Origin of the sequence: Dongia soli (assembly GCF_034044715.1) — a bacterium.
Lineage (GTDB): Bacteria > Pseudomonadota > Alphaproteobacteria > Dongiales > Dongiaceae > Dongia_B > Dongia_B soli.
Genome location: NZ_JAXCLW010000003.1, coordinates 461,374 through 519,044 on the forward strand (window position 1 = coordinate 461,374; position 57,671 = coordinate 519,044).

General features: G+C 59.6%; 54 protein-coding genes and 1 pseudogene (2 of these 55 only partly in view). 31 read left to right on the plus strand and 24 right to left on the minus strand.

Annotated features, from left to right (window positions below):
* The 3 genes from SMD27_RS14260 to SMD27_RS14270 form a co-directional block, all read right to left on the minus strand.
* Positions 1-268, minus strand: the 5' portion of a protein-coding gene (locus tag SMD27_RS14260) for a UbiD family decarboxylase (protein WP_320509071.1). It extends 1,241 nt beyond the left edge of the window; 268 of the gene's 1,509 nt are visible here — the first part of the coding sequence; the start codon lies at positions 266-268; the stop codon falls past the left edge of the window.
* Positions 269-288: 20 nt separating this feature from the next.
* Complete coding sequence (argJ, locus tag SMD27_RS14265; RefSeq protein WP_320509072.1) at positions 289-1,524, minus strand: bifunctional glutamate N-acetyltransferase/amino-acid acetyltransferase ArgJ; 1,236 nt, start codon at positions 1,522-1,524, stop codon at positions 289-291.
* An 88-nt stretch (positions 1,525-1,612) separates the two neighbouring features.
* Positions 1,613-2,542, minus strand: a complete 930-nt coding sequence (locus tag SMD27_RS14270; protein WP_320509073.1) for a peptidylprolyl isomerase — start codon at positions 2,540-2,542, stop codon at positions 1,613-1,615.
* 223 nt (positions 2,543-2,765) lie between these two features.
* On the opposite strand from SMD27_RS14270, the gene secA reads away from it, so the two are divergent.
* The gene (secA, locus tag SMD27_RS14275; protein ID WP_320509074.1) at positions 2,766-5,429 is read left to right on the plus strand and encodes a preprotein translocase subunit SecA; all 2,664 of its coding nucleotides are present in this window, start codon (positions 2,766-2,768) and stop codon (positions 5,427-5,429) included.
* A gap of 70 nt (positions 5,430-5,499) precedes the next feature.
* Here the strand turns inward: secA and SMD27_RS14280 are convergent, their stop codons facing one another.
* The 7 genes from SMD27_RS14280 to SMD27_RS14310 form a co-directional block, all read right to left on the minus strand.
* On the minus strand, positions 5,500-6,021 hold the full coding sequence (locus tag SMD27_RS14280) for an isoprenylcysteine carboxyl methyltransferase family protein (protein ID WP_320509075.1): 522 nt from the start codon (positions 6,019-6,021) through the stop codon (positions 5,500-5,502).
* Positions 6,022-6,807 carry an enoyl-CoA hydratase-related protein gene (locus SMD27_RS14285; RefSeq protein WP_320509076.1) on the minus strand — a complete coding sequence of 262 codons (786 nt, stop codon included), beginning with the start codon at positions 6,805-6,807 and terminating at the stop codon, positions 6,022-6,024.
* Positions 6,808-6,871: 64 nt separating this feature from the next.
* The gene (locus SMD27_RS14290; RefSeq protein ID WP_320509077.1) at positions 6,872-7,186 is read right to left on the minus strand and encodes a hypothetical protein; all 315 of its coding nucleotides are present in this window, start codon (positions 7,184-7,186) and stop codon (positions 6,872-6,874) included.
* 12 nt (positions 7,187-7,198) lie between these two features.
* Positions 7,199-7,780 (minus strand): 5-formyltetrahydrofolate cyclo-ligase, encoded by a 582-nt coding sequence (locus tag SMD27_RS14295; protein WP_320509078.1) that lies wholly within the window; start codon positions 7,778-7,780, stop codon positions 7,199-7,201.
* Positions 7,777-8,805, minus strand: coding sequence for an NAD(P)H-dependent flavin oxidoreductase (locus SMD27_RS14300; protein WP_320509079.1), 1,029 nt, complete (start codon positions 8,803-8,805; stop codon positions 7,777-7,779). The genes SMD27_RS14295 and SMD27_RS14300 overlap by 4 nt, the downstream gene beginning before the upstream one ends.
* A 180-nt stretch (positions 8,806-8,985) precedes the next feature.
* Positions 8,986-9,441: a DNA polymerase III subunit chi gene (locus tag SMD27_RS14305; protein WP_320509080.1), complete on the minus strand. Its 456-nt coding sequence runs from the start codon at positions 9,439-9,441 to the stop codon at positions 8,986-8,988.
* Positions 9,442-9,501: 60 nt separating this feature from the next.
* Entirely contained in the window at positions 9,502-11,001 is a 1,500-nt protein-coding gene (locus tag SMD27_RS14310) for a leucyl aminopeptidase (protein WP_320509081.1), read from the minus strand.
* Positions 11,002-11,326: 325 nt separating this feature from the next.
* Between SMD27_RS14310 and lptD the strand changes: the two genes are divergently transcribed.
* The 3 genes from lptD to rsmA are packed head-to-tail and all read left to right on the plus strand — an operon-like array spanning position 11,327 to position 16,329.
* Positions 11,327-14,119: an LPS-assembly protein LptD gene (gene lptD, locus SMD27_RS14315; RefSeq protein ID WP_320509082.1), complete on the plus strand. Its 2,793-nt coding sequence runs from the start codon at positions 11,327-11,329 to the stop codon at positions 14,117-14,119.
* Positions 14,120-14,174: 55 nt separating this feature from the next.
* Entirely contained in the window at positions 14,175-15,452 is a 1,278-nt protein-coding gene (locus SMD27_RS14320; RefSeq protein ID WP_320509083.1) for a peptidylprolyl isomerase, read from the plus strand.
* 22 nt (positions 15,453-15,474) lie between these two features.
* Entirely contained in the window at positions 15,475-16,329 is an 855-nt protein-coding gene (gene rsmA, locus SMD27_RS14325; RefSeq protein ID WP_320509084.1) for a 16S rRNA (adenine(1518)-N(6)/adenine(1519)-N(6))-dimethyltransferase RsmA, read from the plus strand.
* 26 nt (positions 16,330-16,355) lie between these two features.
* On the opposite strand, the gene gmk is transcribed toward rsmA, so the two are convergent.
* Both gmk and SMD27_RS14335 read right to left on the minus strand, forming a co-directional pair.
* A complete protein-coding gene (gene gmk, locus SMD27_RS14330) occupies positions 16,356-17,018 on the minus strand; it encodes a guanylate kinase (RefSeq protein WP_320509085.1) in 663 nt (220 codons plus the stop codon).
* Positions 17,019-17,029: 11 nt separating this feature from the next.
* Positions 17,030-17,917, minus strand: a complete 888-nt coding sequence (locus SMD27_RS14335; RefSeq protein ID WP_320509086.1) for a YicC/YloC family endoribonuclease — start codon at positions 17,915-17,917, stop codon at positions 17,030-17,032.
* Positions 17,918-18,076: 159 nt separating this feature from the next.
* Here SMD27_RS14335 and SMD27_RS14340 point away from each other — a divergent pair, with 159 nt between their 5' ends.
* Positions 18,077-18,838 carry an SDR family NAD(P)-dependent oxidoreductase gene (locus tag SMD27_RS14340; RefSeq protein WP_320509087.1) on the plus strand — a complete coding sequence of 254 codons (762 nt, stop codon included), beginning with the start codon at positions 18,077-18,079 and terminating at the stop codon, positions 18,836-18,838.
* A gap of 41 nt (positions 18,839-18,879) precedes the next feature.
* Here the strand turns inward: SMD27_RS14340 and mltG are convergent, their stop codons facing one another.
* From mltG to fabD, 5 genes are all read right to left on the minus strand, one after another.
* Positions 18,880-19,869, minus strand: a complete 990-nt coding sequence (mltG, locus tag SMD27_RS14345) for an endolytic transglycosylase MltG (protein ID WP_320509088.1) — start codon at positions 19,867-19,869, stop codon at positions 18,880-18,882.
* A 26-nt stretch (positions 19,870-19,895) separates the two neighbouring features.
* Positions 19,896-21,158: a beta-ketoacyl-ACP synthase II gene (gene fabF / locus SMD27_RS14350; protein WP_320509089.1), complete on the minus strand. Its 1,263-nt coding sequence runs from the start codon at positions 21,156-21,158 to the stop codon at positions 19,896-19,898.
* Between the two features lie 166 nt (positions 21,159-21,324).
* Positions 21,325-21,561, minus strand: coding sequence for an acyl carrier protein (locus SMD27_RS14355; RefSeq protein ID WP_320509090.1), 237 nt, complete (start codon positions 21,559-21,561; stop codon positions 21,325-21,327).
* 309 nt (positions 21,562-21,870) lie between these two features.
* Complete coding sequence (gene fabG / locus SMD27_RS14360) at positions 21,871-22,608, minus strand: 3-oxoacyl-[acyl-carrier-protein] reductase (protein WP_320509091.1); 738 nt, start codon at positions 22,606-22,608, stop codon at positions 21,871-21,873.
* Between the two features lie 62 nt (positions 22,609-22,670).
* A complete protein-coding gene (gene fabD, locus SMD27_RS14365; RefSeq protein ID WP_320509092.1) occupies positions 22,671-23,621 on the minus strand; it encodes an ACP S-malonyltransferase in 951 nt (316 codons plus the stop codon).
* A 386-nt stretch (positions 23,622-24,007) separates the two neighbouring features.
* Here fabD and rpsF point away from each other — a divergent pair, with 386 nt between their 5' ends.
* From rpsF to SMD27_RS14420, 11 genes are all read left to right on the plus strand, one after another.
* Positions 24,008-24,472: a 30S ribosomal protein S6 gene (gene rpsF, locus SMD27_RS14370; protein WP_320509093.1), complete on the plus strand. Its 465-nt coding sequence runs from the start codon at positions 24,008-24,010 to the stop codon at positions 24,470-24,472.
* Positions 24,469-24,753, plus strand: a complete 285-nt coding sequence (gene rpsR / locus SMD27_RS14375) for a 30S ribosomal protein S18 (protein ID WP_320509094.1) — start codon at positions 24,469-24,471, stop codon at positions 24,751-24,753. Before rpsF ends, rpsR begins: the two co-directional genes overlap by 4 nt.
* Before the next feature lie 13 nt (positions 24,754-24,766).
* A complete protein-coding gene (gene rplI, locus SMD27_RS14380) occupies positions 24,767-25,333 on the plus strand; it encodes a 50S ribosomal protein L9 (protein ID WP_320509095.1) in 567 nt (188 codons plus the stop codon).
* A 194-nt stretch (positions 25,334-25,527) separates the two neighbouring features.
* Positions 25,528-27,027, plus strand: a complete 1,500-nt coding sequence (locus tag SMD27_RS14385) for a replicative DNA helicase (protein WP_320509096.1) — start codon at positions 25,528-25,530, stop codon at positions 27,025-27,027.
* Between the two features lie 80 nt (positions 27,028-27,107).
* On the plus strand, positions 27,108-28,223 hold the full coding sequence (gene alr, locus SMD27_RS14390) for an alanine racemase (RefSeq protein ID WP_320509097.1): 1,116 nt from the start codon (positions 27,108-27,110) through the stop codon (positions 28,221-28,223).
* A gap of 6 nt (positions 28,224-28,229) precedes the next feature.
* Positions 28,230-29,003 (plus strand): MlaE family ABC transporter permease, encoded by a 774-nt coding sequence (locus SMD27_RS14395; RefSeq protein WP_320509183.1) that lies wholly within the window; start codon positions 28,230-28,232, stop codon positions 29,001-29,003.
* Positions 29,000-29,776, plus strand: a complete 777-nt coding sequence (locus SMD27_RS14400; protein ID WP_320509098.1) for an ABC transporter ATP-binding protein — start codon at positions 29,000-29,002, stop codon at positions 29,774-29,776. The genes SMD27_RS14395 and SMD27_RS14400 overlap by 4 nt, the downstream gene beginning before the upstream one ends.
* 53 nt (positions 29,777-29,829) lie before the next feature.
* Complete coding sequence (radA, locus tag SMD27_RS14405; protein ID WP_320509099.1) at positions 29,830-31,299, plus strand: DNA repair protein RadA; 1,470 nt, start codon at positions 29,830-29,832, stop codon at positions 31,297-31,299.
* A 42-nt stretch (positions 31,300-31,341) separates the two neighbouring features.
* Entirely contained in the window at positions 31,342-32,094 is a 753-nt protein-coding gene (locus tag SMD27_RS14410; protein WP_320509100.1) for a CvpA family protein, read from the plus strand.
* Between the two features lie 107 nt (positions 32,095-32,201).
* Complete coding sequence (gene purF, locus SMD27_RS14415; protein WP_320509101.1) at positions 32,202-33,662, plus strand: amidophosphoribosyltransferase; 1,461 nt, start codon at positions 32,202-32,204, stop codon at positions 33,660-33,662.
* Complete coding sequence (locus SMD27_RS14420; protein ID WP_320509102.1) at positions 33,662-34,432, plus strand: SDR family NAD(P)-dependent oxidoreductase; 771 nt, start codon at positions 33,662-33,664, stop codon at positions 34,430-34,432. Before purF ends, SMD27_RS14420 begins: the two co-directional genes overlap by 1 nt.
* A gap of 34 nt (positions 34,433-34,466) precedes the next feature.
* Here the strand turns inward: SMD27_RS14420 and SMD27_RS14425 are convergent, their stop codons facing one another.
* Positions 34,467-35,702 (minus strand): MFS transporter, encoded by a 1,236-nt coding sequence (locus SMD27_RS14425; protein ID WP_320509103.1) that lies wholly within the window; start codon positions 35,700-35,702, stop codon positions 34,467-34,469.
* Positions 35,703-36,418: 716 nt separating this feature from the next.
* Here SMD27_RS14425 and SMD27_RS14430 point away from each other — a divergent pair.
* The 6 genes and pseudogenes from SMD27_RS14430 (at position 36,419) to SMD27_RS14455 (ending at position 38,989) form a co-directional block, all read left to right on the plus strand.
* A complete protein-coding gene (locus SMD27_RS14430; RefSeq protein ID WP_320509104.1) occupies positions 36,419-36,703 on the plus strand; it encodes a hypothetical protein in 285 nt (94 codons plus the stop codon).
* Positions 36,697-37,362 carry an extracellular solute-binding protein gene (locus tag SMD27_RS14435; RefSeq protein ID WP_320509105.1) on the plus strand — a complete coding sequence of 222 codons (666 nt, stop codon included), beginning with the start codon at positions 36,697-36,699 and terminating at the stop codon, positions 37,360-37,362. Before SMD27_RS14430 ends, SMD27_RS14435 begins: the two co-directional genes overlap by 7 nt.
* 14 nt (positions 37,363-37,376) lie before the next feature.
* Positions 37,377-37,676: an ATP-binding cassette domain-containing protein gene (locus tag SMD27_RS14440; protein WP_320509106.1), complete on the plus strand. Its 300-nt coding sequence runs from the start codon at positions 37,377-37,379 to the stop codon at positions 37,674-37,676.
* Positions 37,677-37,696: 20 nt separating this feature from the next.
* Positions 37,697-38,137 (plus strand): annotated as a pseudogene (locus SMD27_RS14445) (ABC transporter ATP-binding protein); the annotation flags it as partial.
* 22 nt (positions 38,138-38,159) lie between these two features.
* On the plus strand, positions 38,160-38,795 hold the full coding sequence (locus SMD27_RS14450) for an ABC transporter permease (RefSeq protein WP_320509107.1): 636 nt from the start codon (positions 38,160-38,162) through the stop codon (positions 38,793-38,795).
* Positions 38,756-38,989, plus strand: a complete 234-nt coding sequence (locus SMD27_RS14455; protein WP_320509184.1) for an ABC transporter permease subunit — start codon at positions 38,756-38,758, stop codon at positions 38,987-38,989. The genes SMD27_RS14450 and SMD27_RS14455 overlap by 40 nt, the downstream gene beginning before the upstream one ends.
* A gap of 17 nt (positions 38,990-39,006) precedes the next feature.
* Here SMD27_RS14455 and der read toward each other — a convergent pair whose 3' ends face one another.
* The 3 genes from der to SMD27_RS14470 all read right to left on the minus strand — a co-directional run bounded on the left by der (position 39,007) and on the right by SMD27_RS14470 (position 42,755).
* On the minus strand, positions 39,007-40,455 hold the full coding sequence (gene der, locus SMD27_RS14460; RefSeq protein WP_320509108.1) for a ribosome biogenesis GTPase Der: 1,449 nt from the start codon (positions 40,453-40,455) through the stop codon (positions 39,007-39,009).
* A gap of 100 nt (positions 40,456-40,555) precedes the next feature.
* Complete coding sequence (locus SMD27_RS14465; RefSeq protein WP_320509109.1) at positions 40,556-41,917, minus strand: outer membrane protein assembly factor BamB family protein; 1,362 nt, start codon at positions 41,915-41,917, stop codon at positions 40,556-40,558.
* A gap of 190 nt (positions 41,918-42,107) precedes the next feature.
* Positions 42,108-42,755 (minus strand): tetratricopeptide repeat protein, encoded by a 648-nt coding sequence (locus SMD27_RS14470; protein ID WP_320509110.1) that lies wholly within the window; start codon positions 42,753-42,755, stop codon positions 42,108-42,110.
* 297 nt (positions 42,756-43,052) lie between these two features.
* On the opposite strand from SMD27_RS14470, the gene SMD27_RS14475 reads away from it, so the two are divergent.
* The 6 genes from SMD27_RS14475 (at position 43,053) to SMD27_RS14500 (ending at position 50,215) form a co-directional block, all read left to right on the plus strand.
* Positions 43,053-43,460 carry a hypothetical protein gene (locus SMD27_RS14475; protein WP_320509111.1) on the plus strand — a complete coding sequence of 136 codons (408 nt, stop codon included), beginning with the start codon at positions 43,053-43,055 and terminating at the stop codon, positions 43,458-43,460.
* 205 nt (positions 43,461-43,665) lie between these two features.
* Positions 43,666-44,001 (plus strand): DUF2794 domain-containing protein, encoded by a 336-nt coding sequence (locus SMD27_RS14480; RefSeq protein WP_320509112.1) that lies wholly within the window; start codon positions 43,666-43,668, stop codon positions 43,999-44,001.
* 164 nt (positions 44,002-44,165) lie between these two features.
* Positions 44,166-44,732 carry a GcrA family cell cycle regulator gene (locus SMD27_RS14485; protein ID WP_320509113.1) on the plus strand — a complete coding sequence of 189 codons (567 nt, stop codon included), beginning with the start codon at positions 44,166-44,168 and terminating at the stop codon, positions 44,730-44,732.
* Positions 44,733-44,954: 222 nt separating this feature from the next.
* Entirely contained in the window at positions 44,955-45,923 is a 969-nt protein-coding gene (locus SMD27_RS14490; RefSeq protein ID WP_320509114.1) for a lysylphosphatidylglycerol synthase transmembrane domain-containing protein, read from the plus strand.
* A 69-nt stretch (positions 45,924-45,992) separates the two neighbouring features.
* Complete coding sequence (locus SMD27_RS14495; protein WP_320509115.1) at positions 45,993-48,140, plus strand: hypothetical protein; 2,148 nt, start codon at positions 45,993-45,995, stop codon at positions 48,138-48,140.
* 98 nt (positions 48,141-48,238) lie between these two features.
* Positions 48,239-50,215 (plus strand): hypothetical protein, encoded by a 1,977-nt coding sequence (locus tag SMD27_RS14500; RefSeq protein ID WP_320509116.1) that lies wholly within the window; start codon positions 48,239-48,241, stop codon positions 50,213-50,215.
* 26 nt (positions 50,216-50,241) lie between these two features.
* Here the strand turns inward: SMD27_RS14500 and SMD27_RS14505 are convergent, their stop codons facing one another.
* From SMD27_RS14505 to asnB, 3 genes are all read right to left on the minus strand, one after another.
* Positions 50,242-51,225: a glycosyltransferase family 2 protein gene (locus SMD27_RS14505; protein WP_320509185.1), complete on the minus strand. Its 984-nt coding sequence runs from the start codon at positions 51,223-51,225 to the stop codon at positions 50,242-50,244.
* Positions 51,226-51,351: 126 nt separating this feature from the next.
* On the minus strand, positions 51,352-52,236 hold the full coding sequence (locus SMD27_RS14510; protein WP_320509117.1) for a class I SAM-dependent methyltransferase: 885 nt from the start codon (positions 52,234-52,236) through the stop codon (positions 51,352-51,354).
* A gap of 51 nt (positions 52,237-52,287) precedes the next feature.
* Complete coding sequence (asnB, locus tag SMD27_RS14515) at positions 52,288-54,162, minus strand: asparagine synthase (glutamine-hydrolyzing) (protein WP_320509118.1); 1,875 nt, start codon at positions 54,160-54,162, stop codon at positions 52,288-52,290.
* A 173-nt stretch (positions 54,163-54,335) separates the two neighbouring features.
* On the opposite strand from asnB, the gene SMD27_RS14520 reads away from it, so the two are divergent.
* The 3 genes from SMD27_RS14520 to rffA form a co-directional block, all read left to right on the plus strand.
* Positions 54,336-55,529, plus strand: a complete 1,194-nt coding sequence (locus tag SMD27_RS14520) for a glycosyltransferase family 4 protein (protein WP_320509119.1) — start codon at positions 54,336-54,338, stop codon at positions 55,527-55,529.
* Positions 55,530-55,581: 52 nt separating this feature from the next.
* Positions 55,582-56,385 carry a class I SAM-dependent methyltransferase gene (locus SMD27_RS14525; protein WP_320509120.1) on the plus strand — a complete coding sequence of 268 codons (804 nt, stop codon included), beginning with the start codon at positions 55,582-55,584 and terminating at the stop codon, positions 56,383-56,385.
* A gap of 197 nt (positions 56,386-56,582) precedes the next feature.
* A protein-coding gene (gene rffA / locus SMD27_RS14530; RefSeq protein WP_320509121.1) for a dTDP-4-amino-4,6-dideoxygalactose transaminase crosses the window boundary here: on the plus strand, positions 56,583-57,671 show its 5' portion. Its footprint extends 60 nt past the window's final position; 1,089 of the gene's 1,149 nt are visible here — the first part of the coding sequence; the start codon lies at positions 56,583-56,585; its stop codon lies off the right edge, out of view.

The window sequence follows — 57,671 nt, forward strand, 5'->3', positions numbered from 1 at the left end:
CGATCTGCCGCAACTGGTCGGGCTCGCGTTCCATGCCCCAGGCGACGCGCTGCACCGTGCCGAAGAGATTGACCAGGACCGGCATGTCATAGCGCTTGCCATCCTTGCTGATCGGATTTTCAAAAAGGACTGCCGGCCCCTGTTCGGCCAGCAGGCGCGTTTGAATCTCGGTCATCTCCAGATGGGGATCGACCGGCACCGAGACGCGCCGCAACTGGCCGGCCTGTTCAAGGCGGGTCAGAAATTCGCGCAGCGAGTCATAGGACATGACGGATCGAAGCCTCCAGCTTACGAACGGTAATCGGCATTGATCTCGATATAGCGATGGGTGAGATCGCAGGTCCAGATCCGGGCCTTGCCAGTACCGACGCCGACATCGACCGCAATGTGGACTTCCTGACCCTTGATATGCTTGGCGACTGGTGCCTCATCATAATCCCGCCGGCGCTGGCCGTTGCGGGTGATTTCTACCCCACCGATGCTGATCGACAGCTTGTCGCGATCAGCCTTTTCACCGGCTTTGCCGACAGCGGCGACCACGCGACCCCAATTGGCATCTTCGCCGGCGATCGCCGTCTTCACCAGCGGCGAATTGCCGACCGCCAACCCGATCCGCCGGGCCGCAGCGGCGCTGGCCGCGCCGGTGATGTCGATCGTCACCAGCTTTTGCGCGCCCTCGCCGTCCTTGACCACCTGGATCGCCAAGTCCTGCAGCAGGTCTTCAAGCTTCTCCCGGAAGTCCTTCAACAGCCGGTCGCCGGCCGAAACCGGTTTCGGATGTTTTGCCCCCTGGCCGGTTGCAACCAGCAGCAGCGTATCGCTGGTCGAGGTGTCGCCATCGACGGTGATGCTGTTGAACGACCGGTCTGCGCCGCGCGTCAGCAAGCTCTGCAGGATATCGGCCGGGATCTTCGCGTCGGTGGCGACAAAGGCCAGCATGGTCGCCATATCAGGGGCGATCATGCCTGAGCCCTTGCAGAAACCGTTGATGGTGACCGTGGCATCGCCGATTTGGGCGGTGCGGGTCGCCAATTTCGGAAAGGTATCTGTCGTCATGATTGCCGCGGCAGCTTCGGCCCAGCCATCGGCCTTCAACGATTTGATGATGGCCGGCAGTTTGCCCGTAATACGCTCATCCGGCAGGGGTTCGCCGATTACCCCGGTCGAAGCGATATAGACCTCACTGGATTTGCAGCCTAAAGCCGCCGCCGTTGCCTTGACACTGCGATCGACCGATTGAATGCCGGCTTTTCCGGTAAAAGCATTAGCATTGCCGGCATTGACGAGAATTGCCCGTGCTTTTCCCGATTTCAGGTTCTTCCGGCACAAATCGATGGGTGCCGAGCGGGTCAGCGATTTGGTCAGAACGCCGGCGATCGTGCTCCCCGGGGTCAGTTCCATCAGCATGACATCCGGCCGCCCCTTATAGCGGATGTTACATTCGAACCCGGCGAGACGGACACCGGCGACCGGCGGCAAAGCCGGCACCGTTTCCGGTGCCAGCGGCGAAATCGAATGGGCCATGGCGATGATCCCCCTCAACCAATCAATCGCGGACGTCAGGAGCTGGTGCCGCGGCCTGATCAGCCGCGGCTAAACTTGGCGGTATGAGTTATTGCGCTTTCGGCGTTCCGTCCGGGTTGAATACCTCGACCTTTGCCTTGGCGCGAAGATCCGCCACCTGCTGCTGTACCGCCTCTTCGGATAGGAGCTGCCGGATTTGATCTCTTTCGGCGTCGAGGGCCGGAGGTGTCTGTTTGCGGCGATCTTCAACCTTGATGACATGCCAGCCGAACTGGCTCTGGACCGGCTTCTGGCTGATTTCGCCCGGCTTCATGGCAAAGGCGGCATCGCCAAATTCTTTTACCATGGCGTCCTGGGTGAAGAAGCCGAGCTCGCCGCCGTTCACGGCACTGCCCTTATCGATCGACTTCTCTTTCGCGATCTTGGCGAAATCGCCGCCCTTCTTGAGCTGGGCGATGATTTTGCTCGCTTCAGCTTCGGTTTTTACCAGAATATGCGACGCCTTGACCTCGTCTTGCGGCGGATGATCCTTCAGATTCTGCTCGTAGCGCGCCTTGATGGCTTCATCGGTCACCTTCTCCTTCAGCAGGCGGGTGATCAGCACTTGGCGGATGGCCTCATCCTCCAGGCGAGCCATGATGGCCTTCACTTCCGGGTCGTCCTGCAGCTTCTCGCTGCGCCCCTGATCGGCCAACAGTCTCAGCCCGATCAGACGGTCCGTGAGCTGCGGGAAAAGCTGATCAATATTGGCCTTGAGCTGGGGTGGCAGGCTCTCTGCCGAGTCGATGACATCCTGACGGGTGATATCCTGGCCATTGATCTTGGCCACCACGGTCTTGGGATCGATCGCCTTCGTCTCGGTTGTGCTGTCACCGGTGGGCGGAGTCGCAGGTTGGGCATCCTGCGCCAGAGCAGCGGCGGTCGGGAAAAGCACGACAGCCAGGGCAATGCTGGCCGTCAGCGGCGCCGCCAGCAGGGCGGCGCGGCGGAAACTGGCAATCAAGGTCGGATGAGACATGTCGATCCTTATCGATAAATGGGCGCCTATTCCTTGATATCATTGCTTTTTCAAGGCGACCGCTGGCGCGGTCCGGCGGCCGGCATCTTGCCCCGAGCCCGCCCATGGTACAAGCGGAAAGGCCCGGCCTCACGACAAAATCAGCCCAAGTTGACAGTCGGATGCTGCGGACCTATCTGTTTCCGCATCCAATGTGGAAAAATCTGAGAAAATCGAGGTTTGCATGTTCGCCGCCCTTGCCAAGCGGATCTTCGGATCGGCCAGTGATCGCTTTATCAAGGGCCTCCATAAGACAGTTGCGGAGATCAATGACCTTGAGTCCCAGCTCAAGGTATTAAGCGATGACGAATTAAAGGCCCGGACCGGCTGGCTGCGTGAACGCCTGGCTAAGGGCGAGGAGCTGGACGACATCCTGCCGGATGCCTTTGCGACCATGCGCGAAGCCGCATTGCGGGTCATGGGCCAACGCCACTACGACGTGCAGCTCATGGGCGGCATCGTCCTGCATCAGGGCCGCATCTCGGAAATGAAGACCGGCGAAGGCAAGACGCTCGTGGCTACCCTGGCGGTCTATTTGAATGCCCTGGATGGCAAGGGCGTGCATGTCGTCACCGTCAACGACTATCTCGCCAAGCGTGACGCCGAATGGATGGGACAGGTCTATCGTTTCCTCGGCCTCACCGTTGGCACGATTGTCCACGGCATGACCGACCCGGAACGACGCCAGGCCTATGCCTGTGACATCACCTACGGCACCAACAACGAATTCGGCTTCGACTATCTGCGCGACAACATGAAGTTCCGCCTGGAAGACATGGTCCAGCGCAGTTTCAATTACGCGATCGTCGACGAAGTCGATTCGATCTTGATCGACGAAGCGCGGACGCCGCTGATCATTTCCGGTCCCACGGAAGACAATTCGGAACTCTATACCAAGGTCGACAAGCTCATCCCGCATCTGGCCGAGGCTGACTATGAGAAGGACGAGAAGTCCCGTCATGTCACGCTGACCGAAGAAGGCACCGAACATATCGAGCAGTTGTTGCGCGGGTCCGGCCTGCTGAACCAGGGAACGCTCTACGACGTGCAGAATATCGGTCTGGTCCACCACGTCAACCAAGCCTTGCGCGCCCATAAACTGTTCAGCCGCGATGTCGACTATATCGTGAAGGACGACAAGGTCGTTATCATCGATGAATTTACCGGCCGAATGATGGAAGGCCGCCGCTATTCCGAAGGCCTGCATCAGGGGCTGGAAGCGAAGGAAGGCGTATCGATCCAGAACGAAAATCAGACCCTGGCTTCGATCACCTTCCAAAACTATTTCCGGCTCTATCCGAAGCTTGCCGGCATGACCGGCACGGCGATGACCGAAGCGCCGGAATTCTCCGAAATCTACAATCTCGACGTGATCGAGATCCCGACCAATGTGCCCGTCAAGCGCGACGATCAGCATGACCAGGTTTTCCGCACGGCCAAGGAAAAATACCAGGCCATCGTCGACCTGATCGGGGAATGCCGGGACCGTCAGCAGCCGGTTCTGGTCGGCACCGTTTCGATCGAAAAATCGGAAATGCTGTCGGACTTCTTAAAGAAGAAGAAGATTCCGCATGCAGTGCTCAATGCCCGCTACCACGAGCAAGAAGCTTACATCATCGCCGATGCCGGCGTGCCCGGTGCTGTCACCATCGCCACGAATATGGCCGGCCGTGGTACTGATATTCAGCTCGGCGGCAATTTGCAGATGCGCATCGAACGGGAAACCGCCGAGATCGCCGACGACGCCGCGCGAGAGAAGAAAACCGCCGAGATCAAGGCCGATGTCGCGGCGAAGAAGGAAGTCGCTCTTCAGGCCGGCGGCCTTTTCGTCATCGGCACCGAGCGTCATGAAAGCCGCCGGATCGACAACCAGTTGCGTGGCCGCTCCGGCCGCCAGGGCGATCCTGGCGCATCGCGTTTCTTCCTGTCACTGGAAGACGACCTCATGCGCATCTTCGGTTCCGAGCGCATGGATACGATGCTAAAGCGCCTGGGTCTCGAAGAGGGCGAAGCGATCGTCCATCCATGGATCAACAAGGCGCTGGAAAAGGCGCAGCAGAAAGTCGAAGCACGCAACTTCGACATCCGTAAGAACCTGCTGAAGTTCGACGATGTGATGAACGATCAACGCAAGGTGATTTACGAACAGCGCCGCGATTTGATGCAGGCGGAAGACCTGAAAGAAGAAGTCACCGCCATGCGCCACGAAGTGGCCAATGACCTCATCGCGCGCTACATCCCGGAAAAGGCCTTCGCCGAACAGTGGGATACGGCCGGCTTGCATGAGGAAGTCTTGCGCATCTTCAACCTCAACCTGCCTTTCGCCGATTGGGCGCAAGAGGAGGGGATCGTCAATGAAGCGATGCGCAACCGCCTGATCGATGCGATCGATCGCAAGATGGCGGAAAAGGCGGCGAATTTCGGACCCGAGATTCTGCGCATGGCGGAGAAATCGCTGCTGATGCAGATCCTTGATCAAAGCTGGAAAGAGCATCTGTTAGCCCTCGACCATCTGCGCCACGGCATTGGCCTGCGCGCTTACGGTCAACGCGATCCGCTGAACGAATACAAGCGCGAGGCCTTTGAGATGTTTGAAGCGATGCTGGCGCGCCTGCGCGAGCAGGTGACGCTGGTCCTGTCGCATATCGAGATTCGCGCCGAGGAAGAACTGCAAACGGAAGCTGTCCAGCAGCCGGGTCATACGATGCCGCCGGCACCGGCCGCAGCGCAGCCGATTGACGGCGTCGATCCCAACGATCCTGCAACCTGGCGGAAGCTCAGCCGAAATGCCAACTGCCCTTGCGGATCTGGCAAGAAATACAAGCACTGCCATGGCCGATTGGCGTAAGGCAGCTGCTTCAAAACGAAAAAGCCCGGCCATTGCGCCGGGCTTTTTGTATGACCGGCTTATTCAGGCTTCAGTAATTCACGAAGCGCGTGCGCATGGCCGTTTCTTCCTGTCGAATGCGGACAGCGAGCGGCACGGCGTAGATAACCAAGCCGACAATCAGTGTCGCATAAGCGTGCAGGGCAAGGGCGAAGCCCACCAGTTCCGGCAGGATGTTCAGAAAATAATTTGGATGCCGGACCCAGCGGAAAAGCGGATGCGTGACGAGCACGTGATCTGAGGCGATCAACAGCTTCACCGTCCAGAAACGGCCCAAGAGGCGCAGCACGACGACAAGCATCGCCATGCCGAAGACATAGAGGATAATACCGATGCCTGAAACGGCATCCAGCTGGGCGCCGCGGATGCTGCCCTCGACCACCGCTGCCGCATAAAACGCGATATGCGCCAGCATCAGCCAAAGCGAGTTCTTGGCACCGATCTCGATCGCGCCATCCTTCTTCAAGGCCCGCTCATGGCGAACCGAGATAACGAGCAGAAGAAGCCGAAACAAAACCGCCAGGATGACGAAAAGCACTAACCCGGAATTCATTCAGGCACCTTTCCAGACCGGCTGGCGTTTCTCGGCAAAGGCCTTGGCGCCCTCATAATAGTCGTTGGATTGACGAACCTTGTCATAAGCCGGAACTTTGCCGCCACGCAGCGCCTGGTAAGCGGCTGGCAGGTCGAGATGGCGAGTCAGTCGGTGCGCCTGTTTGATTGCCATGGCCGATAGCGGTGCCGTTTCCAGGATGCGCGCTGCCATCTCGCGGGCTGCGTTCCAAACCTCAGACAACGCGACGACGCGGTTGACCAAACCGAACTGCAAAGCCTCTGCGGCGGTCAACCGCCGGCCTGCGAACAGGACTTCCATGGCAATGGCTTGCGGGATGCGACGCGGAAGACGGAAGACACCGCCCGCATCGGGAATGAGGCCGATCTGCGCTTCAGGCAGGAAGAAAGTAGCATGCTCGGCGGCGATGATCAGATCCGCCGACAGCGCCAGTTCGAAACCGCCACCTGCGGCAAGCCCGTTGACGGCCGCGATCACCGGTTTGTCGAGATCGAAAAGCTCGGTGAGCCCGGCGAAACCGCCAGGCCCGTAGCTTTCGCCATCCGGGCCACTGGCCGCTGCGGCCTTCAAATCCCAACCGGCCGAGAAAAACTTTTCACCGGCCGCACCGATAATGCAGCAGCGCAAGCTGGGATCGTCGCGATAGGCGATGAAGGCGTCACCCAGCGCCCGGCTGAGCCGATTGTCGATGGCATTGGCTTTCGGCCGGTCGATGGTCAGCTCCAATACGGCATCCCGGCGCTCGATTTTCAGACCGTCTTCCATTTGGCTTCTCTCCTCGCCTTGCTGCATCAGCGGTAACAGCAGGAGCGAAGCGATGCAAGCTCCGCTAGAGACGGGATGCCAGATCACGTAACCGGCGATGCAGCTCGTCGTCGCGGATGCGCGGCAAGACCGAAAGAATTTCGCGGCGCAACTGTCCCGCATCGTCCCGGTTGATGTCGTCGGACGCCCCCTCATCCGCAGCCGTTTCCAGTGCCGATAGCGCTGCCAATTGTTCGGCGATTTCCGTCGATGTGGCCAAGCGCCGCCAGCGCCGTAGCAGCGCCGCCACTTCCGGTTTCGTCAGATAACCGGCATAGCCGTCTTCCACCTCCGGGAGGTAACAGACCGGAGAAGCCGGATCATCGGTGGGGTCGCCCATCGCATGGCCTCCTTAGTTCACCACCCGGCCGGACTGTGTCACGATCATCGTCATCGGGATGTCGTAGCCTTGCGGGTGAATCGTGGGAATTTCAAGGCAATCATAACCGATGCCGAAAACCTGCCGGTCTCCATGCAACTGCGCGAGCGTTCGGTCGAAATAGCCGCCGCCATAACCGAGACGGAAGCCGCGGGGATCGAATCCCACCACAGGTGCCAGCAGGATGGCCGGAACGACTGTCTCCGCCGTATCCGGCACGGGAATATTCCAGATGCCAGGCACCATCTTGCAGCGTGGGGCCCACGGGCGGAATTGCATCGGCTGGCCTTTCACTACCACGACCGGCAAGGCAAGCTGCACGCTGGCGCCAGCCAATTCACGCATCATGGGCCGCAAATCGGGCTCGCCTTTGAAAGGCCAATAGAAACTGACGGGGCCTTTGGCTTCTTTCAGCAATGAAAACAGCGCCGCTGCGATTTTATCGGTCCATTGCGACCGCAAATCCGCCGCCTGCTGCAGCCGCAGCGCGATCAACCTTTCCCGCTCGCTGCGCCGCCATTGCTTGACCTCGGCAGGTGTCAACGCAACCGTCATTTCGCCAACTCAGCCAAGGTTTTAAGACGAGACATCGCTACCTCCATCATGCTGTTGATCACCTCGTCAGCGGAACGGATGGTCGAGACGGCGCCGGCACCGCGGCCGGCGAAAAGCGACATTTTCTCGAAATCACCGGTCGTACTGCGCAACGGCGAGTCCGTGCTGAATTTCCAGATAGGCCGCCCGTCATCGCGCCCGATCTCCTCGCGCCGCAAATTATCCGGCAGATATCCCCAGAGCTTGTTCCCCGCCGCCTGCGTCACGCTGTTCTTCAGGACCCGTACCGGCGAATGCGGCGGCCAGTTGATGGCAAAGAGATCGGTGTGAACGGTGTCATCGGGTCCGGCTTCGATGATGCGCTGCTTATGATAGTCATGCGCGAAGGATTCCGGCGTTGCGAGAAAGACCGTGCCGCAATGTGCGCCATGCGCGCCGAGCGCCAGCGCCGCCGCCAATCCGACACCATCAACAATGCCTCCGGACGCAGCGATCGGTACCTTCACGACCTTGGCCACAGCCGGCAGCAATTCCATCAGCGGCAGCGAGCCACGGACATGACCGCCCGCCTCGACGCCTTGGACGATGATCACGTCGGCGCCGGCCTTTGCGGCCGCCACGGCATCATCCAGCGTGCCGACCTGATAGAGCACCTTGCAGCCGGCCTGTTTCGTGCGGGCAATGAGATCGGGATAGACTTCCCAGAAATAGCACATCGCTGGCACGCGTTCGGTAAAACACACCTGCAGTTCGGCCTCGAGCAGGTCCGGCGCGGTCGCGAAGGGAATGAGATTGACGCCAAAGGGCCGGTCGGTGCGCTTCCGGACCGCAGCGATCTCCCGTGCGATCAGGTCAGGCGACTCCCGCACCATGCCGAGAAGACCGAATCCGCCGGCAGCGGAAACCGCAGCAGCGAGTTCGGATCTGGCTGGTCCGCCCATGCCGGCGGAGATGACCGGATATGCGCAGTCCAATACGCGGGTCAGGGGTGTCGTTAAACCGCACCCCTGCGATCTAGCCACCATGCAGCCCTCCCATCACGGATACAACCGAGCGATCATCCTAGGATCGATCCCGCGAGGTTGGGGCCTGCATTTTTTGCAGATGACCCAGCGATGAATGAACTGCTGGATTTATGCGGCTTTAATGCGCCACCGGCTTTTCAAACGGCGATCTCATGCTGAACCCATTGTTCAAATGGTAGCTTAGGCGCGCGCTTTTTCTTCCCAGCGTCCAGCGTCATTCTGCTGATAGTAAACGAGCTGATGATGAGCGGCTTTGTAATCGCGCCACCTGTCCCGCGCTGCCGCCACGGCAGCCTCGTCATTGCCATCGAACAATTCGCAGACGAGATCGAATTGCGCGAGATCGCTCCGGCCGGCGCCGTCACAAAGCAATAGTAGTTTAGCTTGATTGGGATTCTCGTCATTTGCCGTCAGATAGATCGGCTGTGCCGCGGTGTCGCCATCCTTGGCGGTGCCGTGCGGCAGGAAGCTATCCGGTCGATAGGTCCAGAGATGCGCCGCCAGTGCCTCCGCCCGTTCGGGCGATCCGACAGCCACGAGTACCCGATCGCCACGACCGTAAGCGCGTTCCAGCAAGGTCGGCAATACATCTTCCAATCGGGTGCGCTGCAGATGATAGAAGCGGATTTCAGTCATGCGCACTGTCGAATACCGGTCAGTGGGCGGCGGGGCGGTGAGCCCCGCCAGCAACCGCTGTTACTTCTCTTCGAAATTGGTGGCGATCAGATTGTCGAGCAACCGGACGCCGAAAGCTGTCGCACCCTTGGGGCAGGTCGGCTGGTCCTTATCACCCCAAGCCATGCCGGCGATGTCGAGATGCGCCCAGTTCACACCTTTCTGCACGAAGCGCTGCAGGAATTGCGCGGCGGTCACGCTGCCTGCATTGCGGCTGCCGCTGATATTCTTCATATCGGCAGCCGGCGAATCCATCAGCCGGTCATAAGCGGGCGCCAATGGCATGCGCCACAGCAATTCACCAGTCGCCTTGCCCGCGGCGCTCAGCTGTTCCGCCAATTTGTCGTCATTGCTGAACATGCCCGCTTGATGGTTGCCGAGCGCAATCAGGATGGCGCCCGTCAGCGTTGCCAGATCGATCATCGTATGCGGCTTGAAATTTTCTTGGGCATACCACATCGCATCGGCGAGCACGAGCCGGCCTTCCGCATCCGTGTTCAACACTTCGATGGTCTGGCCGGACATCGAGGTGACGATGTCCCCCGGTCGCTGGGCCTTGCCGTCGGGCATGTTTTCCACCAGGCCGACCACGCCGACCACATTGGCTTTGGCCTTGCGGGCGGCCAAGGCACGCATGGCGCCGATGACGGCCGCCGAACCGCCCATGTCCCATTTCATGTCCTCCATGCCGGCGCCGGGCTTCAGGGAGATACCACCGGTATCGAAGGTGACACCTTTGCCAATAAAGGCAACTGGCTGCTTGCTGTTCTTGGCGCCGTTCCAGCGCATCACCACGAGCTGGCTCTCACGGTCGCTGCCTTGTCCGACGCCGAGCAGCGCGCCCATGCCGAGCTTCTTCATCGCCGCTTCACCCAGCACCTCGACCTCGACGCCCAGGGCTTTCAGGCTGCGGGCCTGTTCGGCGAGGCTGGCGGGATAAATGACATTCCCCGGTTCCGAGACCAGGTCCCGGCTGAAATTCACCGCTTCAGCAATCTTGTCCAGTGGCTCATAGAGCTTCTTGGCCGCCGCCGGATCGCTGGTCAGAATCGTGAGCTTCTTCACGCTCGGTTTCTGCTCGGGCTTTTCCTTGGTCTTATATTTGTCGAACCGATAGGCTCGCAGATTGGCACCATAGGCAATTTGCGCCGCCAAAGCGGCTTCGCTGAGAGGGCTACCGGCCGGCGACTCGACCTGGATCGTCACTTCCTTCTCGCCGACACCGTTGGAGGCGGCCACGATCCGGCCGCCGATCGCCTGGGCGACCAAATTGTCCAGCTTTTCCGGGTTCCCTAATCCCGCGAGAACCAGTCGATCTGCCTCAATTCCCGCCGGCGCCAAAATCGTCAGCAATTCATCGGCATTGCCTTTGAACCGGCTGGCGCCCAACGCCCGGGTCACCGCTCCCTTGCCCGACTTGTCGATTTGCGTCGCCAACTGCCCCAATTTCCGCTGTTCGGCGACAACAGCCACCAAAGTTCCTTGCGCCGGCAATTCCGGCTTGGCAAAGGCAATCTTCATTCCGATCCTCGCTGAAAGATGATTGATGCGGCGATGCCCCGGCCGATTCCGCAAATCGGGCATAACCGGGAATTGAGCCAAGCAATAGCATAGTCCGCGGCGATCCGTCATCCCCGGTGCGATCTGTCACAGAGCGGTACGAATCGCCCGTAACGCTATGAAATCAGTAGACGAATTGGCGCAAAATGGTACTTTAGCGCGATCGAGATGGGGGTAGTGCCAGCACGCGCAGACAATCCCGTCGCACCGGAATGAAGGGGAAACCTGACAGGGTCCGTCCGGGCCAGTTGGGGCTTTGCCGATAGGGAATAAGGACAAGAGTTCGATGCGGTCTTGGCTAACCGGCAATATTCTGACCGGCCTTGTGCTTGGTTTGTCCGCAAGTGCGCTATGCCTCGGCCTCGATGGCGCCGCGAAACCGGCCTTTGCCGGCGGCAAGGACGATGCGGCTTCCCCGGCAGCAACTGCCGAACCAGCAGCAATCTCGACCCAGCTTGCGGCAGGGGGCGAGAGCCAGATCGATGCAGCCTCCGACAGCAACGACGCGGCGAAAAGAACAGCCCGTCTGAAAGCGTGGGTCGAGCGGAACCGTCCCATCTGGCAAGCTCGGCGCCAGGCCCAGGCAGCGGCGGAGACTGAGACCGCTACATCGGCAGACAGTGGTGCCACTGCAGCGGCTTCGGCCGATCAGCCGACAACAGGCATGGCGCTGATCCCAGTCACGGGCAATGACATCGCATCGCCGGCCGAGAGTGTCGCGTCGCAGATGCCGACATCACCCAGCCCTGACCCGGAACAGGCGGCGGGGCCGGTGGCATCGCCCGCTTCGCCTGCCCTGCCCGTGGCAGAGACAAGCGAGGATCGTCAGAAGGCAGATCACGAAACTGCAGCGGCTAGACTGGCGGCAGCTCAGCTTGCCGCCGCCACCCCGCCGACACCGCAAGGCGGCACCCCGGGCAAACAGGCGCAAAACGATCTACCGGTCAATTTGATTGCCGATGAGGCCGGATATGATGAGGAACTGGGCGTTTATGTAGCGCGTGGTCATGTCCAAATTCGCCGCGGCGACAAGATCGCGTTGGCCGATACCGTTGCTTATAACGAGCGCACCAAGCGTATCACCGCCTCGGGCAATGTGGCGGTACTCGAGCCGACAGGCGATACCATGTTCGGTGATTATGTCGACATCAGCGACGATTTCAGCAACGGCGCCTTCGAAGGTTTTCGCGCCCTGATGGCGGACAAGTCACGTCTCGCCGCCAACAAGGCCACGAAGATCGACGACACGCATATGCAATTGGACAAAGCGGTCTATACACCCTGCCTGCCCTGCAAGGAAGACCCGACCCGCGTCCCGCTCTGGCAGATCAAGGCGCGTAAAGTCGAGCGTGACGAGGAGGCACAGACCCTGACCTATCACGATGCCTGGATGGAAATGTGGGGCGTTCCGGTCTTTTACACGCCCTGGTTCCGGCACCCGGATATCGGGGTTGACCGTCAATCCGGCCTGCTAACTCCGGGCATGTCCTATTCCAGCAAAGGCGGCTTCCAGTATCGCCAGTCTTATTTCCAAACGATCGGGCCGGATAAGGACATCACCTTGACGCCGATCTTCCGCTATGGCGGCAAGCCCGAGGAAGATCCCGGCGCCGTCGGCATGTTGCAATACCGCCAGCGCATCGAGGACGGCAAGTTTTCATTGGGCGGCTCGATGACGGTCGAAGACCGGCCGGCCGATTCAGATGAAAGCAAGACCATCAAGCGCGACTTCCGCGGTCATATCGAAGGCGAGGGCCAATTCGACCTGAACGATGACTGGCGCGCCGGCTTCAATTTCAAGAATACGACGGACAAGGATTATCTGCGCCATTACCATCTGGGATCGAGCCGCTGGCTGCAGGACCAGATGTTTGCCGAAGGCTTTTTCGGCCGTTCCTATGCCTCGGCCGAGGCTTTCGCTTTCCAGAGCACCAAGCGCAACCTGAAGAGCTCCGATGCTCCCTTCGTGACGCCAAAGCTCGATTACAATTTCCTCAGCGAACCGGGCTGGATGGATTCGACCTGGGCGCTGGATTTCGACACGATGAACATCGTGCGCCGGGATGACAAGACCGGCCAATTCCGGATGGCTCTCTCGCCGTCTTTCACGCTGCCTTATACCAGTCCGCTCGGCGACATCTATAAGCTGACCCTGTCGCTGGAAGGCGCGCTCTATGGGGTGAATGATGTTAATCCCAATGACGACGACCCGTTTGCGTCGGATTCTTCCTTCAGCGGATGGCGGGGCCGCCTCGTGCCGAAGGCGGACCTCACTTGGCGCTATCCCTTCGTACGGCCCGGCGAGACCTTCTCCCAAGTGATCGAACCGATGATCCAGTTCGTCGGTGCGCCGACCTGGGGCAATTCAAGCAAGATCTCCAATGAGGACAGCCGGTTCTTCGACCTTGACGATACGCGCCTGTTCTCGGCAGATCGTTTCGTCGGATTGGACCGCTACGACACCGGTTCGCGCGCGACTTACGGCCTGAACTGGTCCGGCTATCTGAATAGCGGCGGTCAAGCCAACGCGTTTCTGGGACAGAGCTATCAGTTTACCAAAGGCGATCGCGACCAGGATCTCAGCGGCACCGGTATCGATGAAGATCTCACGGACGTGGTTGGCCGACTGGCGGTGATCCCCAATCAGTATCTCGATTTGAGCTACCGGTTCCGGTTGAATGTCAGCGAGCCGAAATTGAAGCGCCAGGAAGCTCTGGTCGGTATGGGACCAAATGTCCTTCATTTGAACCTGAGCTATATCCAATTGGATAAGAGCCAGGATATCGACCTGGAAATCGATAACAACGACAACAACTCGAATAGCCGCGAATTTGTGGGCGCCTATCTGAGCAGCCAGTTCGCCCAATATTGGACGCTCGGTGTGAGTAGCGTCTACGACATCGAACAGACTGAGATCACACAGGTTGGTGGTCTGCTCAAATATCTCGATGAATGCTTCGGATTGTCGCTCGCCGCATATTATCAGCCGGGCGGCGGTTCGGAGGATAGCGACAGCTCATTCACCACCTTCTTCTCCATCACCTTCAAGAACATAGGTAGCTTGAAGTCCGGGACCTAAATCGGATTGAATCGGATGATGGCAAGCGCAGTGTAGATTACATGGATCCACGAAAATGATGATCTCGAAACGTTTCTGGCGCAACGCCCTTGCGGCATTGCTGATCGGTTGCAGCATAGCCTCTATCCAGCCAGCAGCGGCACAGGATGAATTGAAGATCGCTGCTGTCGTCAATGACGAGATCATTACGCAGCTGGACCTGGTCATGCGCATGCGTATTGCCATGGTTTCCGCCAAACTGCCGAATACGCCCGAGGTGCAGCAGCGATTGTTGCCGCAGGTTCTTCGGCAATTGATTGACGAACATCTGAAGCGTCAGGAAGCTAAGAAAGAGAAGATCGAAGTCTCCGATGAAGAAGTGGACCGGGAAATCGACCGCATCGCGCAACGCAACGGCTTGACGCGCGAACAGTTGCAAGAACAGCTCAGCTCAAGCGGTATCCTCCTGTCTGCCATTTCCGATCAGATACGGGCAGATATCGGCTGGGTGCGCGTGGTTCAGACCAAGCTGCGCTCCTCGGTCAACATTACCGAAGAAGAAATCAATGACGAGATTGCCCGCATTAAGGCGACGCAAGGCCAGTCCGAATACCGGCTGCAAGAAATCTTCCTGGCGGTAGACAATCCCAGCCAAGACAGTTCCGTTGCCGCCTCGGCTCAGCGATTGGCCGATCAGTTAAATGAAGGAGCCGATTTCGGCTCGCTGGCGGCCCAATTTTCGCAAGATCAATCCGCCGATCAGGGCGGTGACCAGGGCTGGGTGCGCTTGGATCAAATGGAGCCGGCTCTCACCAGTCTGGTGCAGAGCACGCCGCCAAATCAGCTGATCGGGCCGGTGCGCGGCATCGGCGGCTATTACCTGGCGATTGTGCGGGCCGTGCGTCCGGCCGCCAGTGCGGTGGAAAGTGCCGGCACCGTTTCGCTGAAACGCGTGCTCTGGTCAATGCCGGCGAATGCTGCCGAGAGCGAAATCAGCAAGGCCAATGATCAGGCGCGTGAGGTTGCGTCCAAGATACAGAGCTGCGATGGGGTGCAGAGCGCTGCGGCCGGCGCCGCGACGGCGGTCTATAGCGACCTTGGCACCGTATCGACAACCAATTTGGCGCCGGAAATTCAGGCCGCCGCGATCAACCAGCCGATCGGCGTCCCGACCGCCCCAATCCGGACCGGCCAAGGCGTCGGCATTTATGTGATCTGTGCGCGTCAGGGCGGCGATCAGGGATTGTCGCGCGTGGCGATCGCCGATCGCCTGGGCCGTCAGCGGATGGAGACACTGGCACGCGGTTACCTCAGCGACCTGAGACGCGCGGCAGTCGTCGAGGTCCGCATGTGATCGTCGAAGATCGCTTTCTGCCATGAGCGAACCGGACGCCCTGCCGCCACTCCGGGATGTCATTGCCAAATATGATCTCGCGGCAAAGAAGTCGCTGGGACAGAATTTTCTGCTCGATCTAAATCTCACCGGCCGCATCGCCCGGGCCGCCGGCGATCTGACGACCGGCAGCGTCATTGAGATCGGCCCTGGCCCGGGCGGCTTGACCCGCGCGCTTCTGCTGCATGGCGCGAAGGAAGTCATTGTTGTTGAACGCGATGATCGATGCCTTGCTGCCCTGGAAGAGATTGCGCGTGCCTATCCTCGCCGACTGCGCATCATTGCCGGGGACGCTTTGGCGACGGATGTCGCCAAGCTCGGCCCATCGCCCAGGCGCATCGTGGCAAATCTTCCTTATAATATCGCCACACCGCTGCTGATCGGATGGCTCACGCAAGCCACAGCCTTTCAATCGATGACGCTGATGTTTCAGAAGGAAGTGGTGGAACGATTGGTGGCCAAGCCGCGCACCAAGGATTACGGACGCCTGAGCGTGCTGACGCAATGGCTTTCGGAACCGCGCCGCTTGTTCGATGTGCCGCCACGCGCCTTCACGCCACCACCCAAAGTCACGTCCAGCATTGTCCAGATCATGCCAAGGCCCAGCCCAGCCTATCCCGCCCGATTGGCTGATCTTGAGCGTGTGACCCAAGCTGCCTTCGGACAACGCCGCAAGATGTTGCGTCAATCCTTGCGGAGCCTCTTCGGAGAAGCGGAAGCTGTTTTGACGGAGCTGTCAATTCCACCAACTGCGCGAGCCGAGGAACTGACCGTCGAGCAATTCTGCGCTCTCGCGCGGCGGCTGGAAGGAGGCGTAAGGGATCGGCGGCCCGGCTAGAGTTGGCTCATCGCCAATGGCAAGGGTCACTGCCCGTCACGCAGCCCTTTGACGAATTGCGCGAGACCGATCTGGCGCTGGCGCTTCAATCTTTCCGCCGTCAGGATCGCCTGCACCCGGGCGACACTTAGATCGATATTCTCATTGATGATGATGTAATCGTATTCCGCCCAATGGCTCATCTCGTCCGCAGCCTTCGACATGCGATGCGCCACCACTTCAGCGCTGTCCTGTGCTCGGGCTCTCAGACGTTGTTCCAACTCGCGGGTTGACGGCGGCAGGATGAAGACGCTGACCAGATCGTCGCGCGCAGCCTGCGCGAGTTGCTGGGTTCCCTGCCAGTCGATGTCGAAAAGAACATCCGAGCCTCTGCCGAGGATCTCTTCTACCGCTTTGCGGGGCGTACCGTAGTAATTGTCGAAGACCTTCGCATATTCCAGAAACTCACCCCGATTGATCATCAGGTTGAATTCCGTCGGATCGACGAAATGATAATCCACCCCAGCCACTTCGCCCCGGCGCTTAGGCCGGGTGGTGGCAGAAACCGACAGCGTTAGACTGGGTTCCAGGCTCAGCAGCCGTCTTGATATCGTGGTTTTCCCGGCGCCCGATGGCGAGGACAACACCAGCATCAGGCCGCGTCGATGCACCTCGATAAATCCACCCTCTGATCCGGCCGTTTCGGTCATGCCTATACCCGTTACTCTATATTCTGAATCTGCTCGCGCAATTGCTCGATCGCGGCCTTCAAATCGATCCCGATATTGGTCAAGGCCAGCTCCGAGGCTTTTGAGCAGAGTGTATTTGCCTCTCTATTGAACTCCTGGCAAAGGAAATCCAGCTTGCGGCCAACAGGGCCGCCGCTAGCGATCAGCACTCGGGCGGCGGCGACATGTGCCGCCAGCCGATCGAGTTCTTCCCGGATATCGGCTTTTGCGACCAGCAACAGGACTTCCTGTGCCAGCCGCTCCTCGCTTAGCGGCACTTGGGTGGCCAGCAGCGTAGACAATTGCTCGGTCAGGCGCTTGCGCAGCAGTTCCGGCTGGGTGACCGCGATCTTGGCAGCGGCACTGCGCAGGCGCTCGATCTCGTCAAGATGCCCGAGGATCAGATCGCTTAGACGCTGACCTTCAATGCGGCGCATTTCATGAAGCTGTTGCAAAGCCGCGGCAAGACTTTGTTGCAACGCCTGCAGGCGTTGCTCGGCGACCTCGGGAGCCAGCGCCGCATCCTCGATCTCCAGCACGCCGCGTAGAGCCAATAAACCATCGAGGCGCGGCGGCGCCGCATTTAGCCGGGGAGCGAGATCGCGCATCAATGCCTCGATCTGCGACAGCGCCGCCTCGTTGATACGAAAGCTGCCCGTCCGCGCGTGGTCGTCAACCGACAGCGAGACATTCACATTGCCGCGCTTCAGCAGTTCCCCTGCCGCGCTGCGGATGATCGGCTCCAAACTTTCGAAGCTTGCGGGCACGCGGCAGCGGATATCGAGATTTCGGCCGTTGACGCTCTTCAACTCCCAGGTCCAGGAGAAGTCCTCAATTGCCCCGTCCATACGGGCAAATCCGGTCATGCTGGCGATCGCCACGTAACCCCTCCTGCTCACTGCGGTTGCCGCGACCTGAATTTGCGGCAATATGCGACTCATGGTTAGACGGCGCTATCATCGGCGATGGCGGTCATACTGGCAAGCGATCGCACTGGGCCCATGAAGGCGCCCAAGATCGGCCATCGGGGAACAAAAATCATGCTCGATCCACGGCATATTCTGATCACCGGCGCCAGTTCCGGCCTTGGCGCGGCCTTGGCAGCCGCATATGCCGCGCCTGGCCGGCGCCTATCCCTCGCCGGCCGCTCCGCCGAGCGGCTGTCGGCGGTGGCGGATCATTGCCGAGATGTCGGTGCCGAGGTTGAGGCGGCTGTGCTGGACATTACAGACCCGGTGGCGATGGCGGACTGGATGGTCCGAATCGACAAGACCGCACCGCTGGATCTCGTTATTGCGAATGCAGGTATTTCCGGCGGCACCTATGGTGGCAGCGAGAGCGAGGCACAGGTCCGCGCTATTTTCGCCGCTAATGTCGACGGCGTCCTGAACACCGTCTTGCCCGTGTTGCCACTTATGGAAGCCCGGCGTCGCGGCCAAATTGCGCTGATGGCATCGCTCGCTGCGCATCGTGGCTTTCCGAGCGCACCCGCCTATTGTGCCAGCAAAGCGGCGGTAAAAATATGGGGTGAAGCGCTGCGCGGCCAACTCGCGCCGCATGGAGTGGCCGTCAATGTCATTATGCCCGGCTATGTCAAAAGTCCGATGACCGATGCAAATGATTTTACCATGCCCTTCCTGATGTCGGCGCAAAGAGCTGCCAGTATCATCCGCGACGGCTTGGCAAGGAACCGGGCTCGCATTGCTTTTCCCTGGCCGATGACGATGATCGCCTGGCTGCTGGGAACACTTCATCCCGCACTGACCGATCCGCTATTGAGGCGGTTGCCGAAGAAAAGATGATAGACGGAGATGGGGCGGATCGAGACGGACCGAATAGATGCTCAGTTGCCCGTCGCGGCTTTCTGCACCTTGCGCCACTGAGCGACATTCTTGTTGTGCTCGTCGAGCGTTTCGGCAAAGGCATGGCCCCCGGTACCGTCGGCGACGAAATAGAGGTCCTTGCTCTTGATCGGATGCAAGACAGCCTTCAAGGCCTCGATACCGGGATTGGCAATCGGCGTCGGCGGCAAGCCGAGATTGAGATAAGTGTTGTACGGGCTGTCGGTTTTCAAATCGTCATAAGTCAGCGACCGATCGAGCCGCTTCTTCCCGTTGGTGATCGCGAAGATGACTGTCGGATCGGATTGCAACGGCATGTTCTTCTTCAGCCGGTTATAAAAGACGGCGGCGATGCGGGGCCGCTCTTCCGGCTTGCCTGTTTCCTTTTCCACCACCGATGCCAGAACAACCGCTTCATCGGATTTGCTGAGCGGGATGCTCTTGTCGCGATCGGCCCAGAGCTTTTCGAGCGTCGTCGTCATGTCACGCCGCATGCGATCGACCAACGCAGCGCGGCTTTCGCCCCGCAGATATTGGTAGGTTTCCGGTAGCAATGTACCTTCCGCCGGCGGATTGGCGAGTGCGCCATCCAATATCGGTGTCGCCATCAGCAGGTCATAGATTTCCGCGGAAGTCAGGCCTTCGGGAATGGTGATCTTATGCTGAACCGCTTTACCCTCGATCATTAGACGTATCGCGGCGTGCTGGCTCACCCCCGGTGGAAAAGCATATTCACCGGCGCGTAAGGACTTGCCCTCGGAGCTCAGCTTGACCCCGAGCTTGAAAATGAGCTCATTGTCGATCACACCGCTTTTGTTCAGCAGATCGGCGATGCCGGCAATGCCAATGCCTTTGGGAATGACGACGGTGGTCTCCTGCCGCGATGGCCCGGCGCTATTGAAGGCGTGCCAGCCGTAACTGCCGGCGCCAATAGCGCCGGCAACCACCAAGGCAACGACACCGGCCAGGATGATATAGGGCCGCCGCACCATTCATTTGCCGCCCGTCAAAAACGACTTCAGTTCGGCCCGATGAAGATCAGGCTGGCATTGGTGCCGCCAAAGCCGAAGGAATTTGAGAGCGCGGCTCGGATCGGCCGCTCCTTCGCCTGTTTCGGCGCCAGGTCGATATCGCAGCCTTCCGACGGATCGTTGAGATTGAGTGTCGGCGGCGCCACCTGATCACGCAGGGCGAGGATCGAGAAAATCGCCTCGACCGCCCCCGCCGCGCCCAGCAAATGGCCGATCGCTGATTTCGTCGAGGACATGGTCACCTTATAGGCATGCGCGCCGAACAGCCGCTTGACGGCGCCCAGTTCGATTTCGTCGCCGAGCGGCGTCGAGGTGCCATGGGCATTGATGTAATCGATATCTTCGACCGACATCTTCGCGCGCTTGAGCGCCGCCTGCATGGCCCGATAGCCGCCATTGCCGTCTTCCGACGGCGCGGTGATGTGATAAGCGTCGCCGCTGAGCCCATAGCCGACCAGTTCGGCGTAGATCTTCGCACCGCGTTTCTTGGCGTGTTCGTATTCTTCCAGCACCAGGACACCGGCGCCTTCGCCCATGACGAAGCCATCACGACCCTTGTCCCAGGGACGGGATGCCTCGGTCGGCGTGTCGTTATAGGCGGTGGACAAGGCGCGCGCAGCGGCAAAGCCGGCAACGCCGATTCGGCAGATCGTCGATTCTGCGCCGCCGGCGACCATCACATCGGCATCGTCGAAGGCGATCATACGGGCGGCATCGCCAATCGCGTGGCTGCCGGTCGCACAGGCCGTCACCACCGAATGGTTCGGTCCCTTGAAACCATATTTGATCGAAACATGACCGGAGGCCAGATTGATCAGGCAGGAGGGAATGAAGAACGGGCTGATGCGCCGTGGTCCCTTCTCCGCCAGAATCAGCGACGCTTCATAGATGCCTTGCAGGCCGCCGATACCCGAGCCGATGATCACACCGGTACGGTCCCGGTCCTCTTCGGTCTCCGCTACCCAGCCGGCATCCTTCACCGCCTCTTCCGCCGCCGCCATCGCCATGATGATGAACGGATCCATCTTCTTTTGGTCTTTGGGCGAGACGAAATCGTCGGCATTGAACTTGCCTGAGGAGGTATCGCCCCGCGGAACCTGACCGGCAATTTTACAAGGCAGATCAGATACGTCGCAGGACTGGATGCCGCTGATTCCCGATTCCGCATTCAGCAGGCGCTTCCAGACATGTTCCACCCCCACGCCCAACGGCGAGATGATGCCCATTCCGGTTACGACGACTCGGCGCATGACAATCCTTCAGTCCTAAATGGCACAAATCTTCAAAATCGCATGGGCGGCACGGCACTTGGCCGCCCGCCTTACGATGCAGTTGCTACCTAAAACCGGATCACCCCGACCAATTCGCAAGAAATTCGCTGGGCGACGTCGACCGGGCAGCCTTATGCAGTCAGCCTCAGGAGGCCTTCGACTTAATGAAATCGATCGCGTCCTTGACGGTCTGAATCTTCTCGGCCGCATCGTCCGGAATTTCGCAACCGAATTCCTCTTCGAACGCCATCACCAGCTCGACCGTATCCAGGCTGTCCGCGCCCAGATCGTCGATGAAATTGGCGGTCTCGGTGACCTTCGCCTCGTCAACGCCGAGATGTTCGATCACAATCTTCTTCACCCGTTCGGCAATGTCGCTCATCTTTTCTTTCCTCGATGTTCTGGCCCCAATCGGATTGTTCCAACGGTTTTCGAATCAATCCTTTAGCAGCCCAATCTTCTATACTTTGGTGACGTCACCCAGATGACATCGCCGTTCGCTACTCCCTGGCAAGCCCTATCTTTCATAACTGCTGGCAGCGATGAAAGATAGGGCCGGCCCATTCCTGGCTGCCGGCCTTCGGCACCTGCTCTATTTAGGTGCGAATATGACGGCTTCCAAGCGCTTCGGGGGTCACTTAACACAGTTACCCGGCTTTGACCAGACGCCGGATAATGGGCGAAAAGCCCATCAAATCATAGCCATGCCGCCATTCACGTGGAGCGTTTGACCGGTGATGTAAGCGGCTTCTGCGCTGGCCAAATAGACGGTCGCGGCGGCGATATCATCGCCTTGACCCAGGCGTCCGGCCGGGATGGCCGCCAGCATCCGGGTTTTCTGATCCTCGTTCAGGACGTCGGTCATCGCGGTTTCGATGAAGCCAGGGGCGATGCAATTCACGGTGATGCCGCGCGACGCCACTTCCTGGGCCAGCGATTTTGACATCCCGATCATACCAGCTTTCGCCGCCGCATAATTCGCCTGGCCGGCATTGCCCGTCACGCCAACGATCGAGGTAATGCCGATGATGCGGCCCCAGCGGCGCTTTATCATGCCTTTGATCGCGGCCCGAGACAGCCGGAAGGTTGCCGTCAGATTGACGTCCAGCACCTTTTGCCAATCCTCGTCCTTCAACCGCATGGCCAGCATGTCGCGGGTCAAGCCGGCATTGTTGACAAGAACATCAAGCTGTCCCAGGGCCGCTTCGGTTTGCTTAACCAGTTCTTCCGTGGCCGCCGGATCCCCGAGATCGCAGGGCAGAATCACAGTGCCCTCGCCAAGCTCGGCCGCCACCTTTTCCAGTGCCTCACGACGCGTACCGGACAAGGCCACCTTGGCACCCTGGGCATGAAGCGCCTTCGCGATGGCGCCGCCGATGCCACCCGAAGCCCCGGTCACCAGCGCCGTTTTACCCGTCAGATCGAACATTTGCTCTTCCCGCTCTTGAGTTGTCTTGAGGTTCGGATTTCCGCGTCGGCGAGACGAAGGTCTCAGCCGAGAATCTTCAACGCCGATTCGATATCGGCCGGCTGGCCCACCGAGAGAGAGTCGATGTCCTTGTCAATCCGCTTGATCAGCCCCGCCAAGACTTTGCCGGCGCCGAGCTCGACCACTTGATGCACGCCGGCATCCTTCATGGTCATCACCGATTCCCGCCAGCGCACCGTCCCGGTCACCTGTTCCACCAACTGCCGGCGAATAGTGGCCGGATCGCTCACCGCTTTGGCGGTGATATTGGCGATCAGCGGCACCGCCGGCATGGCGATCTCGGCCGTTTCCAGCGCTGCCGCCATAGCATCTGCCGCCGGCTGCATGAGCGGGCAATGGAATGGTGCGGAAACCGGCAACAGAACGCTTCGTTTGGCGCCTTTCTCGGCCGCCAAGGCAACAGCCTTTTCGACCGCTTCCTTATGGCCGGAGACCACAACCTGGCCCGGCGCGTTGTCGTTCGCCGCGGCACAAACCTTGCCGGTAGCGGCAGCCGCCTCCGCCGCGATTGCCTGAGCCTGCTCCAGGTCCAGGCCTAATAAGGCAGCCATGGCGCCGACGCCGACCGGCACGGCCTTTTGCATCGCTTGGCCGCGCTGTTTCAGGAGCCGGGCCGCATCCTGCAGATTGAGACTACCGGCCGCCGCCAGCGCGGAATATTCACCTAACGAATGGCCAGCTACGTAGGCGGCCTTGTCGGCCAACCGCCAGCCACCTTCGCTCTCGAGCGTCCGCAGCACGGCCATGCTGACAGCCATCAGAGCGGGCTGGGCATTTTCCGTCAGGGTGAGCTCGGCTTCAGGCCCCTCGAACATCAGGCGGCTCAGCTTCTGGCTGAGGGCGTCGTCAACTTCCTGGAACACATGGCGCGCCGGCTGGAAGGCCTCGGCGAGGGTCTGGCCCATGCCGACTGCCTGAGACCCCTGGCCCGGGAACACGAAAGCACGCGCCATATACCACTCCGACACTTTGTTATGATGGGTTTCGCTGGTCTGCAACGATTCAGGCCGGCATAGATACTGCCGATCCAGGGCAAGTCAAGGCATCACAGAATACACACTGATAAAGTGTCAATCATGCGCATCTCCCGGCAATATCCCGTCTTTCCGGTGAAAATCCGGGAGGGCGCCTTGCTTTCCTGATGGCGCTGTGTATAGTCCGCCGCCTCAACCCTGCCGGTCTCCGTCGCGGGCAGCTTTGGCTGTTCAAGACAGGCGATATGCCCCATGAGGCCGGCTAGGCCCGGCAAGCTGACGTGGCCACGCCGTTTTGCCTGTAGAGGCAGAGCAGTCCAACCCCAGCACCGGACCGTGCAACAGCCAGAGGGAGCCATCAACAGATGCCTTTCTACGAGAATATCTTTATTGCGCGTCAGGACGTGTCCGCCGCCCAGGTGGAAGCCCTGACCGATCAGTTCGTGGGAATCCTTGAAGCCCAAGGCGGCAAGGCGACTAAGCGCGAATATTGGGGGCTGAAGAGCCTCTCCTACCGGATCAAGAAGAACCGCAAGGGCCATTATGTTCTGCTCAACATCGACGCCCCGGCGGCGGCGGTGATTGAGATGGAGCGCAACATGCGCATCCATGAAGATCTGCTGCGCCACCTGACGGTGAAGGTCGACGAGCTGGAGGAAGGTCCTTCCGCCATGCTGCAGAGCCGTGGCCGTGATCGCGACGATCGTGGTCCGCGTGGTGACCGCGACGACCGTGGCCCGCGTGGCGATCGTGGTCATCGTGACCGTGATGATCGCCTGCGTCCGACCCGCGACCGGCAGGAAGCCCAGAGTGAAGGAGAAGCCCAATGAGCGCCGATCGTACCGATGCGCCGCGCGAAGGCGGCCGTTCCGGCGGCGCCGGCGGTGGCCGTCGCCCATTCTTCCGTCGCCGCAAGTCCTGCCCGTTCTCGGGCGACCAGGCGCCGAAGATCGACTACAAGGACGTGAAGTTGCTCCAGCGCTTCATCTCCGAACGCGGCAAGATCGTGCCGAGCCGCATCACCGCGGTTTCGACCAAGAAGCAGCGTTTGCTCGCCCAGGCGATCAAGCGCGCCCGCTTCATCGGCCTGCTGCCCTACGTGATTAAGTAAGGAGGACGACATCATGGAAGTCATCCTGCTGGAACGGGTCGAAAAGCTGGGCCATATCGGCGATGTGGTGAATGTGAAGCCGGGCTTCGCCCGCAACTTCCTGCTGCCGCAGAAGAAGGCCCTGCGCGCGACCGAAGGCAACAAGAAGCGTTTCGAAGAGCAGCGCGCTCAGATCGAAGCGAACAACCTGAAGCGTCGCCAGGATGCGGAAGGCATCAAGGACCGCGTCGAAGGCTTGAAGATCGTGTTGATCCGTCAGGCGAGCGAAACCGGCATCCTGTTCGGTTCGGTTGCCGCACGCGATATCGCCGAAGGTGTTACCAATGCCGGCTTCACCATCGATCGCCGCCAGGTGATCATGGATAAGCCGATCAAGACCCTCGGCTTGCATCCGGTGCGCGTTGCGCTGCATCCGGAAGTGGTCGTCAGCGTGACCGCCAATGTCGCCAAGTCTGAAGACGAAGCGGCCGCGCAGGAGAAAGCCGGCGGCTTCGTCATCAAGACCGACGAAGACGAAACGCCGGATCTCGATGTGCTGCTGGCGGAAGCGGCGGAAGCCCAGTCGCAGACCGAGGCGTAACATCGAATCGACCTGCCGACGGTTATCGGCAGCTCCGAGTCGCAAGAACGGCCATCCTCAACGGGATGGCCGTTTTTCTTTGCTCTTCATAAAGATAGAAGCGGCGATTCGGTCATCGCAGTTTTTGATTTATCATCGTTATTCACGTAATCCACAGCCCCCGACTGGAACCATGATCTGTTAGTGTCCGCCCCATGGAATCGAACGCGCCCCTCGCCAATGTCACCCGCCTGCGCAATCAGGCCGATGCCTCATCCGATGTCCTGACGCAGCGGACACCGCCGCACAATACCGAGGCGGAGCAGGCATTGCTCGGCGCGATCCTGGCCAACAATCAGGTCTTCGATAAGGTCAACGAATTCCTCCGCCCAGAACACTTTGCCGATGCGCTCCATGGCCGTATCTATGAAGCGATCGCCAAGCTGGTCCAGCGCGGCCAGATCGCCAATCCGGTCACCTTGAAGAATTTGTTCGACCAGGATGGCGCTCTCGCTGAAATCGGTGGTGCGCAATACCTTGTCCAACTCGCCCAAGCTGTTGTCAGCATCATCAATGCGGAAGACTACGGCAAGGCGGTCTTCGATCTTTATTTGCGGCGCCAGCTGATCGGACTGGGCACCGATGTGGTCAATGACGCCTACATTCACGATCCCGATGTGACGGCGGTCAATCTGATCGAAGGCGCGGAAATGAAGCTGTTCAATCTGGCCGAAAGTGGCCAGACCGAAGGCGGCCCGAAACGCTTCGACACAGTGGTCAAAAGCGCGCTGGAAATGGCTGAACTGGCTTTCAAGCGCGATAGCCAATTGACCGGCGTTCCCACCGGCCTCGACGATCTCGACAAGAAATTGGGCGGCCTGCAGCCTTCAGATCTGATCATCCTTGCCGGCCGCCCTTCCATGGGCAAAACCTCGCTGGCCACCAATATGGGTTATAATGCGGCCAAACGGGAAAAGAGCGCCGAACCGGGAGATACGTTCCGGGTCGCCTTTTTCTCGATGGAAATGTCGGCCGAACAGTTGGCCCATCGTATCATGGCTGACGAATCCGGGGTTTCTTCCGATCGCATCCGCCGTGGTGAGGTGACGGACGATGAGTTCCCCCGCATCGTCGAAGCGGCGCAGACGATGTCGTCGCGGAAATTCTTCATCGATGACACACCAGCCCTGACTGTGCCCGCCTTGCGCACGCGGGCTCGCCGCCTGAAGCGGCAATACGGTCTCGATCTCATCATCATCGACTATTTGCAGCTGATGCGATCCGCCAGCGCCAAGGGCGGCGAGAACCGGGTCCAGGAAATCTCGGAGATCACCCGCGGCCTGAAGGCCATCGCCAAGGAACTGAACGTACCTGTCGTCGCCCTATCCCAGCTCTCTCGTGCTGTCGAGAACCGCGAAGACAAGCGGCCGCAGCTCGCCGATCTGCGGGAATCCGGTTCGATCGAACAGGATGCCGACGTCGTTATGTTCGTGTTCCGCGAAGAGTACTATCACGAGCGCAAGAAGCCCTCGGACCACGATACCGATAAGCTGCAGCAATGGATGCAGGAAGCGGAACGTCTGCATAACAAGGCCGAGCTCATTCTCGCCAAGCAGCGCCACGGCCCGATCGGCACCGTCATGCTGCATTTCGAGGGCACGGTGACGCGCTTCAGCAATCTTATCCTCGACGACCATCTGCCGGCGCATCACTGAGGCCAATTGCCCCAGTAACGCCTTGTTCATGTGCCTTTATGAGCCGAATGAACGCTCTTGGAGTCGAATGGCGGGAACCCATGATTGATCGGAATGCGGCGGTATTGACCATCGATCTGGCCGCCGTCGCACAGAATTATCGGCAACTGGCCGATCGAATCGGGGGGGCGCAATGCGGCGCCGCTGTCAAAGCCAACGCCTACGGACTGGGCGCGGCCGAGGTCGCACCGGTTTTGCGGGCCGCCGGTTGCCGGCACTTCTTTGTCGCGACCTTGGATGAAGGGCTGTCCCTGCGCCGCATCCTGGGAAGCGGGCCGCAAATCTTTCTGTTGAACGGCCTGCCGGCCGGCGGCGCGCCCGATATCATTGGCGCCGATCTTGTGCCCGTGCTTGACAGCCCGCCGGAGATCGAGGCCTGGCAACAATTCGGCCGCAAAGGCGACATCCCGCGGCCCGCCGCTATCCAGATAGATACCGGCATGTCCCGGCTAGGCCTCACCGCCCGAGAGTGGCAGAGGCTGATCGCCGATGGTGACAGCCTTAGACGCTTTCCGCTGGCTTTGGTGATCGGCCATCTTGCTTGCAGCGACGAGCCCGCTTCCCCGCACAACCATCAGCAGCTCGCGCTTTTCCGACGCCATCTGGAAATAGCGCGAGACGCGCTTCCCGCCGGCACCCCGATCTCTTTCGCCAATTCCTCCGGCATCTTTCTCGGCAGCGATTATCACTTCGATCTGGCCCGGCCGGGGGCTGCTCTATACGGTCTGAACCCCATGCTCGGCCAGCCTAATCCGATGCGGCAAGTGCTTCGTCTGCAAGGAAAAATCCTCCAAGTTCGTGACGTTGACGCAGGCACACCCGTTGGCTATGGTGCGACCCATACATGTGCGCACCCAACCCGGATCGCCACCATCGGATGCGGCTATGCCGACGGGGTGTTTCGTGCGCTCAGCAACCAGGGCGCGGTCCATCTGGGGGATCACCGGGCGCCGATTGTGGGTCGTGTGTCGATGGATTTGCTTTCAATCGATGTGGGGGAAATACCCGCCGCGCTGGTCCAACCCGGCGCGTTGGTCGATATCATCGGCCCGCGCCAGAGCGCCGATGATCTGGCGCGGGCTGCCGGCACGATCGGTTATGAGATCCTGACTGCCCTTTCCGCGCGCTATGAGCGCCGTTATCTGCCGGCGGGGTAATTAGTGATCAATTTCTTGCAGACAATCGGCCGGACATTCCTTTCTGGTTTGGAAGCTATCGGCCGGGTGACGCTTTTCACCCTGAAATCCGTCCTGCTGGCGATTCAGCCGCCTTATTATCCCCGCCTGATCCTCAAGCAGATGATCGAGATCGGTTTCTATTCGCTGCCGGTGGTCGGCATGACGGCGATCTTCACGGGGATGGTGCTGGCGCTGCAGACCTATACCGGCTTCTCGCGTTTCAGCGCCGAATCGGCGATTCCCAATGTGGTGGTAATCTCGCTGACCCGCGAACTGGGCCCGGTTCTGGCTGGCCTGATGGTGGCCGGCCGTGTTGGTGCCGCCATGGCTGCCGAGCTCGGCACCATGCGGGTCACCGAGCAGATCGATGCCCTGACGACCCTCAGCACCAATCCGTTCAAATATCTGGTAGCACCCCGGCTGATCGCCGGGTTGATCATGCTGCCGGTCCTGGTTCTGATCGCCGATATCATCGGTGTCGCCGGCGGCTATCTGGTCAGCGTGGTGAAGCTTAACTTCAATCACGCCACTTATCTGAAGAACACGGTCGATTTCGTGCAGACGCTGGACGTCATTTCCGGTCTGGTCAAAGCCGGCGTCTTCGGTTTCATCGTCGCCTTGATGGGCTGCTATCACGGCTATCATTCGCATGGCGGCGCGCAGGGCGTCGGCAAGGCGACCACCAATGCCGTGGTGACGGCTTCGATTCTCATCCTGATCTTCAACTACATCGTCACGGAGCTGTTCTTCGCGCGATGAGCACCGATCTCAAAATCAAGGTCCGGGGATTGTCCAAGGCGTTCGGCCGCAAGGTCGTACTCAACAATCTCGATCTCGACGTGCAGCGCGGCCAGTCGCTGGTGGTGATCGGCGGCTCCGGCACCGGCAAATCAGTGCTGATCAAATGCATTCTCGGCCTGTTGACGCCTGATAAAGGCTCCATCGAGATCGATGGCCAGGAAATGGTTGGCGCCTCCAGCGACCAGCGCGAAGACGTGATGCGCAAATTCGGCATGCTGTTCCAGGGCTCCGCCTTGTTTGACAGTCTGCCGGTCTGGGAAAATGTGGCCTTCGGCCTGATCGAAGGCCGTGGCATGAAGCGCAAGGCGGCAAAGGAAATCGCCGTGCGGAAACTGGGCGCGGTCGGCCTTGGGCCCGAAGTCGGCGAGCTCTATCCCGCCGAATTGTCCGGTGGCATGCAGAAGCGCGTGTCTTTGGCCCGCGCCATCGCGACCGAGCCGGAGATGATCTTCTTCGACGAACCGACCACCGGCCTCGATCCGATCATGAGCCAGGTGATCAACGAATTGATCAGCAAATGCGTCAATGATCTCGGCGCGACTGCCCTGACGATTACGCATGACATGCATAGCTTACGCGAGATCGGCGACCGCGCGGCGATGATCTTCGAAGGCAGAATTGTTTGGGCTGGACCAGCCAGCGATGTCGATCATTCCGGCAACGGCTATGTCGATCAATTCGTACATGGCCGCGCCGAAGGCCCGATCAAGATGCCGATCCGGCCGCTCTGAGCGGCAGGAGGATCTAACCGGGCGTTCCCGGCGCCAGGAGGAGAACGCCAGAGATGGCGAAATCAACCACGCTCTATGTCTGCCAGTCTTGTGGCGCCAGCTTCAGCAAATGGGCCGGCAAATGCGAGGCCTGCGGTTCCTGGAACTCGCTGGTCGAGGAAACTGCCGCGGCAGTACCCAAAGGCCTGAGCGGCAAGCGGGGTAAAGGCGTCGATTTCGTCGGCCTGGATGCCCCCATCCCGGAAGCGATCCGGCGTGCAACCGGCATTGCCGAATTTGACCGGGTGACCGGCGGGGGCCTGGTTCGTGGGTCCGCCTTGCTGGTCGGCGGCGATCCCGGCATCGGTAAATCGACCCTGCTGCTGCAGGTGGTTGCGGCACTTGGGAATGTAAAACCTGCTTTGTCCTGTGCTTATATCTCCGGCGAAGAGGCAGTCGAGCAGGTGCAATTGCGTGCCCGCCGCCTCGGCCTTAGCAATGCCGGCGCACAGCTCGCCGCCGCCACCAGCCTGCGCGACATCATCGCCAGCCTCGATCGCAGCGATCCGCCTGATGTCGTGGTGATCGATTCCATCCAGACGATGTATCTGGACAGTTTGGATTCCGCCCCCGGCACGGTTGCCCAGGTACGCTCCTGCGCGGCAGAATTGATCCGCATCGCCAAGTCCCGCGGCTTTGTGCTGCTGCTGGTCGGCCATGTCACCAAAGAGGGTCAGATCGCCGGGCCGCGGGTGCTGGAACATATGGTTGACACCGTGCTCTATTTCGAAGGCGAACGCGGTCACCAGTTCCGCATCCTGCGCTCGGTCAAGAACCGCTTCGGCCCGGCCAATGAGATCGGCGTTTTTGAGATGACCGATGGCGGGCTGCATGAAGTCCCCAATCCCTCGGCCCTATTCCTCGCCGAACGCCGCGGCAATGTCAGCGGTGCGACCGTCTTTGCCGGCATGGAAGGCACCAGGCCGGTCCTGATGGAGGTGCAGGCCCTCGTCTCGCCCTCACCCATGTCGACGCCGCGCCGCGCCGTGGTCGGCTGGGACAGCAATCGCCTGGCCATGGTGCTGGCGGTGCTGGAGACCCGCTGCGATCTCGCTTTGGCCGGCAATGAGGTCTATCTCAACATCGCCGGCGGCCTGAAGATCAATGAGCCGGCGGCAGATTGCGCCGTCGCCATGGCATTGGTTTCCGCCCTGTCGAATCGCCCCGTACCCGAAGATGTCATCGTTTTCGGCGAAATTGGCTTATCCGGCGAGATTCGCATGGTGGCCCAGGCCGAGCAGCGGCTACGCGAAGCCGGCAAGCTCGGCTTCCGCCGCGCCTTGGTGCCGCAAAGCCCGCAGCTGCGCGACAAAGGCGGCACGGGAAAAGCGGCACGGCCGACAGCCGCTATTGAGGGCCTGCAGGCAGTCGAGATTGGACACCTACAAGATTTGGTGGACTGGCTTTATAATGAATCACGTTCGCTGTCCCTGGAATCCCCGGCGATATCTTCGGCTGCAGCCGGCGCAGGTCGGAGGTCCTGAGGGCAGCATGTCACCATCTTGCACACTGCGACGAGACGCCGCGTGAATTTTGTCGATATCTGTGTCCTGGCCGTCATCGGCCTTTCCGCCCTGCTGGCGCTGTCGCGCGGCCTGGTCAAGGAAGTCTTGTCGATCTTGAGTTGGGTTGGCGCGGTCCTAGCGGTGATTTTCCTGTTGCCCAGGCTGCGGCCGATCGCCATCCGCTATATCAGCGAACCGCTGCTCGCCGATATCGTTACCGGTATCGGCATTTTCGTGATCGCCATCATTGTCCTCGGCATCATCAATCACTATCTCTCGGCTAACGTGCGGTCCAGCGCGCTCGGCGCCCTGGATCGGTCTCTCGGCCTGGTTTTCGGCTTGATCCGCGGCGCTGTCATCGTGTCCTTCGCCTATATCCTGATGACCTGGGCGTTGCCGAATGCGGCATCGCGGCCCGATGTGGTGCGTGAAGCGCGGACCGAGCCGCTGGTGGCCCAGGGCGCCGATTTCCTGAAATCGCTGCTGCCCGCGGATGTGATCAATCGGGGCAGCATGGCGCTTGATACCGGCATGCAGAAGATCGAGCAGGGCAAGGCTCTCAATGATGCCTATAACGGCCTGACCGGCAATACAGCTGGAAATGCCGCCGGCGTGAAGCCTCCGCCCGGTTCGGGCGGGACGGCGACGGTTCCGGCGGGCGGTGCGGCCGGCGCAGACCAGACTTCCGCGAAACCGGGTGGACAAGCCTCCGGATCGGGGTATAAGGACGCCGAACGCAAGGATCTCGAGCGCCTGCTGCAAGGCGCTCAATAGCCCACCGGCTTCGGCCGGATAGCGGCGCCGGCAGCCAAATAGCCCTGACGGGCGGTAAGCTTAAGCGCCCGTAATCTGAGCGCCTTTTAGACTGGAGCGTCACCGCGATGATGACCACTCAGCCTTTCGACGAAGATCATCTCGGCGAAGAATGCGGCATTTTCGGCATCTTCGGCAACGAAGACGCCGCCGCCCATAGCGTGCTGGGCTTGCATGCCCTGCAGCATCGCGGCCAGGAAGCTGCCGGGATCGTCAGCTTCGACGGCAAGGAATTTCACGCTTACCGCTCGACCGGACATGTCGCCGATCACTTCTCAAAGGAATCGGTGATCACGCGCCTGACGGGCCACGCCGCCATCGGCCATGTGCGGTATTCCACGACCGGCGGCAGTGGTTTGCGCAACGTCCAGCCGCTCTTTGCCGATCTGCAATTTGGCGGCTTTGCCCTCGGCCATAACGGCAACCTCACGAATTGCTATACCCTGCGCGACGAGCTGACCAAGCGCGGAGCCATTTTCCAATCCACCACCGATTCCGAAATCATCCTGCATCTGATGGCGACCCATCTGCGCGGCAATGTGGTCGATCGCCTGGTCTATGCGCTGCAGCAGATCGAGGGCGCCTATTCCCTGGTCGCCATTGCCGACAATCTGCTGATCGGTGTGCGCGATCCGCTGGGTGTGCGACCCCTGGTGCTCGGCAAACTGGGCAATGCCTATATCCTCGCCTCGGAGACCTGTGCGCTCGATATCGTCGGCGCCGATTACATCCGCGATATCGATGCTGGCGAGATGGTGGTGATCGACAAGGACGGCCTGCGCAGCATGCGGCCATTCGGCCCCACCACCCAGCGCTTCTGCGTCTTCGAATACATCTATTTCGCCCGCCCCGACAGCATCATGGATGGTCGCAGCGTCTACGAGGCGCGCAAGAAGATCGGCGCGGAATTGTCCCGTGAAGCCTCGATCGATGCCGATGTCGTCATTCCGGTGCCAGATTCCGGCGTGCCGGCGGCTTTGGGTTATGCCGAAGAATCCGGCATTCCCTTCGAGCTCGGCATCATCCGCAATCATTATGTCGGCCGCACCTTCATCGAGCCGACCGACCAGATCCGCAATCTCGGCGTCAAGCTGAAGCACAACGCCAACCGCGCCAAGGTGCAGGGCAAGCGGGTGATCCTGGTCGATGACAGCATCGTGCGCGGCACCACCTCGAAGAAGATCGTCGAGATGATCCGGGCGGCCGGTGCGACCGAAGTGCATATGCGCATTTCCAGTCCGCCCACCACCTATTCCTGCTTCTACGGCATCGATACGCCGGAGCGCAGCAAGCTTCTCGCCGCGCAGCATGATGTCGCCGAGATGGCCAAGATCATCGGTGTCGACAGTCTGGCTTTCGTTTCCATCGACGGGCTCTACCGGGCGATGGGTCATGCGGCGCGCAATGCCGACCAGCCGCAATATTGCGATGCCTGTTTCACCGGCGATTACCCGACGGCACTGACGGATCAGACTGGCGGTGGCAAGGTTGCGCAGCTTTCCTTGCTGGTGACGGAAAAAGCCTCCTGATGAGCGATAGCAGCAAGGGAGAAGCCGCCGGCCAGGCTGGCGGAGCCAAAGCGGCTGGCCGTCTCGCCGGCCGCATCGCCCTTATCACGGGTGCCAGCCGCGGCATCGGCGCCGCGGTTGCGCGGCGCTTTGCCGCCGAGGGTGCGAAGCTGGTCCTCACCGCGCGCACCGTGGGCGGGTTGGAAGAAGTCGACGACGCGATCCGCGCCGCCGGCGGCGAGCCCAGCCTGCTGGTGCCGCTCGATATCAAGCAATATGACGCCATCGATCAGTTGGGCGCTGCCCTGTTCGAGCGTTTCGGCAAGCTCGACATCCTGGTTGGCAATGCCGGGGTTCTCGGCCCGCTGACGCCCGTCCCGCATATCGAAGTTCAGCAATGGCAAGATGTACTGGACATCAACCTGACTGCCAATTGGCGCCTGATCCGCAGCATGGACCCGCTGCTCCGCCTGTCGGATGCCGGGCGCGCCATCTTCGTCAGCAGCCGCGCCGCGCAGAATCCTCGGCCCTATTGGGCCGCCTATGCGGTCAGCAAGGCGGCGTTGGAAATGGTGGTCCAGAGCTATGCCCTGGAAGTCCAGAACGTCACGCCGATCCGCGTCAATCTGATCGATCCGGGCGCCACCCGCACGAAAATGCGCGCGGCGGCTTATCCCGGTGAAAATCCCGATACCCGGCCGCATCCGGACGAGATCACCGAAGCTTTCGTGCGGCTCGCAAGCGCCGATTTCACGGCGACCGGCCAGGTCATCAAGGCGCAGGAAGACTGATTAGATCTAGCTCGCCGTTAACGTGACGGCGTTGCTAGTGGGTTACCGCCGGCGCCATGCGGAAAGACCGGCGATACAGCAGCACGGTGAGAATCAGCGCTATTGCAGCAGCAATCGCGGCACATAGAAATGCCGATGGATAGCCGTAAAGGCTGATGATGAAGCCGATCAGAGGCCCGGTGATTCCGAGAGATAAATCGGCAAAGACCGAATAGGCACCCAGCGCCGCGCCTCGATTTGAAGGCGGGACCAAGCCGACGGCCTCGACGCCGAGCGCAGGAAAGACTAAGGCAAAGCCACATCCGGTCAATGCCGCGCCAGCCAAGGCAAGGTGCGGCACCCCCGCCCCGGACAGCAGCACAAGTCCAACGACCTCTACAACGAATGACACCATGGCAACGCGGAAGCCACCGAACCGGTTGATGGCATTGGCGAAGAGCAATCGCGTGCCGATGAAAGCCGCACCGAACAGTGTCAGCGTGAAAGCGGCATTTGGCCAATTACGGCTGGCATAGAACAAGGTGATGAAGGTTGCGATCGTGCCAAAACCGGTCGAGCCCAAGGCGAGGCCCAATCCATGCGGGAGAACTCGCCCGAAAACTCGACGGAAAGCCAAGCGGTCGCCGGTCACCACCTGGGTCGGTCGCTTCAGATAGCTGAGGCCAAGGCCGATCACCGCCAGCAACGCGATGCTGGCGCCGATCGATGCAAAGCCGAGATTACCGGTTAGGATGACACCTAAAGGGGCGCCCAGGGCCAGGGCGCCATAGGTGGCGATGCCGTTCCATGAAATCATGCGGGCAGTATGGGTGGCGCCGATCTGGCCGATGCCCCAGGTGATCGATCCCGTTCCCACCAGACTTTCACCGAAACCCAGCACCAGCCTGCCGATCAGCAGGAATAGCAGGCTGATCCACGGAGTCCCAGCAAACATCGCCGCGATCAGGAGAAAGATGCCGCTGATGCCGCAAGCGATCAGGCCATAGACCACGGCCTGTTTGGGACCGATTAGATCGCAGGTCTGGCCCGCATGCGGCCGCGTCAGCAAGGTTGCGAGATATTGCGTGCTGATGACGATGCCGGCCAGGACCGAGCCATAGCCGAGATCGACATGCACATAGCTCGGCAACACCGCCAGGGGGATGCCGACCGTGAGATAACAGATAAAGGTAAAGACGACGGTCGTCAGGATCTGCAGGATCACCGATTCCGCTTTGTCATCCGCGTTGCCCATGCAGGTGCGTGATGCTTCAGCCGCCCCTGTTGACATCGGAGGCGCCGATTGAGAAGAAGCAGGCCGGTCATGCATCTGATCGTAAATCCTATCCGCCATCAGTGACGGCGATAACACACTGTCCCGCGGCGGGCGCTATCGATGTGTTGGCTGTGATCGAAGAACAAACCGCGCCGCTGCGCCGCACTATGCCTGATCAGCGGCGTAATTTGGTCTGGATTTCTGACAGATTGCCTATCTCCCGACTTCATGCGCTTGACTGCCGATATAAGATGAAAATCGCCATTGAAAATTTCATATCGGTCGAGCATGCTCGGCCTCGTGGGAGTCATCAAGCATCGCGAAGCGCGCAACATTGGGCTACATGAGGCCGTCCCCTTACAGCTAGATGCCACGATCGGCCAAAAGTTGTAACAGTCGATGAATCATCCGCGGGCTTGGCACGGTATCCGTTTTCGGTGACCATCCCGACAAAATAGGGAAATGATGTCGCGCAGCGGAAGAGGTGGCAAACCATCTCTCGCGTGATCAGGCAGAAGACAGGGGAGGCCACATGACTCGCAAGAACACTGGACTCATCGGCGGTATCAGCCGCCGACGGTTAATCAAATCGGCTGTCGGCGCCGCGGCGGCCTTCGGTGCACCTGCAATCATTGGTCGCGCCCCGATTTCAGCGCGTGCGGATTTCGCCCGTGAGAGTCTGATCGTCGTTTCCTGGTACGGCAATCACGAACTCAGTTTCCGAGCTGCGGTTGTCGAGCCTTTCAACGAAAAGTTACGGCACCAAGGTGGAGACTGTGGGCCGCTGGGACCAGATGGTGTCGCAGATTGTTGCCGCGCCGGCCGACAATCCGCCCTTCGATATCGCGATTGCCGATGAATATACCAGTTCCGCGGGTCTCGCGGAAAAGCTGTTCCCCAAGACTGATCGCAGCAAGATCCCCGGATTTTCTGCCGTCTATTCATGGTTCGATGAAGAACGTGGCCCAGCAAAGGAATATGGCGTGCCCTTCGTGGCGGGTCACCATGGATGCTGACGGCCAAATCAGCGGGACTTAAACCGGATAGTTGGCGCAACTTCTGGGATGCCAAGGCCCAGGGCAAGATTACGATGGATGCTGCCGCCTTTTATTGGGATCTCTGCATCCCGGCGATCCTTTCCGACCGCAAGTCCGGCATCGATGAGGTGTTCGAGACGCCTGCGGAGATGGAGCCGCTGTTCCTGGAACTGGAAAAGCTGAAAATTGCCAAGTGGTACAAGGATGGCGCGGAACTGACCAATCTCATGCTCCAGGACGAGGCTGAAATCGCCACGATGTATTCGGCGGATGCCTATGGCTTCATTAAGGAACATGGCGAGGAATTCGAAGCGGCGATCCCCGAAGAAGGCACCGCTTCTTATACGAACTGGTTCGTGAAAGTGCGGGGCACACGGCATTCCGATCTCGCCGATCTCTTCATGATCTATCTCTTGGAGAAGGAAACGCAACAACGCTTCCTCGACGTCTCGACCGATTTCATGTCGCGCAAAGACCTGACGCCGCCGGCGCACTGGGTGGCCTATCCTCGGTCGGAAAACGAGGTCCGTCAGACCTTCAAGCTTTTCAGCATTGACGGTTGGAGCAAGTTCGGCCCGAATTGGGACGTGCTCGATGCGCGCATGAAGCAGACCATCGTCAAGACGACGCAAGGTTGAGCGCCTGGATGCCCATGGCCGGCCTGATCGGTCGCGGGCCTCTCGATGACGAAAGCAAATTCCATATGGCCGACGTAAGCTCAGCATCGGATGCTCCTGCCCTCGATCTCGATCGCCTCCGACGCAGCTTCGGCAATGTTGTCGCCGTCGATGACGTGTCGATCAATGTTGCGAAAGGCGAATTTGTCACCCTGCTCGGTCCATCGGGGTCTGGCAAGACATCTACCCTCCGGCTTATCGGTGGTTTCGAGGAGCTCAATTCCGGTGCGATCAAAATCAACGGTGCACGTATCGATCATCTGCCGGCCTATTAGCGTGACAAACCGCCACCGTCTTCCAATCGGGCGCGCTCTTTCCTCATAAGACCGTAACCGAAAACATCGCCTATTGCCTTCGCATGCGCGGCATCGCTAGAACAGAGATGCCGGCACGGGTCAAACGTTCCCTGGAGATGGTCAGGCTTGCTGGATATGAGGAGCGCTATCCGAGCCAGCTTTCCGGTGACCAGAAACAACGTGTCACCCTCGCCAGATCGATGGTGGTGGAGCCGGCGATCCTGCTCTTCGACGAACCGCTCTCTGCGTTCGACCTCTCCTTGCGCTTGCCGCTTCGCAGCGAGATCCAACGCCTGCATGATGAAATGGGCTTCAGCGCTATTTATGTCACCCACGACCAAGGTGAAGCGATGGCGATGTCGAGCCGGATCGCCGTGATGAACAAAGGCCGAATCGATCAGATCGACCGGCCGGACCGCATCTTCCATGCGCCGGCTTGAGCGCGCGAGGGCGGGCAACTTCATGCCAAGCTCGCGATGGCGCCCCGATGCTGTCCTGTTGCGCGGACTCGCTCTGGCCTTCGCGGTCTTCATCGTTCTCTATATAGCCATCCCGATCGTGATCACGCTGACGATGTCGCTCAATGATACATCGATACGCTTCCCAATCCTGCACTGGTCGCTGAAATGGTATCGTGATTTCTTCGGCAGCCCCCAATGGGTTGATGCCCTGGGAAACAGCCTTATCATCGCGATCGGAACCACCGTGATCTCGACCATTCCGGGCGTTCTCGCCGCGTGGGTCTTCGAGCGTTACAAGTTCCCCGGCCAGTCAGTACTGTATCTCGCTATCATGATGCCGCTTTTCATGCCAGGCGTGGCGCTTGGCCTTGGCGTCGCCATTGCTTTCGGCAGCTTGAATATCGGTGGCTTCGCTGTCTATAGTTCGCGCGGACTAGTGATGTTGGCCCATTCGCTCTGGGCAATGCCGCTGGTCTTCATGCTGATGGAAGCGACCTTCCGCACCATCGATCACCGGATCGTCGAAGCATCTACGACCTCGGTGGGAAGCCCCTATGCACCTTCTTCGAGATCGTCCTGCCATCGGTCTCGGCTGGCATCATGTCGTCGGCGCTGTTCGCCTTCGTCATTTCGCTGAACGAATTCGTGATGGCGCTTTTTTTTACCGATCGCGACACCCAAACCCTGCCGGTGCTGATGTGGCTCAGCCTGCGATCGGCCGGCACACCACGCCTGGCGGTGGCCGCTGTTATTCTCGCCAGCGCCGTTTTGGCCTCGCTCATTCTTATTTTGCTTTGGTACGTGCGGCAGCTCCGCAAGACATCGCGATAAGGGCGGTGTTCGCCCGCTTACCTATCCCGATCGAACGGATTCTCGCCACGCCGGGTATAGAGGCGCAGAGGCACGCCGCTGAGATCGAAGGTATCGCGAATGCCGTTCAGTAGGTAGCGGTGGTAGGAATCGGGCAGCTCATCCGCCATCTGGGCGAAGAGCGCAAAGGTTGGCGGCCGGGTCTTGATCTGGGTCATGTAACGGATTTTTACCCGCCTGCCGGCCACCAAAGGTGCCGGATGCATCTGCTGCACATCGCCCAGCCAGCGATTGAGCTGCGCCGTCGGCACGCGCCGGTTCCAGCGAGCGTAGATGGCAAAAACGGCATCCATCAGCTTGTCGAGATTGCGCCCGGTGAGACCGGAGATGGTGACAACCGGGAGACCGCGAACCTGAGGCAAAGAGAGATCGAGCCGCTCGCGCAGCTTTTTCAGTGCTTCGGCCTTGTCTTCCACCACGTCCCATTTATTGGCCGCGATAACCAGGGCCCGGCCTTCCTCGATCACCTGGCGCGCGATGGTCAAATCCTGCTTTTCCAGCATGTCGTGCGAATCCAGAACCAGGACGACGACATGGGCGAAGCGGATCGCTCGCTCGGTATCGAGGCCTGACAACCGTTCCAGTTTTTCCACGACCCGCGACCGGCGGCGCAGACCGGCGGTATCGATCAGGCGCACCGGATGATGCTGCCCCGTCTGGTCTCGCCATTGCCAATCGATCGCGATCGCATCCCGCGTGATGCCCGCCTCCGGGCCGGTCAGCAGCCGGTCCTCGCCGATCAGGCGGTTGACCAAGGTCGATTTGCCGACATTGGGCCGGCCGACAATGGCAAGTTGGAGATGGCTAGGCGCTTCGGCTTCATCATTTGGCAGCGCCTCAAGTTCGGCATCGAGCGTGACCGGCTGGGCCGCCGCTTCCAAAGCGGCCGCCTCGTCACCCATCTCCCCTGCCGTGCCGCTCTTGCTGCGCCAGGCATCAACGAAAGGCTGCATGGCGTCATAGAGATCGCCCATGCCCTCGCCATGTTCCGCTGAAATGGCGATCGGTGTGCCAAGGCCAAGACCATAGGCTTCCATCGCCCCGGCCTGACCGGCCTTGCCTTCGCTTTTATTGGCGACCAGGATCACCGGCGTGCGGCGTTTGCGCAATTGTCGCGCGAAATGCTCGTCCAGAGCCGTGACACCGGTCCTGGCATCGATGACCAGCAAGGCGACTTGCGCACTGTTCACCGCCTGCTCGGTTTGGTCGCGCATGCGAGATTCGAGGCTGTCGTCATGAACGTCTTCCAGACCGGCCGTATCGATGACGGTGAAATCAAGATCACCCAGACGGCCGGCGCCATAGCGCCGGTCCCGGGTCACGCCAGGACGATCGTCGACAATCGCTAGGCGCTTCCCGATCAGCCGGTTGAACAAGGTTGATTTGCCGACATTAGGCCGGCCGACGATGGCGACGGTGAATTTCATTTATCGTTTCGATCAAATGCGATGGACCGCCGATACCGCCATCCTAGCGACATATCGCGGCGACACGGTCGGTCCATCATCCAATGGTCCAATCGGCCTGTTATCTGAAGGCCAACAGATCCGCGTTATCGGTTAGGACATACACCGTCCCGTCCGCCACCACTGGCGGCAGATGGGATCGGCCGACTTCCTGTTGTCCGAGAATCTTGCCGGAATAGGGCGAAATTGAAACGGCATAGCCGCTCGACCCGGTCACCAGCAACCGATCGCCGGCCAGGACCGGACCGCTCCAATAGATCGGATCCTTGTGCTTTTCCATATCTTCGTAAGGCGGCAGATTCTGCACCCATTTGATGCGGCCATCCTGGCGCTGCAAGCACAGCACCTCGCTTTGGTTGGTCACCACATAGATGAAATCGCCGGCAACCCAGGGGCTTTGCGTCCCGCCGATACTGGCATCCCAGACCCGGCCGCCGCGCCGCGGACTGATCGCTGCCATGACACCGCCATTGCTGACGGCGATGACAAGGTCGCGATCGATCACCGGGCGGCCACGGATATCGGTAAGGGTGGCGGTGGAATCGCCGCGCGTCTTGCCCGCCAGATTGTCGCTCCACAGGATCCGGCCATTGGTGACATCAAAGGCCAGGAGATCGCCTGATGTATAAGCGGCGACGACGACGCCGCCTGATACGGCCGGTGTCGCCCCGCCCAGCAAGCCGGCAGCTTCTTCGACACCGGCATTGGACCAGAGGCGACGGCCATCATCGAGCGCGAAAACGACGAGCTGGTTGTCGAGCGTGACAGAGAACACGCGACCATCGCTGACCGCAGGAGCGGAGCGCATCGGCGACGGTGCCGATGTTTCCCAAATCGTCTTGCCGCTCTTGGCATCAAGCGCGAAAACCTTGGCGAAGGGTGTTGTCACCACCACCTTGCCCTCGGACACGGCGAGTCCGCCGCCGAACAGATCATCGTCCTCTTCATCTGGCGTCAAATCGACCCGCCACAAGCGGTCGCCGCTTTTCGCATCAACCGCCGAGACCTCGGAGTCGGCATCCATCGTATAAACGATGCCGCCCGCGACAACTGGCTCCGCCAACATTCGATTGTCATCGCTGGCAGAGGAGCCGACACTGGTCGACCAGATGCGCTGCAAGGGCTGGGTGCTCGCTTGCAGATGATACATGGCATGGCTTTGCTGGCCGCCCGCCTGCGACCAATCCTTGTTCAAGTAAGGCTTCGGCAGACGCACCTGCACATCCGCCAGGGATTCATCGGCGCTGAGGCTGCGGTCGAGCTGCAATACCGAAACCCGCTCGCCCGGCAATGGCGTCTTGGATTTGTCGCAGGCGGCCAAGGCCGTCAGTGCGGCAGCTCCCAACAGGCCGGCGCGGATGAACACCCGCCATCTGCCCGAAAAGGTGCCGTCCAAAGCCGGCTGGCTATTTTGCCCTGTCATTCGCTTCATAACGCCGCCCATCTGGTCGCCAATTCCCTATCTAACGGCCAGCGATGTCCGCCCGCCGGCTTATTTATCGCCGATGAGATAGCCTCGGTCGGCCATCTCGGGACGGCATGTCCACGCATTCGCCCGGCTGCCGAGAGGGGCCAATTGCCATGGCCAAATCTCACCAGCCTTGGCCGCGATCCTATTTTTGCAGGCGGTCCAGCATCTGCTGCGCTCGCATGGCCATTGCCGGGCTATCCGCGCCAGGGGCCGATGCCAGCTGCTGCAACTGGGTAAACGTGTCCCGTGCCTTGTCCTTGTCGCCGGCCGCCAGTTGGGCGAGGCCCGACACTTCCAGCGCCGAGAGGCGATAGGCATTCCCTTCGACCGCCAGTGGCTGTACCAGGGCCAGCGCATCGGCCGGCTTGTTAGCCTGCAACTTCATCAGCCCGGCTTGGACCGCCGCCAGTTGGCGTGCCGCCGGATCGACCGACTGATCGCCCGCAATCGCCGCCAGCAAATCGGCCGCCCGGGCCGGGTCGCTGGCCAATGCATTATTCGCGAGTTGAAAGCGGGCTAGCAGACCATAGCCGCCGCCCTGGGCCGCCACCCGGTCGAGCGCCGCGGCACCGGCCTTTTCATCCTTTTGCTGCAGTTGCACAGCTTCGAGAAATTCGACGCTGGCCTTTTGACGCCGGTAATCATCGTATCGCTGCCATCCCCACCACAGGGCCGCCGCCAGCACCGCAAGAAGCGCGGCGCCGATCACGTAATTGCCGTATTTCCGCCAGAAGGCACGCGCCTGGTCCGCCCGTAACTCCTCGTCGATCTCATTGAAAATGTCAGTCACGCCTGAAACCTCTTAGGACTGCCGTGCCCGGCAGCTATCTCATTTGCCTTACCGCCACCGGCTTCTGGGAATGGCCGGGGTCGGTCTGGTTGGAAATTTGCGCGCTAACATAGCGGCATAGCTGGCAATCGTCAAAATCGCAGAATGCCTCTGCCGGCGGCTTCCAAAGAGCGGGGGAAAGTATCGGTCGGATCGGTCGGTAACGGAATCAGCAGCCTATTTAGAAATTTGGAACGGTTTTTGCTTTAAGCTCCGAGCAATCACTATCGACCATCGTACTGCCCGGAAGGATCGTTCATGACCACGCCATATCGACAAGACGGGCGCGCAAACCCGGGAGGGAATGCCTTAACAACCAAGCCGGCCCCGGCCCTTGTATTTGTGCTCGGCATCGGGGCCTTTTTGGCCCTCAGCGGCTGCCAGCTCACCACCGGCGCCGCGGTCTACGGCCTGGTCGAAGGCAGCAGCCTGAATCAGACCGGCAAGACCGCCTCCGACCATCTGGCTTCCCTGGTAACCGGCCAAGACTGCAATATCCTGCGCTACCAGCAGACGGGCAAATATTGCCTCAGCTCGGCCGAACTGGCGCAGATGGAGGCGGCAGAAAGGCGCGATAACGCCGCCTATTGCTATCGGACGATCGGCGAAGTCTGGTGCTATGACAACCCCGATCCGACAGCGAGCCCGGAAATCCGCGTCCATTGACGCGGCCGGCATTGGATTTCGGGCGCGGACCGTTACCAATCTGGACGGCATGTGGCAATTTGGTGAAAACTGATCACGGCATCGCGAATGAGGTGCTGATTCTGCGGCACGTTTTGCAGCTTGCGCAGCGGCACCGAGCGCTTTTAGCATCCTCTAAAGGGGCGCTGCAGCGCTATATCAAAGCGTCTGGTGGTCGCGGAGGCAGATGGCGCAACTGGTACTTTTTGCAGACTACCAACGCAAGGGCCGGCGGGTCTTTTTCAGCCGCGAGGACTTGGCCCAATTGCTGTCGATCTACAGCCTTCAGGTAAGCCGGGGGCTCTGGCGTGATTACGCCATCGACCATCGCAGCAATATGGCGGTGTTCTCGATTTACCGCCGCAGCCAGGAACACCCGCTCTTTTCCGTCAATAAAGTTGTCCTTAAAGGCGATCGGGACGCCAATTACGTCCTGTTGTCGCGAAACCGGCAGCTTGCCTCGAGCCGGCTATTAAGTGACATCATCGAAGTGCTTGCACGTCAATTGGCTGTTGTTGACTAAGCTTTAACCACAATTACTGGCGTCTTCATCAAAATCTTGCGGATAACCACGAGCTATCCACAAGATTCTGCGTGGCGGCACTTGCCTCCCCGGATGTTGTGGGGTGAAATAGCTTCCACACAACATCTCGCGGCACGCACCGAGTAATTATAAGGAGGCACGCCATGGAATGGACCGAACAGCGGATTGAAACCTTGCGCAAGCTTTGGGGCCAGGGCCAGACCGCCAGCCAGATTGCCGCTATTCTTGGCGGTATCACCCGCAATGCCGTCATTGGCAAGGCCCATCGCCTCGGCCTGACGGGACGTCCCTCGCCGATCAAACGCGAGGCCGGCAGCGGTAGCACCGCCCAACCGCGCCGCAAGGCAGCAACGGCGCGCCAGGACCGACCGGAACGGACGGCGCGGCCCGCACTCACTTCCCCAATGGCGCCATCGCCGCTGGGCAATACCGCCTCGGCCGCTGGCATCAGCAACGCCGCTGCCGGCGCTTCGCAGCCGGCGGCCCCCTCGGCACGCCCCACGCCCGAGATGCGGAACAAGGCGGATCTGCCGGTTGCCCGCCACCCCCAGCCGAGCCGCGCCCATGGCGGCAGCAAGAGCTGTTCCTGGCCGGTCGGCGATCCGAAGCAACCCGGCTTCCATTTCTGCGGCGAGCCCGCCGAACCCGGCCGTCCCTATTGCGGCGAACATTGCCACGTTGCCTATCACCGGAAGTCGGAGGCGGCATAACACGGTTCAACCATCACCGAAAACCACAAAGGCTGGCCTAACCGCCAGCCTTTGTTCATCAGGGGCGTACCTCAGATAACGGTGCCGGGCAAAAGTGATGGATAGACAAAAAGCCGTTTCGCGGTAGAAATCGGCAACTGGTTTTGTATCGCAGCGATTACCCGACACTCTCCGTTGAGTTAAGGGCCTCAATAGCGACAGAGAGACGGCGGCAATAGGCGAATGCCCGGCGACCTGAAAAAGTGGCTAATCATCGGCATACAGATCGCCGTTTCGGCAGCGCTGATCATGCATCTGGCCCAATCCGTGTCGGCGGCAGATCTGGGGAGGGCCACCCGAAACCTGTCGCTGATGACCGGTGCGGCATCGCTTGGTGTGCTGGGCGTTAGCCATTTACTCGGCGCCTATCGGGTCGGCATCATTCTGCGCGCCCTCGGGGTTGATATTCCCTACCGGCGCGCCATCGCCCTTAGTTGGCTCGGCCTATTCGCCAGCAATTTTCTGCCTAGCACGATCGGCGGCGACGCCGTTATCGCTGCCTCCCTTAAGCGACATCGCTATCCACTGACACACACCTTGAGCGGCCTTGTTCTCAATCGCCTTGCCGCTGTGATGGCCCTGGTTACAGCCTTGCCTTGCCTGCTTCTGATCGACGGGCTTGAACCGTTGCGCCCGCTCATCCTGCAATGCATCTTATGGCTCGCTGTCGCGATCAGCACTCTTGGCCTTGGCCTAGCAGCTGTATTTTGGACGCTTAAATGGTCTGCAGTGTTCAAAGCGCGGCTCTTCCGCCTTCGAGAGGCGATCCTCGACCTTTTTGCCGACATACTATCGATCAAGCCGGTCTTTGCCGCGGCTTGGCTCGTCTCACTCCTCATGCTGATGGTGGGCTCAGCTTCCATCGCCATCCTAGCCGAAGCACAGGGACCTGCGATCAGCTATGCCGCGGTCTTCGGCGTTGTCCTGATCTTCCTGGCAGTGCAAATGATCCCGCTGTCATTCAACGGCATCGGCCTGCAGGAATCAGTCATCACGTTTTGCCTGGTAAGCCTCGGCTGGCCCACGGCAGAGGCCTTAGCGTTGAGCATTGCCATTCGCCTTGTGGCGACCGCCGTCTCACTACCCGGCGTATTAGTGGTCTTCGCGAAGTCGACACATTTCGTTTCCCGCCCGACGGCCCCGAAGCAATAACCGTGCAACCAGAACCGCATCTTCCAGGCAGCGATCGAACACCGCCATTACGATACATGGGATCATGTGATGACATCCGCATCAGTCGGACAAGGTAAAAATCTCCGGACCATTCTGGGAATAGTGTGCGTGCTGATCGCCGCTGCCCTGATTGTGAGGCTGGTCTTAGTGGATGTAGGTCTGGCAACGCCGATCCATCGCAAGTATGTCGACATGTCGGCCCCAGGCTTGCTGCCGGCACTCTTTCTACACGTTGGCTTCGGCCTCATTCTTCTCTACGGCGGCCTCGCCACCGGCCTGGGCATTCTCACGTTTGCGCCGGCATCGTGGAATTTGACGGTGATCGATCGCCAGATGATCAGCCTTCCACTTGGTATCCTCGTCTGGCTCATTATCTGCGCCCTCGTCCAGTTTGCCGGCGGCAGTAGCTATCTCATCTTGGCATTGGCACTTGGACTGCCTTTGTTGCGGATCGTTCAGATCCGACGCGACCTCAATTCTGGGGGTAACGACAGCTCGGCGGCGGCAAGCGGCTGGTCGTCGCATCTGATCATTTTTGCTCTCGCAAGCGCCTTTGCCGTGCATTTCGGCCTGCTTTGGCGGATGCCAACGGTCTACGGCTCAGGAACTTTGGATCTGGGCGATATCACGGTCTACGCTGCGAACTATCATGCGCTCAAGAAATCACTGTTCACCGTCATACCGCTGACCGTAGAGGGGGACCGGCTGGGACCGCCAGTCAACCAGATTGCGTCCTTTCTAGCATTTGCGTTCGACGATATCCCCGCCTTCGACATTTCGTTATTCATCACGGCCTCTGTCCCGTTCTTCTTCTTTATGGCCGTTTGCTATGGGGGGCGGACGCTGCTGCGCTATCGCGCGGAATGCGGCACTGAGCCCATATCTGCGATACGGATCTGTGCCGTCATCCTGATGATCTGCGCCGCGACACGGTATCCGAGCTGGATTGTCGAAAGCCCTCCTTACGCCTTTGCCATTCCCTTCGGCTTGTCGATCGCCTATCTCGCGGCGCGAGGAGAGGATCGACACGGGTTCTTCTTCATCCTGGCACCGTTAACGGCAATCTGCTTTGCCATCTCAAAGGTTGTTGTTATAGCGGTTTTCGGGTCATATGTGCTGTGCCGCTTTGCGGGCGTCGTGCTCGCTAGTAAGTCTCCCCGGAGCACATTCTTTCTCCTGTTTGGTGCCGTCATATGCGGCGGCTTTGCCATTGGCCTGCTCAGTTACTACGGTCCGATTTTTGCGGGTTATGCGTCCGCTCAAGATTTCGGCCCGAACAGTTTTCGGGTCCTGTTTTATGGCATTACGGTCGACAGCACGAACCGCGCCTTGCCATTCCTGGCTGGAGACCTTGGATATATATTGCTGATCGTTGGTGCCTGGCGGCTCCGCGATTATCCCACCGCAATTGCAGTGGCTGTCGCCATGGCCTTGTTCTTTTTCTATCCCTTCCTATTCAACGGCACAGCATCATCGGCTCTCGCTCTTGTTGCGTTCGCGCTTCTCACGGGGCAGATCGGACGCGGTCAGCCCGACCGTGCACCCGACTATCTTTTCATCCTAGCATCACTTCTCACCCTCTTCGGACAAGCATATCGCGATCCCGGAAAATGGGAATTCGTGCTTCTCTGGACTGTTCTGTTTGGCGGCGCCCTAATTATTGCGTTGTCACCATTTACCGCTGATGCGCATCGACCAGCCACCCAAACGAGGAAAGGCAGGCTTGGTCGCTGCTGGCGATACGCGCTGCCGATCGCCGTGATCGTCACCGTCTTCGCCCATGCCGACGGAGATCTGAAATTCGTCGGCAAGTGGCGCAACGTCGTGCCACCGAAACTTTATGATCTCTGGCGCAAAGTGGCCGAGCTGACCCCTCCAAATGCTTTGATCTTTACAGACCAAACCGGTGATCAACCCTCACGCTTTGAAGGATGGAACGATCTTTCCGCTACGGCTGACCGCCAGTTTTATATTTCGAGTTGGTCGGTTTCGCCGCTGCGGTCCGACCCAGCCGCCAGGCAACACCGCCTGGAACTGAATGATGCTGTCATCAGCGGCCGGTTGCGGCCCAACGCGCTCACGCTGCACGGATCGTATGAAGGCTATTTCTTGGCTCTCCGAGCCGAGCGGCAGCCGCCAGAAACGGCAATATCCATCTATAATAATGGCGAATATGCAATTTACAGGCTGCCCTGACCGCATGCGCCGGACCATGCGTCGGCAATGGTGATTTCCAGCGGCCTGTGCTGTCATTTCTCTTTATGTCAAAAAGATCTGAGATGCTGTCGAAATCGATGTCGTCCAAAGAGTGGCTGCCGCCAATGACCTTCAAGGAGGCTATTGGACTCGGTGCCTACCTGGTGCCGCTATCAGCCTGGATACTCGCCAACCCTTCCATCGATGGCGTGGTGGCCGCAAAAGCAATCACCGTTTTGCTCATCCTGGCGGCACCAGTTTTGCTGGTCATGAAACTGCTCTTTGGCAGAATCGGGCCTGCTGAAGTCGCCGTCAGCTTCTCGGTCGGCTTTATTCTGTCCGGCATCGTCTCCATTCTTGCAAGATTGGCGGACTTGCCAGGCTGGACGATGATATTAGCGTTCATTCTTTGCGGCCTTGCTTTTCTGTCGAGGATGCGCCGCGGCGGCGGCGAGCAATCCCTTGTCCGCCAGGAAAGATCAAGTCCAGGGCTTTCGGCATCGATCACGATCGCTGCGATCATTCTGCTTCTGCCGTTATGCGTGGTCCTGGTTCGCGGCGCCCTGGCCGGTACCGGTGCCTTTCCTCCCTTCATCTTCTATACGGATGACGCGACTGACTTGGCGACCATCCGCTCGCTCCTGGCCTCCCCAGCTTTGCCGCCTTATTCGCTGACCTTCGCGGGCGGCATCAAACCCTATCATTTGGGCGTCCTCGAAGCGGTTGCCAATCTGGTGCGGCTGACCGGGATCAAGGCGCATATTGCTCAATTTTATCTCGCTTTTCCGATCATCGAAGGAGGGATTATTGGCGTGGGCTGGATGCTGGTCCGCCGCCTGCCCCGCGGCGTGCCGGTGATTCTCGCCGCCTGTCTCGTCGTCGTCGCCTTCAATCACAATCACGGCGATTTCCGGATCAGCTTCAAAACCGTCAAAGCAATTTTGCAGACGGTGAAACACGGGAGTTTCGCCGCCGAGCCGACTCTCAATTTCCTTGTGGTACATTTGCCAACTGTGGGCGCCCGGATGCTGGCTTGGCTGACAGTTGCCTTGATGCTCTATTGGGAGCGACGCACAGCGCGCGTGCTGAGCGCAGTGCTCGTCGGATGCCTCGCGCCGCTCGACCCCTTCTATTTTATCTCGACCGGGCTGATCCTCGGACTCTGGTGTCTTTACCGTAGCGTGGCCGGGCGGCAGCCGCGGGAGATCCTCCCAGCCGCCGCCGCGCTGATAATCGGTCTCCTCCTGATGACCCTGTCCGGATCTGGCGGGTCCGAGTTCTTCGTGAAGTTTGCTCCTTTCGCCTGCACCTATTGCAGCGAGAACACCGTCGAGATTTCTCGCGACCTGGCATTTGTCGCCATATGCGGCCTGGGGCTAGCCGCATGGTGCTATCGTCACGTGCCTTCCTTTTGCGTGATCTGGTTTATTGCGGCACTTCTACTGCTGCTCGCTGCCAATATGCTCGTCCTAATCTATGCAAATCAGGCAGACCCCAATTTCAACTGGTTCCGGATCGCCTCGGCCGTACCAATGCTGGCTGTTGCCTTCACCGCCGCCATGCTGGCCGAAGCTTGGGGCAAATTGCCCAGAGTCGGCCGGCTTCTGGTGAGTCTCGTCATCGTTGCGGCGACGGCCTTGTCGATCTTGCGCATTCCCGTGGTCGCGGCCCAGGTCACCGCCAATCCCCTACGCGGCGATGACGTGGTCGAAACCACAGCCTTGGCCGCGGCAATGCAGGCGATCCCGCTGCAAAACACCGTCGTCGTGACCAATGATCTACGCTATCCGGTCATTGATTATCGCTACGGCAAGAAGAATACGCTGATTTCCGCCTTGTTCGGCCATCAATGCTATTTCTGCAATGGCGATGGCGAGGCCGAACTTCCCGGTGCCGATCAGCGCCTGAATGAAATCCGCGCCCTGTCAGCCGAACATTGGAGTGCTGCGATTGCCGACCTTGCCAGCAAGAATCATTGGACGCATTTCATCGTTCATAAGGACTGGCGCTACCCTCACGATCTGCCGCTGAAGTGTATCTTCGAGAACGAGCGATATGCCGTTTACGTCTTTTGATGGCCTATCGTTCGAGCCGGAGCAGATCAGAGATTGATTCGCTCCCGCACGTAATAGGGCCGTTTGTCTTGGGATTCGAAATAGGTGCGTACCAGGATTTCCGACATCAAGCCGAGCAGAATGGCCGTGATGCCAATTAGAAAAGCCATGGCAGACAGAAGAGGCAGCGGCGTTTGAATGAGCGATAGGCCCTCGACCAGCTTGAGATAGAGCGCCCAGAGCAGCGTGAGAAACGAGATCGCGACCGACAACATGCCAAAGCCACCGAAGACATAGATTGGCTTTACCAGATGGCGGTCAAGGAACTTAACCACAATCAAATCAAGAATGACCTTGACGACGCGTTCCAGCCCATAGCTGGACTTGCCATGGAGCCGCGGATGATGCCTCACCGGAATCTCAGTGATCTTTGCACCCATCCATGAGGCATAGATGGGAACGAAGCGATGCATTTCGCCGTATAGGCGAACACCTTCGAGAACCGATCGCCGATAGGCCTTCAGCGAGCAGCCGTAGTCGCGCAAATGAACGCCGGAAATGCGGGATATAACGAGATTTGCCACCGAACTGACGAAATTGCGGCGGATGGCAGCATCTTTACGATCGCGCCGCCAGCCGGAAACCACGTCATAACCCTCATCGATCTTGACCAGGAGGTTCGGGATATCCGCGGGATCGTTTTGCAAATCGGCATCGATCGGGATGATGATGTCACCGGTCGAATGATCGATACCGCACATCAAAGCAGCGGTTTGACCCGAATTGCGCTTCAGGTCGATCACCTTGACCTCTGGATGCTGCTCCGCCAGCCGGCGCAACGCTGCCAGGGAACCGTCGCGACTACCATCATTGACCATGATGATCTCATAGCCGCGTTTCATAGGGCGCAGTACTGCATCGAGCCGTTCGAAAAGGAGGGGGATATTCTCCTCTTCATTATAGATAGGCGTGATAATCGAAAGCTTGAGTGCAGAATGTTGGGCCGCCTGCATATCGGTGGATGTTGTCACTATCAAGATGTTGCCTCCCTAACCACTCGGCGCTTTCCCGCTCTCTGCGGCACTATGCTGCCCGGAATGTATTGCTCGACATGAATCGGCACCAGCCGAACTGAAATCCGTTCACGTCCTGGTACCTCAATGCATACGCTTGCGGGCGACCAAGATGACCGGGGTCTCCCAATGCAGGCGCTTCGCAACTGCTAAGCCAAGGGAAACCAGCTTCATCTTGTGCAACAGGCCGACGACGCGGCCGGCCAGAGCAAGCGCACCCCATTTCGGCGTTGCCTGATCGCGGACGCGCTTCTCAAAAGTGGACCAGCCCCAATCGAGAATTTCAATGTCGCGACCGAAGCGGTCCGTCCAGGTTTTCATTTGCGCGTGATCGATCAGATTGAGCGTATCGACGTAGGCAGGGTCGCGGCCCAATAGGCGGGTATAGAGTTTTGCCATCCGTCGTGAAAGATTGGGCCACCAGAGAATACCGTAATGGCCTTCCCACCACGAGCCGTAATTCGGCACAACGATATGCAGCAGGCCGCCTGGCCGCAAGACGCGCATTGCCTCAGCGAGCGTCTTTTCCGGATCTGCCACATGTTCGAGAACGTTCGAACTGTGCACCACATCAAAAGAATTGTCGGCGAACGGCAAAGCCTCGCCCTGGGCATCGAGCACGCAGTCGGCCGGCTGGGCGAAATGATCCAACATCTCGCGACAGACGGACAGATTGGCTGAAAACTCACCCAAGCTCGGCTCGACGCCATATACGTCCAGGCCATAGCCCGCGCGACCGCGCACCACGAAGGCGCCGCAGCCGGATCCGATCTCCAATATCCTTTTACCCTGCAATGCCACCCAGTGGCTCAATGCCTCGATCTGTTCATCAGCTCGGCGGTCGGACAACATGTCCTTGACGATGCTGTCCACCGGCAGTCGGCTGACCCGCCCGGCAAATCCCGAATCGATATACCCCTTTCCTAGCAGCTTCACCCAGTCGGGAAAGCGCGCATCGCATTCGATCAATGGTACTTGTACCTCGTGTCGCAACTCTGATGGCTTTTGCAAGGCGGACCTTTATGTTCGCATCCGGGTCGGCCTGGACAGGTAGCGATCCAGAACCAACCCTGCCCACAGAACGGCACGATGATCCGCAGCTTCCTGCCGATGTTCCTTTGCCAGCTGGGCGAAGTGATTGCAGTCGAGATAGGAATGCAGCACGGATGAGCTGTCCGCTGAGAGCTCGCCATCGGCGAACCACTTGCCGATCGGCACACCGAAGCCCTTCTTCGGCCGGTTCAGGATATGGTCCGGCAGTAACGGCTCAAGAGCGACCTTAAGAATATGCTTCGTCCGGTCGCCGCGCAGCTTGAAGCGGCTGGGGATGCGCCGCACATAGTTGACCAAGTCTAGATCCAGGAAAGGCGCGCGACATTCGACGGAATGCATCATGCTGGACCGATCGACCTTGGTCAGGATGTCATTCTGAAGATACAGGTTGACGTAGAACTGCATCGTTTTGTCGACGAGATTTTCCTGCGGACAGGCATTCCAGGCGGACAAGGCCTCGCTATAAACCTCGTCTAGGTCGATGCGCTGAGTCATCAGTTCGCCCAACTCTTGCGGCGACAGGGGGCCCAGCCAAGCCGCATTCCACATATTGCGGTTATAGTCCAATCCGCGCAGCGTGCGCTTGATTTTGAAATCGAGGCTCATATTGCGATGAGAGACTGGCAGCATCCCAGCCACCAGTCGGATCGGCCGGCGTAGCGGCCTCGGCACCACCGACTCATAAAGCTTGGCCCAGCGTAGAGCACGGAAGGTATCATAGCCGGCAAAGAGCTCGTCACCGCCATCGCCGCCGAGCGCCACCTTCATATGCCGCCCCACATGCCGGAAAAGCAGATAGCACGGCAATAGCGAGGCATCCGCCAGCGGCTCGTCAAGGCGATCGAGCAATTCCGGCAGAAGATGACTGGCCTGGGACAAGGACAGACGCTCAACGATGTGGCGCGCTCCGGTCAGTTGCGCCACTTCCCGAGCATAAGATGATTCATCGAAGCTTTTTTCCTCGAAACCGATATTGAAGCTCGTGATCGGTTCGGACCCGCGCGAGGCGAAATAGGCGATCGCGGAGGAATCGACGCCGCCGCTCAGCAGAATCCCGACTGGTACATCGGCAACCATGCGCTGCCGCACCGAGCGGCCGAGCAGCTCACGGATCGCCTCGCCATATTGAGCTTCGGCGCGATCGGGCGAGGCCGGTTCCTGCGGATCGATCACCAGGGACCAATAGCGACTTACCCGCAAGCTCTTCTGTGCGAGATCATAGATTGCCGAATGCCCCGCCGGCAGTTGCTCGATGCCCTGATAAATCGTGTGGGGCGCCGGAAGGTACCCATGGGCGAAATACTTCTGCACGGCAAGCGGAGAAGTCGCCGGGCGGATGGCGGGATGCGCCAGCAGCACCCGCAATTCGGATCCGAAGGCGAAGAGCCCGTCCCGGCGGTGGAAATAAAGCGGCTTTTCGCCAAAGCGGTCGCGGCTGAGGAAGAGCTGGCCGCGACGGCGGTCCAGGATGGCGAAGGCCCACATGCCATTCAGCTGCTCCACCACGTCCGGTCCCCAAGCTTTGTAGCCCTGAATCACCACCTCGGTGTCGGAATGATCGGTGCGGAAGACATGGCCGGCAGCGATGAGACGCTGCCGCAATTCAGTATGGTTGTAGATCTCGCCATTGAAAACGATGCCGATCTCGCCGGTTTCATCCCACATCGGCTGATTGCCGGTGCCGAGATCGACTATAGATAGGCGCCGATGCACCAGATGGATGCCCTGATCGGGATCTATCCAGAGGCCGATTCCATCTGGGCCGCGATGCGGCATGACTGCCGCCATCGCTTCCGCAACCGCCGGCGCATGGTTACCAATAAAACCGCCGATGCCACACATCGAATCGCATTCACTAAGTTAACTTATTGATCCAATTGATAATTCGCATTACTATGCCGTGCCGACGCGGGCCATATGGGTTATAATTCATTGCGCATTAATAGTGCTGGCATAGTTCGGCGCAATAGGCCATTTGTCTTCCGGAAAAAAAATAGGTCGGCATCTGATATTAGATGGCTCAAAAGCGACGCCTTTTATTGATCAATTATGAATTTCCGCCGCTGGGCGGGGGTGCCGGCACCGCGACTCTCAACATAGCGCGTGAACTGACGGCGCTTGGCGCCGAGGTGACAGTATTAACTTCTGCCTTTGCCGGCCTTCCCAAGCGGGAAATGATGCATGGTTATGAGGTGATCCGCATCCCGACGTTACGCCGGCGAAAGGACCGCTGCAGCGTCGTCGAAATGACGGTCTTCATCATTTCCGCCGCCTTTCATTGCCTGCCCATTGCGCGTGGCATACGTGCTGATATCGCCATCGTGTTCTTTAGCATTCCCTGCGGGCCGATCGGCTATCTGCTGAAACGCATACTCGGCCTGCCTTACATCGTGTCGCTGCGAGGCGGCGACGTGCCCGGATATCTTGGCAAGGAATTGGCCTTCTATCATTGGCTCACCGCCCCCCTAACGCGTCTGGTCTGGCGCCAGGCGGCCCATGTCGTCGCAAACAGCGGCGGCCTGCAGCAACTGGCCCGACAGGCCCTCCCCGAGATCAAGATCGAGGTCATTCCAAATGGCGTCGATTTGAACAGTTTTGTTCCCGCCCAACATCCTGCCAGCGGCGGCCCGCTCGCGCTACTCTCTGTCGGGCGCTTACATGTCCAGAAGGGGCTGGACGTGCTGTTGCAGGCGATGGCAAAGCTGCCGCCCCAACTTCGCGATGCGTGCCGCCTCATCCTGGTAGGCGATGGGCCAGAACGCGGCCCGCTGCAGGAATTGGCCAGCCAGCTCGGCCTCTCCCAGCTCATTGAGTTCCGTGGCTGGGTCGATCGCGCCGAGATCGCCGCCATCTATGCTGCAGCAGATTTATTCGTCTTCCCATCACGGGACGAAGGCATGCCGAATGCCGTCTTGGAGGCAATGGCTTCGGGCCTGCCGATTGTCGCGACGCGGATCAGCGGAAGCGAGGAACTCGTGGTCGAGGGTGGAAACGGCCTGCTGGTCGAGGTAGATGACGCCGAGGCCCTCGCCGCCGCGCTGGGCCGCTTGATCGAGAACGCTTCCCTGCGGATGCAAATGGGTCACGCCAGCCGGCAGCGGATCGAAGAGCGATATTCCTGGCCGCTAACGGCGAAGGCCTATTATGACATGGCAGCGGCCTCGGGACTGGCAACCGGGCGTGTCGACCAGATCCTTGACACACAGTAACATCCAGCAACACCAAGCTTCGAAAGCACCGCAGGACCTCGAGACGCAGATCATGGCAACAGCATTCGATTTCGGCGCCAACTGGCTGAATTTTTCACGGCATGCTCTGGACGATACGAAAGTCGTACAGGCGAAGGAGGATTTCCGGCGCCTGATGGGGCAGGTCGATCTCGCCGGCAAGAGCTTTCTCGATATCGGCTTCGGTCAGGGTCTGTCGCTTTTCGTGGCGGCCGAACAAGGGGCAAAGCCTCATGGCTGCGACATCAATCCGCGCTGCGCCGAAGCAACGGCGAATACCGCGCGGTTCTTTCCGTCCGTCGCGCCGGATGCGCCGAAGATAACGGTCGGGTCGATCCTGGACCCGAATGTCGTCGGGACCCTGCGGGCTAATGTCGGAGGCGCGGGCTATGACATTGTCCATTCCTGGGGCGTCTTGCATCATACCGGCGACATGAAGCGCGCGATCGCCAATGCCGTGTCGCTGGTACGGCCGGGGGGCTATTTCGCGTTGGCGATCTATAACCGACATATTACTTCCCCCGTCTGGGTAGCGATCAAGTGGTTCTACTGCAAATGTCCCGCCTGGATGCAGCGAGTGCTAATTGGCCTGTTCTATCCCATCATCTGGCTAGCCAAATTGGCGGTGACCGGTGAAAACCCGTCCACGCAAGATCGTGGCATGGATTTCTATTTCAATGTGGTCGACTGGGTCGGTGGCTATCCCTATGAATATGCAAGTATTGACGAAGTGAGGGCGCTGGTTGAGCCCTACAACTTCGATTGCATTACGACAATTCCCGCACAAGTCCCGACGGGCTGTAATGAGCTCCTTTTTAAATCGACAACCAAACAGTAACTTTCTTCAGGTTATGCATTACAGATCGCTTGGCCTTTTCGGAGTTGAATGAGGTGAGCCGGTAGGCAGCATATGAAACTTGGATATCTTAGTGGCTGGCGGCTTCAGCTCGTCCCGACTTCGATGGACCACCATCTCTCGTTTTCAAAGCGTGGGACGAAATAGCGATGAGTGTGTGAAGCCCGAGGATGATTTAGATGGCGATTCGATTCAACAAGCCGTTCCTCGTCGGCAAGGAGCTTGAAAACCTCCGGCATAGTCTGGAGGGACTGCATTTATCAGGCGACGGCCCATTCTCGGAAAAATGCCATAAATGGCTGGAGCGCCACTATGGATGCACAGCGCTCCTGACCCATTCTTGTACGGCAGCATTGGAAATGGCCGCGATCCTGGCCAACATCGGGCCTGGTGACGAAGTCATCATGCCGTCCTATACCTTCGTTTCGACAGCAAATGCCTTTGTCTTGCGCGGTGCGAGGCCAGTATTTGTCGACATCCGACCGGACACGCTCAACATCGACGAAAGACTTTTGGAACAGGCGCTCTCGGCGCGGACGAAAGCCATTGCTGCCGTTCACTATGCCGGTATCGGCTGCGACATGGAGTCCATTCTGGCTTTCGCTGCACAGCGTGGCCTAACGGTAATCGAGGATGCAGCACAGGCCTACCTTTGCACCTATAAAGGACGACCATTGGGACGCCTTGGCGCAACTGGCGCGCTGAGTTTTCATGAGACGAAGAATGTTGTTTCTGGCGAAGGCGGTGCGCTTCTGATCAATGACGAGACCTTGGTCGAGCGAGCGCATATCATCCGCGAAAAAGGCACCAATCGCACGCAGTTCCTGCGGCGCGAAGTTGCCAAATACGAGTGGCTCGATATCGGATCGTCCTATTTGCCGAGTGACCTGATCGCGGCCGTCTTGCTGGCGCAGTTGGAAGAGGCGGAAGCGATTATCGCGAAACGTCGTCTTGCTTGGCAGCATTATCATGAGGCGCTCGCGCCGCTCGAGAACGAAGGTCTGCTGCGACGACCCACCGTACCCGCCGATTGCCAACATAATGGGCATATCTATTACATTATCCTACGGGATGTGGAAATCACCCAGAACCTGCTGCGCGATCTCCGTAATCAAGGTATCGGCGCAACAACACATTATATTCCCCTTCATTCGGCACCGGCGGGCCTCCGCTATGGCCGAGTGGCGGGAAGCATGGAGATCACCGACCATGTTGGTACTTGCCTGGTTAGGCTGCCGTTACATGCAGCGATTAGCAAAGAGGAAATC

Coding starts and splice junctions, on each gene's coding strand:
- SMD27_RS14475 (WP_320509111.1), top strand. CDS start 43,053: ATGACCACGCCATATCGACAAGACGGGCGCGCAAACCCGGGAGGGAAT.
- SMD27_RS14280 (WP_320509075.1), bottom strand. CDS start 6,021: ATGAATTCCGGGTTAGTGCTTTTCGTCATCCTGGCGGTTTTGTTTCGG.
- SMD27_RS14400 (WP_320509098.1), top strand. CDS start 29,000: ATGAGCACCGATCTCAAAATCAAGGTCCGGGGATTGTCCAAGGCGTTC.
- radA (WP_320509099.1), top strand. CDS start 29,830: ATGGCGAAATCAACCACGCTCTATGTCTGCCAGTCTTGTGGCGCCAGC.
- SMD27_RS14425 (WP_320509103.1), bottom strand. CDS start 35,702: ATGTCAACAGGGGCGGCTGAAGCATCACGCACCTGCATGGGCAACGCG.
- lptD (WP_320509082.1), top strand. CDS start 11,327: ATGCGGTCTTGGCTAACCGGCAATATTCTGACCGGCCTTGTGCTTGGT.
- alr (WP_320509097.1), top strand. CDS start 27,108: ATGATTGATCGGAATGCGGCGGTATTGACCATCGATCTGGCCGCCGTC.
- rsmA (WP_320509084.1), top strand. CDS start 15,475: ATGAGCGAACCGGACGCCCTGCCGCCACTCCGGGATGTCATTGCCAAA.
- SMD27_RS14305 (WP_320509080.1), bottom strand. CDS start 9,441: ATGACTGAAATCCGCTTCTATCATCTGCAGCGCACCCGATTGGAAGAT.
- SMD27_RS14450 (WP_320509107.1), top strand. CDS start 38,160: ATGCCAAGCTCGCGATGGCGCCCCGATGCTGTCCTGTTGCGCGGACTC.
- der (WP_320509108.1), bottom strand. CDS start 40,455: ATGAAATTCACCGTCGCCATCGTCGGCCGGCCTAATGTCGGCAAATCA.
- SMD27_RS14310 (WP_320509081.1), bottom strand. CDS start 11,001: ATGAAGATTGCCTTTGCCAAGCCGGAATTGCCGGCGCAAGGAACTTTG.
- rpsF (WP_320509093.1), top strand. CDS start 24,008: ATGCCTTTCTACGAGAATATCTTTATTGCGCGTCAGGACGTGTCCGCC.
- SMD27_RS14420 (WP_320509102.1), top strand. CDS start 33,662: ATGAGCGATAGCAGCAAGGGAGAAGCCGCCGGCCAGGCTGGCGGAGCC.
- SMD27_RS14525 (WP_320509120.1), top strand. CDS start 55,582: ATGGCAACAGCATTCGATTTCGGCGCCAACTGGCTGAATTTTTCACGG.
- mltG (WP_320509088.1), bottom strand. CDS start 19,869: ATGGTGCGGCGGCCCTATATCATCCTGGCCGGTGTCGTTGCCTTGGTG.
- rplI (WP_320509095.1), top strand. CDS start 24,767: ATGGAAGTCATCCTGCTGGAACGGGTCGAAAAGCTGGGCCATATCGGC.
- SMD27_RS14320 (WP_320509083.1), top strand. CDS start 14,175: ATGATGATCTCGAAACGTTTCTGGCGCAACGCCCTTGCGGCATTGCTG.
- SMD27_RS14465 (WP_320509109.1), bottom strand. CDS start 41,917: ATGACAGGGCAAAATAGCCAGCCGGCTTTGGACGGCACCTTTTCGGGC.
- SMD27_RS14385 (WP_320509096.1), top strand. CDS start 25,528: ATGGAATCGAACGCGCCCCTCGCCAATGTCACCCGCCTGCGCAATCAG.
- SMD27_RS14285 (WP_320509076.1), bottom strand. CDS start 6,807: ATGGAAGACGGTCTGAAAATCGAGCGCCGGGATGCCGTATTGGAGCTG.
- gmk (WP_320509085.1), bottom strand. CDS start 17,018: ATGACCGAAACGGCCGGATCAGAGGGTGGATTTATCGAGGTGCATCGA.
- fabD (WP_320509092.1), bottom strand. CDS start 23,621: ATGGCGCGTGCTTTCGTGTTCCCGGGCCAGGGGTCTCAGGCAGTCGGC.
- SMD27_RS14290 (WP_320509077.1), bottom strand. CDS start 7,186: ATGGGCGACCCCACCGATGATCCGGCTTCTCCGGTCTGTTACCTCCCG.
- fabF (WP_320509089.1), bottom strand. CDS start 21,158: ATGCGCCGAGTCGTCGTAACCGGAATGGGCATCATCTCGCCGTTGGGC.
- argJ (WP_320509072.1), bottom strand. CDS start 1,524: ATGGCCCATTCGATTTCGCCGCTGGCACCGGAAACGGTGCCGGCTTTG.
- rpsR (WP_320509094.1), top strand. CDS start 24,469: ATGAGCGCCGATCGTACCGATGCGCCGCGCGAAGGCGGCCGTTCCGGC.
- SMD27_RS14435 (WP_320509105.1), top strand. CDS start 36,697: ATGCTGACGGCCAAATCAGCGGGACTTAAACCGGATAGTTGGCGCAAC.
- SMD27_RS14490 (WP_320509114.1), top strand. CDS start 44,955: ATGCCCGGCGACCTGAAAAAGTGGCTAATCATCGGCATACAGATCGCC.
- SMD27_RS14480 (WP_320509112.1), top strand. CDS start 43,666: ATGGCGCAACTGGTACTTTTTGCAGACTACCAACGCAAGGGCCGGCGG.
- SMD27_RS14500 (WP_320509116.1), top strand. CDS start 48,239: ATGTCGTCCAAAGAGTGGCTGCCGCCAATGACCTTCAAGGAGGCTATT.
- SMD27_RS14270 (WP_320509073.1), bottom strand. CDS start 2,542: ATGTCTCATCCGACCTTGATTGCCAGTTTCCGCCGCGCCGCCCTGCTG.
- purF (WP_320509101.1), top strand. CDS start 32,202: ATGATGACCACTCAGCCTTTCGACGAAGATCATCTCGGCGAAGAATGC.
- secA (WP_320509074.1), top strand. CDS start 2,766: ATGTTCGCCGCCCTTGCCAAGCGGATCTTCGGATCGGCCAGTGATCGC.
- SMD27_RS14520 (WP_320509119.1), top strand. CDS start 54,336: ATGGCTCAAAAGCGACGCCTTTTATTGATCAATTATGAATTTCCGCCG.
- SMD27_RS14300 (WP_320509079.1), bottom strand. CDS start 8,805: ATGGTGGCTAGATCGCAGGGGTGCGGTTTAACGACACCCCTGACCCGC.
- SMD27_RS14340 (WP_320509087.1), top strand. CDS start 18,077: ATGCTCGATCCACGGCATATTCTGATCACCGGCGCCAGTTCCGGCCTT.
- SMD27_RS14495 (WP_320509115.1), top strand. CDS start 45,993: ATGACATCCGCATCAGTCGGACAAGGTAAAAATCTCCGGACCATTCTG.
- SMD27_RS14440 (WP_320509106.1), top strand. CDS start 37,377: ATGGCCGGCCTGATCGGTCGCGGGCCTCTCGATGACGAAAGCAAATTC.
- fabG (WP_320509091.1), bottom strand. CDS start 22,608: ATGTTCGATCTGACGGGTAAAACGGCGCTGGTGACCGGGGCTTCGGGT.
- SMD27_RS14485 (WP_320509113.1), top strand. CDS start 44,166: ATGGAATGGACCGAACAGCGGATTGAAACCTTGCGCAAGCTTTGGGGC.
- SMD27_RS14295 (WP_320509078.1), bottom strand. CDS start 7,780: ATGACGGTTGCGTTGACACCTGCCGAGGTCAAGCAATGGCGGCGCAGC.
- asnB (WP_320509118.1), bottom strand. CDS start 54,162: ATGTGTGGCATCGGCGGTTTTATTGGTAACCATGCGCCGGCGGTTGCG.
- SMD27_RS14355 (WP_320509090.1), bottom strand. CDS start 21,561: ATGAGCGACATTGCCGAACGGGTGAAGAAGATTGTGATCGAACATCTC.